This window comes from Alteromonas sp. W12 (genome assembly GCF_001924945.1).
Classification (GTDB): Bacteria; Pseudomonadota; Gammaproteobacteria; order Enterobacterales; family Alteromonadaceae; genus Alteromonas; species Alteromonas macleodii.
The window spans coordinates 1498847-1556517 of sequence record NZ_LQXH01000001.1 but is presented as its reverse complement, the minus strand read 5'-3'; the positions used below and the strand labels follow the sequence as shown (position 1 = coordinate 1556517).

54 protein-coding genes and 1 tRNA gene are annotated in these 57671 nt (G+C 44.2%); 28 read left to right on the top strand and 27 right to left on the bottom strand.

Annotated features, from left to right (window positions below; genetic code table 11):
• Positions 1–55: 55 nt before the first annotated feature.
• From AWH61_RS06565 to pnp, 6 genes are all read right to left on the bottom strand, one after another.
• A complete protein-coding gene (locus AWH61_RS06565) occupies positions 56–433 on the bottom strand; it encodes a hypothetical protein (protein ID WP_075176525.1) in 378 nt (125 codons plus the stop codon).
• 149 nt (positions 434–582) lie between these two features.
• The gene (locus tag AWH61_RS20355; RefSeq protein ID WP_075176524.1) at positions 583–795 is read right to left on the bottom strand and encodes a hypothetical protein; all 213 of its coding nucleotides are present in this window, start codon (positions 793–795) and stop codon (positions 583–585) included.
• 103 nt (positions 796–898) lie between these two features.
• Positions 899–2140: a hypothetical protein gene (locus AWH61_RS20195; RefSeq protein WP_075176523.1), complete on the bottom strand. Its 1242-nt coding sequence runs from the start codon at positions 2138–2140 to the stop codon at positions 899–901.
• Positions 2141–2226: 86 nt separating this feature from the next.
• Positions 2227–2937 (bottom strand): hypothetical protein, encoded by a 711-nt coding sequence (locus tag AWH61_RS06550; protein WP_075176522.1) that lies wholly within the window; start codon positions 2935–2937, stop codon positions 2227–2229.
• A 271-nt stretch (positions 2938–3208) separates the two neighbouring features.
• Positions 3209–3502: a DUF1244 domain-containing protein gene (locus AWH61_RS06545; protein WP_012518312.1), complete on the bottom strand. Its 294-nt coding sequence runs from the start codon at positions 3500–3502 to the stop codon at positions 3209–3211.
• 161 nt (positions 3503–3663) lie between these two features.
• Entirely contained in the window at positions 3664–5775 is a 2112-nt protein-coding gene (gene pnp, locus AWH61_RS06540; RefSeq protein WP_039229711.1) for a polyribonucleotide nucleotidyltransferase, read from the bottom strand.
• Positions 5776–6114: 339 nt separating this feature from the next.
• Here pnp and AWH61_RS06535 point away from each other — a divergent pair, with 339 nt between their 5' ends.
• A complete protein-coding gene (locus AWH61_RS06535) occupies positions 6115–6669 on the top strand; it encodes an HNH endonuclease (protein WP_014949384.1) in 555 nt (184 codons plus the stop codon).
• A gap of 3 nt (positions 6670–6672) precedes the next feature.
• Here AWH61_RS06535 and AWH61_RS06530 read toward each other — a convergent pair whose 3' ends face one another.
• The 5 genes from AWH61_RS06530 to AWH61_RS06510 form a co-directional block, all read right to left on the bottom strand.
• Positions 6673–7623, bottom strand: a complete 951-nt coding sequence (locus AWH61_RS06530; RefSeq protein WP_039229391.1) for a mechanosensitive ion channel family protein — start codon at positions 7621–7623, stop codon at positions 6673–6675.
• A gap of 130 nt (positions 7624–7753) precedes the next feature.
• On the bottom strand, positions 7754–9001 hold the full coding sequence (locus AWH61_RS06525; RefSeq protein WP_014949382.1) for a glutamate-5-semialdehyde dehydrogenase: 1248 nt from the start codon (positions 8999–9001) through the stop codon (positions 7754–7756).
• A complete protein-coding gene (proB, locus tag AWH61_RS06520) occupies positions 8998–10107 on the bottom strand; it encodes a glutamate 5-kinase (RefSeq protein WP_014949381.1) in 1110 nt (369 codons plus the stop codon). The genes AWH61_RS06525 and proB overlap by 4 nt, the downstream gene beginning before the upstream one ends.
• A gap of 16 nt (positions 10108–10123) precedes the next feature.
• The gene (gene putP, locus AWH61_RS06515) at positions 10124–11638 is read right to left on the bottom strand and encodes a sodium/proline symporter PutP (RefSeq protein WP_061486965.1); all 1515 of its coding nucleotides are present in this window, start codon (positions 11636–11638) and stop codon (positions 10124–10126) included.
• A gap of 367 nt (positions 11639–12005) precedes the next feature.
• A complete protein-coding gene (locus tag AWH61_RS06510; protein ID WP_075176521.1) occupies positions 12006–13052 on the bottom strand; it encodes a DNA topoisomerase IB in 1047 nt (348 codons plus the stop codon).
• 583 nt (positions 13053–13635) lie between these two features.
• Here AWH61_RS06510 and AWH61_RS06505 point away from each other — a divergent pair.
• The gene (locus tag AWH61_RS06505; RefSeq protein WP_039229403.1) at positions 13636–14226 is read left to right on the top strand and encodes a hypothetical protein; all 591 of its coding nucleotides are present in this window, start codon (positions 13636–13638) and stop codon (positions 14224–14226) included.
• Between the two features lie 179 nt (positions 14227–14405).
• Complete coding sequence (locus AWH61_RS06500; RefSeq protein WP_075176520.1) at positions 14406–15236, top strand: HAD family hydrolase; 831 nt, start codon at positions 14406–14408, stop codon at positions 15234–15236.
• A 71-nt stretch (positions 15237–15307) separates the two neighbouring features.
• Here AWH61_RS06500 and AWH61_RS06495 read toward each other — a convergent pair whose 3' ends face one another.
• Positions 15308–16012: an SDR family NAD(P)-dependent oxidoreductase gene (locus tag AWH61_RS06495; RefSeq protein ID WP_014976474.1), complete on the bottom strand. Its 705-nt coding sequence runs from the start codon at positions 16010–16012 to the stop codon at positions 15308–15310.
• Positions 16013–16032: 20 nt separating this feature from the next.
• A complete protein-coding gene (locus AWH61_RS06490) occupies positions 16033–16563 on the bottom strand; it encodes a DUF2878 domain-containing protein (RefSeq protein WP_039229417.1) in 531 nt (176 codons plus the stop codon).
• Positions 16564–16713: 150 nt separating this feature from the next.
• Here AWH61_RS06490 and AWH61_RS06485 point away from each other — a divergent pair, with 150 nt between their 5' ends.
• The 3 genes from AWH61_RS06485 (at position 16714) to AWH61_RS06475 (ending at position 20390) form a co-directional block, all read left to right on the top strand.
• The gene (locus AWH61_RS06485; protein WP_075176519.1) at positions 16714–18342 is read left to right on the top strand and encodes a diacylglycerol kinase family protein; all 1629 of its coding nucleotides are present in this window, start codon (positions 16714–16716) and stop codon (positions 18340–18342) included.
• A 7-nt stretch (positions 18343–18349) separates the two neighbouring features.
• Positions 18350–19705 carry an NADP-specific glutamate dehydrogenase gene (gene gdhA / locus AWH61_RS06480; RefSeq protein WP_075176518.1) on the top strand — a complete coding sequence of 452 codons (1356 nt, stop codon included), beginning with the start codon at positions 18350–18352 and terminating at the stop codon, positions 19703–19705.
• 229 nt (positions 19706–19934) lie between these two features.
• Positions 19935–20390, top strand: a complete 456-nt coding sequence (locus AWH61_RS06475; RefSeq protein WP_014949372.1) for a hemerythrin domain-containing protein — start codon at positions 19935–19937, stop codon at positions 20388–20390.
• A gap of 161 nt (positions 20391–20551) precedes the next feature.
• On the opposite strand, the gene AWH61_RS06470 is transcribed toward AWH61_RS06475, so the two are convergent.
• The 9 genes from AWH61_RS06470 to rlmE all read right to left on the bottom strand — a co-directional run bounded on the left by AWH61_RS06470 (position 20552) and on the right by rlmE (position 29988).
• Entirely contained in the window at positions 20552–20710 is a 159-nt protein-coding gene (locus tag AWH61_RS06470; protein ID WP_014949371.1) for a YqaE/Pmp3 family membrane protein, read from the bottom strand.
• Between the two features lie 193 nt (positions 20711–20903).
• Entirely contained in the window at positions 20904–23198 is a 2295-nt protein-coding gene (locus AWH61_RS06465; RefSeq protein ID WP_075176517.1) for a putative bifunctional diguanylate cyclase/phosphodiesterase, read from the bottom strand.
• Between the two features lie 235 nt (positions 23199–23433).
• Positions 23434–23519 (bottom strand) — tRNA-Leu (locus AWH61_RS06460).
• Positions 23520–23528: 9 nt separating this feature from the next.
• Positions 23529–23942 carry a preprotein translocase subunit SecG gene (gene secG / locus AWH61_RS06455; RefSeq protein ID WP_039229428.1) on the bottom strand — a complete coding sequence of 138 codons (414 nt, stop codon included), beginning with the start codon at positions 23940–23942 and terminating at the stop codon, positions 23529–23531.
• Positions 23943–23952: 10 nt separating this feature from the next.
• Positions 23953–24696, bottom strand: a complete 744-nt coding sequence (gene tpiA / locus AWH61_RS06450; protein ID WP_075176516.1) for a triose-phosphate isomerase — start codon at positions 24694–24696, stop codon at positions 23953–23955.
• Between the two features lie 96 nt (positions 24697–24792).
• A complete protein-coding gene (glmM, locus tag AWH61_RS06445; RefSeq protein ID WP_014949367.1) occupies positions 24793–26136 on the bottom strand; it encodes a phosphoglucosamine mutase in 1344 nt (447 codons plus the stop codon).
• Positions 26137–26145: 9 nt separating this feature from the next.
• Positions 26146–26970: a dihydropteroate synthase gene (gene folP / locus AWH61_RS06440; protein ID WP_014976422.1), complete on the bottom strand. Its 825-nt coding sequence runs from the start codon at positions 26968–26970 to the stop codon at positions 26146–26148.
• 340 nt (positions 26971–27310) lie between these two features.
• A complete protein-coding gene (gene ftsH, locus AWH61_RS06435) occupies positions 27311–29257 on the bottom strand; it encodes an ATP-dependent zinc metalloprotease FtsH (protein WP_014949365.1) in 1947 nt (648 codons plus the stop codon).
• A 101-nt stretch (positions 29258–29358) separates the two neighbouring features.
• A complete protein-coding gene (rlmE, locus tag AWH61_RS06430; RefSeq protein WP_014949364.1) occupies positions 29359–29988 on the bottom strand; it encodes a 23S rRNA (uridine(2552)-2'-O)-methyltransferase RlmE in 630 nt (209 codons plus the stop codon).
• A 95-nt stretch (positions 29989–30083) separates the two neighbouring features.
• Between rlmE and yhbY the strand changes: the two genes are divergently transcribed.
• Positions 30084–30377, top strand: a complete 294-nt coding sequence (gene yhbY, locus AWH61_RS06425; RefSeq protein WP_014949363.1) for a ribosome assembly RNA-binding protein YhbY — start codon at positions 30084–30086, stop codon at positions 30375–30377.
• 103 nt (positions 30378–30480) lie between these two features.
• Positions 30481–31257: a 3-hydroxyacyl-CoA dehydrogenase gene (locus AWH61_RS06420; RefSeq protein ID WP_039229436.1), complete on the top strand. Its 777-nt coding sequence runs from the start codon at positions 30481–30483 to the stop codon at positions 31255–31257.
• A gap of 79 nt (positions 31258–31336) precedes the next feature.
• Here the strand turns inward: AWH61_RS06420 and AWH61_RS06415 are convergent, their stop codons facing one another.
• Positions 31337–32041, bottom strand: coding sequence for a hypothetical protein (locus AWH61_RS06415; RefSeq protein ID WP_075176515.1), 705 nt, complete (start codon positions 32039–32041; stop codon positions 31337–31339).
• Positions 32042–32307: 266 nt separating this feature from the next.
• Here AWH61_RS06415 and AWH61_RS06410 point away from each other — a divergent pair, with 266 nt between their 5' ends.
• Complete coding sequence (locus AWH61_RS06410; protein ID WP_039232709.1) at positions 32308–33210, top strand: RDD family protein; 903 nt, start codon at positions 32308–32310, stop codon at positions 33208–33210.
• Positions 33211–33335: 125 nt separating this feature from the next.
• Here the strand turns inward: AWH61_RS06410 and AWH61_RS06405 are convergent, their stop codons facing one another.
• A complete protein-coding gene (locus AWH61_RS06405) occupies positions 33336–35732 on the bottom strand; it encodes a Lon protease family protein (RefSeq protein WP_014976416.1) in 2397 nt (798 codons plus the stop codon).
• Positions 35733–36243: 511 nt separating this feature from the next.
• Between AWH61_RS06405 and AWH61_RS06400 the strand changes: the two genes are divergently transcribed.
• From AWH61_RS06400 to AWH61_RS06325, 16 genes are all read left to right on the top strand, one after another.
• The gene (locus AWH61_RS06400; protein WP_014976415.1) at positions 36244–36861 is read left to right on the top strand and encodes an SRPBCC family protein; all 618 of its coding nucleotides are present in this window, start codon (positions 36244–36246) and stop codon (positions 36859–36861) included.
• Between the two features lie 311 nt (positions 36862–37172).
• On the top strand, positions 37173–39776 hold the full coding sequence (leuS, locus tag AWH61_RS06395) for a leucine--tRNA ligase (RefSeq protein WP_075176514.1): 2604 nt from the start codon (positions 37173–37175) through the stop codon (positions 39774–39776).
• A gap of 11 nt (positions 39777–39787) precedes the next feature.
• Positions 39788–40324 (top strand): LPS-assembly lipoprotein LptE, encoded by a 537-nt coding sequence (locus tag AWH61_RS06390; protein ID WP_014949356.1) that lies wholly within the window; start codon positions 39788–39790, stop codon positions 40322–40324.
• A gap of 15 nt (positions 40325–40339) precedes the next feature.
• On the top strand, positions 40340–41368 hold the full coding sequence (gene holA / locus AWH61_RS06385) for a DNA polymerase III subunit delta (protein ID WP_075176513.1): 1029 nt from the start codon (positions 40340–40342) through the stop codon (positions 41366–41368).
• Positions 41369–41381: 13 nt separating this feature from the next.
• The gene (gene nadD / locus AWH61_RS06380; protein WP_249922607.1) at positions 41382–42083 is read left to right on the top strand and encodes a nicotinate (nicotinamide) nucleotide adenylyltransferase; all 702 of its coding nucleotides are present in this window, start codon (positions 41382–41384) and stop codon (positions 42081–42083) included.
• Positions 42084–42100: 17 nt separating this feature from the next.
• Positions 42101–42418, top strand: a complete 318-nt coding sequence (gene rsfS / locus AWH61_RS06375; RefSeq protein ID WP_014949353.1) for a ribosome silencing factor — start codon at positions 42101–42103, stop codon at positions 42416–42418.
• Between the two features lie 116 nt (positions 42419–42534).
• Positions 42535–43005, top strand: coding sequence for a 23S rRNA (pseudouridine(1915)-N(3))-methyltransferase RlmH (rlmH, locus tag AWH61_RS06370; RefSeq protein WP_014949352.1), 471 nt, complete (start codon positions 42535–42537; stop codon positions 43003–43005).
• A 30-nt stretch (positions 43006–43035) separates the two neighbouring features.
• Positions 43036–44949, top strand: a complete 1914-nt coding sequence (mrdA, locus tag AWH61_RS06365) for a penicillin-binding protein 2 (protein ID WP_075176511.1) — start codon at positions 43036–43038, stop codon at positions 44947–44949.
• A complete protein-coding gene (gene rodA, locus AWH61_RS06360; RefSeq protein WP_014949350.1) occupies positions 44949–46064 on the top strand; it encodes a rod shape-determining protein RodA in 1116 nt (371 codons plus the stop codon). The genes mrdA and rodA overlap by 1 nt, the downstream gene beginning before the upstream one ends.
• A 5-nt stretch (positions 46065–46069) precedes the next feature.
• Positions 46070–47092, top strand: coding sequence for a septal ring lytic transglycosylase RlpA family protein (locus AWH61_RS06355; RefSeq protein ID WP_075176510.1), 1023 nt, complete (start codon positions 46070–46072; stop codon positions 47090–47092).
• Positions 47093–47410: 318 nt separating this feature from the next.
• Complete coding sequence (locus AWH61_RS06350; protein ID WP_014949348.1) at positions 47411–48595, top strand: D-alanyl-D-alanine carboxypeptidase family protein; 1185 nt, start codon at positions 47411–47413, stop codon at positions 48593–48595.
• A 101-nt stretch (positions 48596–48696) separates the two neighbouring features.
• Entirely contained in the window at positions 48697–48960 is a 264-nt protein-coding gene (gene ybeD, locus AWH61_RS06345; RefSeq protein ID WP_014949347.1) for a DUF493 family protein YbeD, read from the top strand.
• Positions 48961–49632: a lipoyl(octanoyl) transferase LipB gene (gene lipB / locus AWH61_RS06340; protein ID WP_014976409.1), complete on the top strand. Its 672-nt coding sequence runs from the start codon at positions 48961–48963 to the stop codon at positions 49630–49632.
• Positions 49625–50587: a lipoyl synthase gene (lipA, locus tag AWH61_RS06335; protein WP_014998236.1), complete on the top strand. Its 963-nt coding sequence runs from the start codon at positions 49625–49627 to the stop codon at positions 50585–50587. Before lipB ends, lipA begins: the two co-directional genes overlap by 8 nt.
• Before the next feature lie 190 nt (positions 50588–50777).
• Positions 50778–51785, top strand: a complete 1008-nt coding sequence (ansA, locus tag AWH61_RS06330; protein ID WP_014976407.1) for an asparaginase — start codon at positions 50778–50780, stop codon at positions 51783–51785.
• A gap of 42 nt (positions 51786–51827) precedes the next feature.
• Positions 51828–52667, top strand: a complete 840-nt coding sequence (locus tag AWH61_RS06325) for a DUF2797 domain-containing protein (protein WP_083605866.1) — start codon at positions 51828–51830, stop codon at positions 52665–52667.
• Positions 52668–52767: 100 nt separating this feature from the next.
• Here AWH61_RS06325 and AWH61_RS06320 read toward each other — a convergent pair whose 3' ends face one another.
• Together AWH61_RS06320 and AWH61_RS06315 are read right to left on the bottom strand one after the other, a co-directional pair.
• Positions 52768–53319 (bottom strand): NAD(P)H nitroreductase, encoded by a 552-nt coding sequence (locus AWH61_RS06320; RefSeq protein WP_049588695.1) that lies wholly within the window; start codon positions 53317–53319, stop codon positions 52768–52770.
• A 169-nt stretch (positions 53320–53488) separates the two neighbouring features.
• Positions 53489–54100, bottom strand: coding sequence for an HvfX family Cu-binding RiPP maturation protein (locus tag AWH61_RS06315; protein WP_014949341.1), 612 nt, complete (start codon positions 54098–54100; stop codon positions 53489–53491).
• Positions 54101–54144: 44 nt separating this feature from the next.
• Here AWH61_RS06315 and AWH61_RS06310 point away from each other — a divergent pair, with 44 nt between their 5' ends.
• The 3 genes from AWH61_RS06310 to AWH61_RS06300 all read left to right on the top strand — a co-directional run bounded on the left by AWH61_RS06310 (position 54145) and on the right by AWH61_RS06300 (position 56927).
• The gene (locus AWH61_RS06310; RefSeq protein ID WP_075176508.1) at positions 54145–54336 is read left to right on the top strand and encodes a hypothetical protein; all 192 of its coding nucleotides are present in this window, start codon (positions 54145–54147) and stop codon (positions 54334–54336) included.
• Positions 54337–54498: 162 nt separating this feature from the next.
• Positions 54499–56364, top strand: coding sequence for a signal peptide peptidase SppA (sppA, locus tag AWH61_RS06305; RefSeq protein WP_014949339.1), 1866 nt, complete (start codon positions 54499–54501; stop codon positions 56362–56364).
• 47 nt (positions 56365–56411) lie between these two features.
• The gene (locus tag AWH61_RS06300; protein ID WP_075176507.1) at positions 56412–56927 is read left to right on the top strand and encodes a SprT family zinc-dependent metalloprotease; all 516 of its coding nucleotides are present in this window, start codon (positions 56412–56414) and stop codon (positions 56925–56927) included.
• Between the two features lie 44 nt (positions 56928–56971).
• On the opposite strand, the gene yfbV is transcribed toward AWH61_RS06300, so the two are convergent.
• Positions 56972–57421, bottom strand: coding sequence for a terminus macrodomain insulation protein YfbV (gene yfbV / locus AWH61_RS06295; RefSeq protein ID WP_014979203.1), 450 nt, complete (start codon positions 57419–57421; stop codon positions 56972–56974).
• Positions 57422–57671 lie beyond the last annotated feature (250 nt).

Genomic DNA, 57671 nt, shown 5'->3' with positions numbered 1-57671 from the left:
CTAACTCCATTAAGCAAACAGCAAGATGCAGATAGGTAGAAAATTCGCTTCTAGCTCAGTCAGGAAAGCCAACCGGAACAGACGAGTATATCTTTCGTAATTCGGCAACAGTATTATCAACCTCTTCTTTTCTCGCTCCTTCGAACCAGTGAATTTGTTCGTGTAGAAGTTGAGACAAGCCAGCGTGGTCATTATTTGGCATAGAAGCTTTAAGGGTTAAAACGGGATGGCTGAAGGGACTCCTCGCTGATTCATCTATAATAATTTTATCAGTGAACCACCATTTTTTAAGATCATACTGTTCAATGAGTCTATAAATTTGTTCGCGTTTCAACTCTTCTTTCTCAGTGCCATTGGCAAGAGAAACGTCAATTTCGGCAGCAGCAACCTGCGATATAAAAAGAGTAAATAAGGCTGCTTTTATACCTTTCATTTCGACCTCCTTGTCTTTGCAATTACCTAATTAAAATAAAGGGTAGACTGGCAAACAATGTATGACTTTGCACACAAACATGCCTGTCTTGTTAAGTATTGTAATTCAGAAGATTTCAGTTCCAGCTTTACACCTTCTGCGGGACGCAACTATGATAAATTGATTACCCTTATATCTTCCCATTCATCCATCTTCTTCTTTTTTTGGTACACAAAATGGCCTTTTACGCAGGAATCTTTGTCTTTTTCGTTATCAACTATTGTGGGAACAAAAACTAAACGAACAGATTCCTTTAACCTAATTTCAATAGGATCTGAGGTAGCCGTTTTCCATGATGTCGACTTTACATTGAGAGTATCCATATTACCTCGAGTGTTGAAGGGCAACTAACGCCCCAGTAAACGGCTAAAATTAGCGATGAATGAGCGCAAGTCAACTGTTTTGCGTCCGCTCTTGACTGGCTTGTTAGCAATCTTTTAGGTCTTTAGGCACTTGAAACCAGCTTCCTTTTTTCTTTGTTATTGAGCGCTGTAAAGACACAGAATCTAAACTATCGATATCAAAATCAGCAAAGTTAGGGTTGGATACAGGTACTTCTTCAAAGCTCTTCATGTGATCTAAAAGTTTATCGTTACTTTCTTTAGGCAAAGGCAATTTCACCTCTTTAGGTTTTCGCCATCCAATTCCCATAATATCCCATAAACTAGATGTTAAAAAATCACCATCGGTTGGCGGCTTGCTTGCAAAAGAAATTACCCCTTTATCTTTTGTTTCTTGTGGTAAGTCCATATAACGTCTGTTCAATGCCGACAAATCGGATTTCAAGTCCTGCCCCCACACAAACTTCTGACCAGGCTTCATAAATAACGGAGCGACTCTTTTATGCAGCTTATCGCCGGAAACAAATAGTTTACAAAATGGTAGGTAATGTAAGTACGCTATATCGATTTTATTAGACGGTCGTTCCGACGAAATAAACCCTCTCGAAACGCAAATATGAAAAAACACCTCAATCTTCACTACATGAGCTACGTACGGAGCATAACTAGTAAGAGGAGGAAAACCGCTTATTTGATATCGCTGGACGATTTGTTGGTGAAGCTCTTTAGGGACTGTAAGGGAAGTTAAGATAAATCCAATTAAATCATATGGCTTGCTATTGGAAGCGACCAAAGAATTGGCTGCACCATAGGCGTCATTCATGTTTTTGCACTTAGAAATATCTATGCCCAACTTTTTTGCATAGTCCTCGGAATTTTCAAATGTCATCGCCTTAACTTGAGCTCGCCATTGTTTGGCAAAGTCACGTTCAATTTCTTGGTATTCTCTATTTTGCCATCTGCTATATGCTTTGGCTTCTGGAGAAACATCAAAAGCTACGCCTTTCTTTTTACCAAACATTACAGGTTTTCCACCAGCTAAAATAGGACGACCATCCATAACAACTTTTTGACCAAGCAGGTTATTTATAAGTAAATCCATATGGTGAATATTTGGTGAACCTCCCATTTCTGGTGTTTTAGAGGCTATTTCACCAACAATTTGTTCGGGAGTTCGACCTCTAGTCATTTCTTTAGCTAAATCAGCTAGTGTTTCGATATAAAACAACGGGGAAATATTTACTCGAAAGAAATTATCAAACCAAACTGATTCATCAACGCTTAAGGATTGAAGAAATGATTTATCAAAAATGGTAATTGGTCCCACAGACTATCCTTAGATGGCTAACGCCTCAATAACCGCTGCAGCTTTGCTGCATCCGGCACCTGAAAGGCGCGAAGTTGATTGATTTGTTATACCTCTGATGGGCGTTTCTTTCTTTTAATAGACTCCAGCATCTTGGAATATTGTTCTTCATGTGTTACTTTATTTTCTTCCAATGCTCCTACCACCTCATCAAAGATTTTTGAAAAGTGCTCTTTTGATGAAATCAAAACATGCATTATCTCGGTAAACCTAGTTACGATATTTTTAGTCGCGATTACATCTTTCTTTGAAAGAGTCCAAAGCTTGGTAGTAACTTCATGATTTTTTTCATCTCCATCTGAATTGAAAGCTATAGCCCATTGTCCATGAGCTAATTTATTTCGTATTTCGATGATCGCTCTTATTTCATTATCTATCAGGGAGTGTAAGTACTGATATCGATTAAAATTTGTATGCTTCAAGTTGATTAAATTTAATGCTCTTATCTTTCCATCTAGAAAGTTTCGCCTGAAGGAATAATCCGTAAAATGCTTCCAGCGTTCATAAACGGACGGTTTATCAAGAATGTAATCTACACTAACCATCTTTATTTGGGCGCCGTGAAAATAGAGAAGATAAGAAAGCGATGATTCAAGATAAGCGGCATAAAGAATCATCATCATTCTTATATTTGTGTACTCAAGCTCTTTTTTATTTTCTTTAATTGCTTGGTTAAGACTCCGATTAAGCTGAGTAATCGCTTTCTTTATTTTTGTTCTGTTTTTTGCATGAGCCTTGGCGATATCATATCTATTCAAATCTACAATTTCCTTTGGTATAACAACTTACTCGCCCCAAACCGTCATGCTATCCCACACGAATTTGGAAACTTGTCCCTGTATGTACCTCTACTCTAAACCACAACCAACAGAGAAATAAAGAAAAAACCGCAATGCCTTTTTTCACTCACATATTAAAGAACAGCAAACCACTGCACAGAGACTAATACTGTGTTCCCCACCCAAAAACAAAAAAGCCAGCTTCCGCTGGCTTCTAAAACAAATAATTCAACGTCACTTGAACTAAAAATTACTTCCCCTGCCTAGCAGCCAGTTTCTCCAACTGCTCGTCAGTAGCAGGAAGCTGGTGCTTCTCTTTCCACTCTGAATACGGCATTTTGTATACCACTTCACGTGCGGCTTCGTAGTCGATATCAGCGCCCTGCTCGCTTGCAGCGGCCGAATACCATTTTGCTAAGCAGTTGCGGCAGAAATCGGCCAAAATCATCAGGTCGATGTTCTGAACGTCTTTATTTGCGTCTAAGTGTTCTACTAAGCGGCGGAATACCGCTGCTTCTACTTCGGTTTGCGTTTGCTTATCCATTATCTAATACCTCTAAAAAAGCGCTTTTCGTTATAGGTTGAATGTGTGGGTTAACGAGTAAAACCCAACCCGTTACGGTTTTTAAAACCTAAAACGAAAAAAGGGAGCCAAGCTCCCTTTTTACTTATATACAGCTAACTAGGTTTAAAACCTAATCGGCATTACTCTGCGTCGTCAGACTTAGGCGCAGGCTTTTCTAGAAGCTCTTTAATGCTTAAACGTACACGGTTTTGGCGATCAATTTCCATAACCTTAACGTCAACCATTTGGCCTTCTTCTAGGTAGTCAGTTACTTTGTTCACACGCTCGTGAGCGATTTGTGAAATGTGTACAAGACCTTCTTTACCTGGAAGTACTTCTACAAACGCACCGAAGTCTACAATACGTGTAATCTTACCGTTGTAAGTCTTACCAACTTCAATTTCAGCCGTTACTTGCTCAATCTTGCTAATAGCGATGTCTGCTTTCGCACGCTCTGTCGCGAAGATTTTGATAGTACCGTCGTCTTCAATCTCGATGTTAGTGTCAGACTCTTCAGTAATTTGACGGATCATTGCGCCGCCTTTACCGATAACGTCACGAATCTTGTCTTGGTCAATCTTCATTGTGTAAATGCGTGGAGCAAATTCACTTAGCTCTTCACGGTGACCGCCAATCGCTTCGTCCATTACGTTAAGAATGTGCAAACGTGCTTCTTTTGCTTGTTTAAGCGCAATTTGCATGATTTCTTTAGTAATACCTTCAATCTTAATGTCCATTTGAAGTGCAGTGATACCTTCGGTAGTACCTGCTACTTTAAAGTCCATGTCGCCAAGGTGATCTTCGTCACCAAGGATGTCTGAAAGTACAACAAAGTTGTCGTCACTCTTAACTAGGCCCATTGCGATACCCGCAACAGACGCTTTAATTGGAACACCTGCATCCATAAGCGCTAGTGAAGTACCACATACCGACGCCATTGAAGATGAACCGTTTGATTCTGTGATTTCAGAAACCACACGTACTACGTACGGGAATTCTTCTTCACTTGGCATTACTGCTTGAATACCACGCTTCGCTAGACGACCGTGACCAATTTCACGACGCTTAGGCGAACCAATCATACCGGTTTCACCAACACAGTATGGAGGGAAGTTGTAGTGAAGCATGAAACGGCTGTCGCGCTTACCTTGAAGCTCGTCAATCATCTGTGCGTCACGCTCTGTACCGAGCGTAGCAGCTACAAGTGCCTGAGTTTCACCACGAGTAAATAGAGCTGAACCGTGAGTACGAGGAAGAATACCTGTCGCTACGTCAAGTGCACGGATCATTGCTGGGTCACGACCGTCAATACGTGGCGCGCCAGATAGAATGCGTGAACGTACAACGTCAGACTCAAGATCGTGAAGAAGGTCTAGTACTTCTTTCTTATCTTGTTCTTCGTCTTCAGCAAGGATAGCTTCTAGTGCTTTTTCAGTTGCTGCAGTTACTGCGTCTTTACGCTCTAACTTGTCAGAAATCTGGTAAGCCGCAGTCATTTCTGCTTCAGCTAGTGCTTTAACTTTGTCTTTAAGCGCAGTGTTTTCTGCTTCTGGTGCCCAGTCCCACTTCTCAGTGCCAACTTCAGCAGCAAATTCGTTAACCGCGTTAACTACAGTTTGCATTTGTTCGTGACCGAACATAACCGCACCTAGCATGGTGTCTTCAGAAAGCACGCTTGCTTCTGATTCAACCATAAGTACTGCGCCTTCAGTACCCGCAACAACAAGGTCAAGCTCGCTTTCAGCTTGCTCTTCTGCGCGTGTATTTAGAATGTATTCACCGTTGCTAAAACCAACACGAGCCGCACCGATTGGGCCGTTGAAAGGAATACCAGAGATAGCAAGGGCTGCTGAAGTACCAATCATAGAGATGATGTCTGTAGGGATATCTGGGTTAGCAGACATTACAGTAACAACAACTTGTACTTCGTTTTTGAAACCTTCTGGGAATAATGGACGGATTGGACGGTCGATAAGACGTGCAATCAGTGTTTCACCTTCAGATGGACGACCTTCACGCTTGAAGAAACCACCTGGGATTTTACCCGCAGCGTACGCTTTTTCTTGGTAGTTAACAGTAAGTGGGAAGAAGTCTTGATCTGCTTTGGCTTCTTTTTTACCAACTACTGTTACCAGTACAGACGTATCGTCCATGCTCGCAAGAACCGCAGCTGTTGCCTGACGAGCAATTACACCCGTCTCTAGAGTTACAGTATGCTGTCCATACTGAAATGATTTAGTAATAGGAGTCACTATTTGTCCTTTAATTTCAATCTTTATTTTATCGCTTTTAAACGCGGCGCATAGTATAGCCATGAAGTAGCGTTAATACCATGGTCAAATGCAGCCCCGCGCGGAATTTGTCGTGTTATTTGGTCATTAACCGCTACCACCTATAGCACCATGACTATATGAAATATCTGTGAAATTTCAATTATTGACTATATTTTCATCATACTGACACAAAACAGCGTATGCTAGAACAAAAAGCGAACAAAGTGAGAACTTAAATAAACATCACGTGCGACCAATGCGTAGAAGTGATTAACCACAACAAGAACGTCTAATATTAGTGTGCTAAAGGAGATAACCATGTTGGTACTTCGACTTAATAAAGCAGGCATGCCACAAGAGTGGATAGATGTTGAACAAGCCGCAAAGCTTTACAGTCAAGATAAGGTGCTATTTGAGCTAGGTAGCGACGCTATTACGCTTAAGGGAGGCTGGAATCACGAAGGGCTGCAAAGTCAGCTTACCCTGTCTAGTATTATCGCGTGCGACGGCAAGGTAACAGATTTATCTGGCAAAGTTGCCCTAACTAATCGCTATTTATTTAGGCGCGATAGCTACCTATGTATGTACTGCGGCAATAAATTTACGCCAAAGCAGCTTACCCGAGACCACATTATCCCCCGCTCTCGCGGCGGAAAAGACAGTTGGACGAACGTTGCCACGGCTTGCCAGCGATGCAATCACGCGAAAGGTGCTAAAACGCCAGAAGAAGCCAACATGCCCCTACTCGCGGTTCCGTTTAGGCCAAATGTGTACGAGCGTTTTTATTTAATGAACAGGCGAATTTTGGCTGACCAAATGGCCTTTTTACAAGGCCACTTCACCAGCCACAGAGAATGGACGTGCTTAGAATAAACGCTATAGCGCACCACTAGTAGTTGTCTGTGCTTCGGGCATTGCTTTAGCTTGGTTTTGCACTGAAGAGGAATCGCTATGCTGTGCATGAAGCTGGCGTTGCTCTTCTTTTTGCGCTTTGAACCACAGACTTAACCAGTCTGAGCACATTTTGTGCTCTAACTCATGAGCTTCGGCTGTAGGGCAAAACAAGCTTACCTTTACCACCACTTTGGCAAGTTCATTGGTTTTAATCTCAACCTCAGGGTCGATGCGAATAAACTCTTGCTCTAAGTGACGTTCAATTAAGCCTTTGTAGCGCTCTGCTACATCGCGAAAATATTCACAATGTGCCTGTGCCCTGGCATGAAACGCTGGAAGCAAACTATAGGCGTTCACAGAAGGCTCGTTCACTATTTCAAATGAATGCAAACGGTAGCGACGCATAAAGTTAAGATTTCGTACGGTTTGAGTTACAAGCTGACTGTTAGGCACGTACACGTGTTTACCCGTGTAGTTAAAGCTTTCAGGGTCGACTTCTAAAAGTGCAGTCTTTGCCCAGTCCATTTCTACCACTTCACCAATGATGTTGTTCATTTGGATCCAGTCGCCTACCCTGAATGGCCGAGCGCCCAAGTAGTAAATGAACCCCATAAAGCACTGAATAAACTCGCGGGTTGCCAACACAATGGCCACCATAAAGGCAGCAATGGAGATTGCCAGTGTTTGGATTTCAGAGCTCCACACCATCATTAACACAATAATGATAAAGGCATTACCCAGCTGCTCTAGGATATTGATTTGGTTTCGGCGGTCTTCGCCACGATGAGAACTAATGCGCCTGATAAGGCGCAACACACCCTTTTTGATAAAGTGCAGTACAATTAAAAGTACTAGAGATGTCAGCAGTTTATAATCATTGGCAAAACTTATAAATTGATGCCATAACTGCGCGGGGTCTATCACAATCTCCATGTAAGCTCCGTCTGTACTCCGAGGGTAAATATTTGAATAGGCGAAAAAAAGCGCCGACGAATGTCAGCGCTTTTAATTATGAAGCATGTAAACTCGTGGCACAATGCCGACCAGTTAAAACATCTTTCTATTAATCGCGAATTTGGCCTTCGCCATTCACTAAATATTTCTCTGAAGTCAACGACTCCAAGCCCATTGGGCCATAAGCATGTAGCTTAGTGGTTGCGATACCAATTTCTGCACCTAAGCCAAGCTGGCTACCATCAGAAAAACGTGAAGAGGCATTAACCATTACTACACTTGCATCAACTGCGCGTTGGAATAACTTGCCTTTTTCAGCATCTTCCGTACAAATTACTTCAGTGTGGTTACTACCAAATTGCGCAATGTGGTCAACCGCTGCTTCGAAATCGTCAACTACACGGATAGCGATTTCAAGGCCAAGATACTCTTCACCGTACGCGTCTTCAGAAATAACGTCAGCACCATCAAAGTACTGGCTACCTTTGTCGTTTACGTGAACCTTAACACCCTTTTCTTTGAATGCATCGGCCACTTTAGGCAGAAAATCGCCCGCAACGGCTTGGTGTACAACTAAGCCTTCTAAGGCATTACATACGCCAGTACGCTGTGTTTTACCATTTAGAAGTAGCGCCATGGCTTTATCTAGATCAGCATCTTTGTCTACGTAAAGGTGACACACACCTTTAAAGTGCTGAATTACCGGCACTTTAGCGTTGTCAGTCACGTAGTTGATTAGACCTTCACCACCACGTGGAATAATTACGTCAATGTAATCACGCTGCTCCATTAGCTCTTGCATTAATGCACGATCTGGGTTCGGAACTACCGTTACCAGCGCTTTTGGTAAGTTGTGCTTCTCCAGCACGTCTTGCATAAGCTCAGCAATGGCTAAACTCGTATCTAGTGCTTCTTTACCACCACGTAATATCACTGCGTTACCCGATTTAAAGCACAGCGCGCCTGCGTCGGCAGTAACATTAGGTCGTGCTTCATATATCATGCACACAACACCAAGCGGTATACGCATTTTCTTAATCTCAATACCGTTTGGACGTGTACCGATAACGCGCTCTTTACCCACAGGATCATCAAGTTCAACAATAACTTCGATGCCTTCAGCCATGGCTTCAATACGCTCATCGTTTAGGATTAAGCGGTCAACCATCGCTGCGTCTAAGTTATTCTCTTTGGCGCGCGCGACTTCCTTTTCGTTTACTTCAATAATTTTACTTTTGTTTGCACGAATTGCCGCGGCCATATCAGTTAACACCGCGTTTTTCTGGCTTTCACTTAAAATAGCCAGTGTACGTGCAGCTTTTTTTGCCTGTTGTGCTAACTCTGTAATAATGCTCATTCTTTCTCCAGATTTGCTATGTGCTGATCAGAAATAATTGGCCCAGTCTTTTCCTCAAACTCATGGGCGAATTCTTCGTTTTCCTGATTCGCAATGAAATTCAATAAACAGCTACTGTAATTCGACTTGGCTTTTACCAGTTTAGTACCGTCTTCTTTACGTACTAGAATGGTGTCGCCTACCGAGAACTCACCTTTCACGTCAATAATTTCGCTACTTGTCAGTTGCTCTGCGTCGCCAGCTAAAGAGGCGTCAAAGTCCCCTTCTACTATCACCTCGCCCTGCGCGTTTGACGTATGGCGCATCCAATGCACATTCTCTTGCATTGGCTTGGCGTGAGGTTTGAAATGCGTGCCTGGGTTTTCACCTGCTAGCAGCATATTAAACGACAGTTCAGTAAAGCCGTTAATAATATATGTATCTATACCATGCGAAACGGCTTTTTCGGCCGCTTCAATTTTAGTGCGCATACCACCGGTGCCTACACCGCCTTTTACCGCACCGCCAGCCATGTCATAAATGCTTTGATCAATGGTATTAACTGATTTAAGCAATTGTGCGTCGTCGTGTTCATGCGGGTTCTTATCGTACAACCCATCAATGTCTGAACAGATGATAAGTGCATCTGCTTCAGCTGCCGACGCAACCATGGCCGATAAATTATCGTTATCACCCACTTTCAATTTGTCGGTGGTAACGGTGTCGTTTTCGTTAACGATAGGCAGGATATTGTTGTCCAATAAGCTGAATATCGTTTCACGGATACTTACGTAACGCTCTCTGTCTCGTAAATCAGCATGCGTTAAAAGCATCTGAGCAGACGGAAAATCAAACAGTCTGTCCCACGTGGCAATCATTTCGGTTTGACCCGCTGCTGCCATTGCTTTTTTAACTGCAATATCTGACTTTTCTTGCTCTGGAAACAGGTGCGCACCCGCTGCGACAGAACCAGAAGACACGAGTACAACTTGTGTACCGTTGGCTCTGCATCGCACGATAAATTGCGCAATGCTCAAAAGGTAATGACTGCTACAACCTTGTTGGTTGGGCGATATCAATGCACTACCCACTTTGATGACTACGCGTTTCCAATTTGGATGACTCATAATAAACTTTTTAACCTTAAGATTGTTGATTTGCTAATTCTTCACTGGCTTGCGCGAATGTTGCTTGTACGTTTGACGATGGGTTTTCGCTAAAGCGACTTACCACATAAAGCGTTAACGTACTTACCGCAAACCCTGGAATAATTTCATAAATAACGCTGCTTAACGTTTTACCGTCAGCTAAAACGGGCGCATAAATCCAGAACAGTACGGTTACCGCACCGCTGATCATGCCCGCCATTGCCGCTTTCGCTGTTAGGTCCTTTTTATACAGACAAAACAGTACTAACGGACCAAATGCTGCACCAAAACCTGCCCAAGCATTACTTACTAAAGATAAAATTGTGTTCGACGCATCCATGGCTAATAACAATGCAACCACAGCTACACCTGCTACACCATAACGGCCAATTGTTACCGTTTGCTTTTCACTCAGCGCCTTGGTTGAAGACTTTTTATTCACCATTACGCGGTAAATGTCTTCGGTTAACGAACTTGCGCTAACCAGCAGTTGCGACGAAATTGTACTCATAATAGCGGCTAAAATAGCGGCCATTAAAAATCCACTAATAAGTGGGTGGAACAGCAATTGCGAGAAAATAATAAATATCGTCTCAGGGTCGTCGACAGCCAGGCCAAACTGATTGGCATAAGCAATGCCTACAAATCCTGTTGCCAGTGCACCAATGATGGTCACTAACATCCACGACATACCAATATTTCGCGCTGTGCCAATGGCGTTAACAGAACGAATTGCCATAAAGCGAACAATAATGTGCGGCTGTCCAAAGTAACCTAAGCCCCAACCTAAACTCGATAGCAACCCTACAATCGTTAGCGTTTCTAACGATTCAGAAAAATTGGGTACAGATTGATAAGCGGCGCTTGTCATTTGCGACACACTATCGAACTCGGTAAACGCGACAATTGGAACCAGTACCAGCGCCACGAACATAATGCACCCTTGTACAAAGTCCGTAAGGCTTACTGCCAAGAAACCACCAAGTAGCGTATAAGACACCACTACACCCAGCGTAATAAATAGGCCTAGCTGATAGTCGACTGAAAACGCGCTTTCAAACAACTTACCACCTGCAACTAACCCGGCAGAGGTGTATAGCGTGAAAAACAGTACGATAATCACCGCTGAAACAATACGTAAGCTTGAGTTAGGCGTATTAAAACGCTTCGCAAAAAACTCAGGCACAGTCAGCGAGTCGTTCGCTACTTCGGTATAAACGCGAAGTTTTGGTGCTACTAGTAAATAATTGGCCAACGCACCTGCAACCAACCCTATTGCAATATAAACCGCATCGAAACCGGTTAAGTACATTGCACCTGGTAAGCCCATTAGCATCCAGCCAGACATGTCAGACGCACCCGCAGACAGTGCGGTTACTTGAGGGCTAACTTGTCGCCCTCCCAAAATATAACCAGAAATATCACTGGTAGATTGTCGGTAAGCAAACAACCCTATCCCTAACATCGCTATAAAATACACCGCTAGTGATAGGTAACTTTCCATTGGCATAACGTTCGTTATTTCCTCTATTGCTCTTCGAAAACTCGTAAATGAAAACGCCATTTAACCTTTGCTAATTCAAATTCAAAAGCAAATAATTAAATCGAACAATAATCATTAGAGCTCTAACAATATAAGGATCTGACAGAAAATTTCAAGTGCAATTTTTAAACAACATCGTTTAACAGGCACTTATGTTTAAATTAGCACCAACCATGTTTCACAGCATATTACGCTAATAAAATCCAAAATTACCCCTAGTATTCATTAACTTAAAAACACTAAGTCATTTATGAAACAATTTAACTTTAGCTGAAAAGTCGCAAAAAACAGCAACTTTACTATCAGCTAAAACATTTTCATTAAAAATACTTTGTTACGCGCACTCAGACGAAATAACATCCAAAAGAAGCTTTTCTACAGGCAGTAAATGGGTAAGTTGCGTACAATCTTCACTATGTAGCGAGCGAACCCGATTAATTAGCTTCTCACACGCCTTTTCGTCATTTTTCACAGTAAATAGTTTCGGATGAATATAATATTTCCTGCAAACGGTGGGAGTATTGCCAAGTTCTGCTGCAACACACTTACTTAACGTACTCTCCCATTTCTTGGTTCTGGAGTTTGCTATCTGTTCATACACACTGGGCAGGTTTGTTAGTGCAAATCGACTTGAAGCCCACGTTCGAAAGTCTTTACAACTGAACTGTTCACTTAGTTCGTTGTGGATGAACGCATTAACGTCTTCGCTCGTTACGTCGTGCCATTGTTTATTCTCATCTTGATAACGAAATAAACAGTAACCTTGTTGTTGCGCACAGTCACAAACTAATGAAGCAAGCTCAGGGTCGTTTACTTTTAGTGTTCTTGGTTTGCCGTGCTTACCAATGTAAGCAAGTTCAACACTATCGTCATACTGCGCTTGTACATGCTTGCGCCGCAATGTAGTTAACCCATATGTGTTATTTTCCTTACTATATTGAGCGTTGCCAACTCTAGCACCTGTGTAATCGAGCAACAGGCACACCAGCGCGCAAGCTCTTTCTTGCGTCCATGTTGGCTGTGAAATTAATGAAAGACAGTGCTCACGGAACTCAGGAAGTGCATTACCAAAGGCGACCAAACGCTCAAATTTTTCTACTTGCTGCTGCTCGTGCCATTTGTTGTGATAGATATATTGTTTACGTCCTTTTTCGTCATAGCCGACGGCTTGAACGCTGGCTTTACTGTCACGGCTTATAAAGGTGTCGCGCCAATTTGGAGGAATGACAAGCTTTTTGATACGCTTTAGCACGCGCTCTCCTGTGACTTTCTTTCCACTTGCATAGCGATAGTAAAACCGTTTATTACCGCAAGCGATGCGCCTTATTGATAGATGGCTATCATCAGAGTAGACGTTGCAATAGCCTTTAATCCGTTTCATTTATAGATACTCCTGTCCTTACCAGCTAAGAAGACCGACTGTTAAGGTGCTGCTACGGCCGCAGATGCTCGCTGTGCTTTCTTAGTCAGATTGCAAACAACGGTACCAAATCTCAATTTATAAATAGAATCTACAGAAGAACGTACAGAAATGATCACTACACGCAATTAACCTTGCCGCAAGCCGACGCTTCCACGGCAAGACAGTGATTTTAAAGGCCATAACGAATTTTCACGCTATGTGTAAAATTATCACAGTACCGGCTGTTTGGTCCGGTAGCGGCGATTGCTATAACTCAGCATATCGCTTCGAAATCCTTCTTTATTTCGCCTTCCAGCTTACTAAATCATATTTAACATTCCGAAAATAACCATTAAAAACAACAGCATAAAAACGAACTTCCTCTTTTTTATACTAAAGTATAAACCGCTACTTTTCTTCGTCGGAATGCAACTTGAATAAGTATGGGCAATAGTTGTCGAGTTACTTATGCACTTAGATGAAGCCGAACAGCAATACCCTTTGAAGTGCAAGTGAAGTGGATTGATTTAGAGAGTCCAAGTAAGAAGTCGAGGATTTAAAGATGAATGTTCAAAGTTCGAAAAACGTAGAGTCAAAAAGCGAAAACAGTAATGAACATGAGAATTTGAGAGCCCATGTTGTATCAACCGGTGATTTGCAAGTCGCGGCTGTATTTCCGTCAAAACTTAAAGTGCAGGAAGTACTTGAGATAGTTCAAGACCAAACATCTGTTGAGGTATCTCAAGTAGAAATTATCGAAGCTGGCGACCCTAAAATGAGTGAAAAACTTGAACGTAACAGCGCATCCATTGGCAAAAGCATGTGGTCGTCCCACCTGTTGCTTGGTTCAATCGGTCTGATTGTAGGTTTAGTGGCGGCATTTTTGTTAACGCAGTTTGGCCCAGCGCTTACTCAACAAAATCCTTTGTTTACCTACATAGCACTAATTAGCCCAGGCATATTCATTGGGTTATTCATAGCGGGTTTAATCGGTTTACGTCCAGACAGAAATGAGGTTATACAGACCGTAAGACACGCGGTTAGATATGGTAAAGTTGCGCTGGTAATTAACCTTAAAAAGTCACAGTCTGCTTCTAAAGTCTCGCAATTACTGAAGCAGCACACCGACAAAGTGGTCGAATCTATTCGGTAGCAAGACTAGCGACATAATATGGAACGCTGCTTCAAAGCAGAATGTGATACAGTAATCATAGCGGAGTTATCAATCTAGCTGTTCCAATATTTTCGAAGGGCAATATAACGAACTCCACGTTTATTGCCCTTCGTCGTTTGGTCGGCGTTATTCTGAAAGAGAGATTAGGCACCAATTGTATGGATTTAATATTTTTTGATTTAGATGGCACTTTATTAAATAAGTCTTCTGAAATCTCCTCGTTTACTAAAGAGACGTTGGGCTTGCTTGGTGAGAGAGACATTGCATTCACCGTAGCGACGGGTCGTACCATGCATTCAGCGCAATTTGTGCTACAAGGTCAGTCTTTTGTACTCCCTCACATTTATAATAATGGGGTGGCAATTTGGGATCCTGCCGGAAACGCGCTAACACTAGAAAATTTGCTCGCGCCCAGTGAAGTAAATCTTATTATCGAGCACGCCGTAAATAATAATATTACGCCTTTCATTAACACAGTGAATATGGATAGCCCAGATCACGAGCACGTGATTTACCATTCGTCGCCTAAGCATCAGGTGGAACACGATTTAATTGAAAAGTATTTTTCGCGCACTAAAGCGCGACTAGCGTCTATTGAGTCGCTACCTGCTAATGCACATATTACAAACATCAGTATGATCGGAGATGCACCGCTAGTCTATGACATGTATAAGCAGCTCAACACGCACGAAGGACTGATAGCGTACTCTGGGCCAGCTATCGAAGGAGACGAGTACCGTTGGATGGATGTACACCACAATCTTGCGAATAAAGGCAGTGCGGTAGAGCTTTTGCGCCAACAGTTGAATGCAAGCAACGTTATTGTGTTTGGCGACAGTGATAATGATTTAAGTATGTTTAAGCTAGCAGACGAGGCTTATGCACCTTCTAACGCTAAACCTTATATCAAAGACGCCGCCACTTCCGTCATTGGGCATCACGATGAAGATGGAATCGCCCGCTTTCTACGAGAGCGATTCTCACTTTAGAAGATGCTGATTAAAAAGCATTGTGAAAATGGTAGCCTTCAAACTATACGAATTAGGCTAGTTAATTAAGGCTACCACTCTATAGGCTCTCTATCTTTTAAGAATTGGCCATGGGGGCCGCCCTCTTCCATGGTTGCTAACCAAATAGCCGTATCTGCTCCCTCCTCGGGCGTTTTGGGCGCATCACTTCCACCCATTCTGGTATGCACCCAACCCGGGGTCATGCTATTAACGGTTACATCAAGAGACTTACCGTCAGCAGCTTCATCAACTACCGCTGCCATCTTAACCGTAAGCGCATTAATAGCAGCCTTTGTTATCGCATAGCACATTGGCCCTTTCAGTCCCTCGGCGAAGCTACCGTAACTAGAGCTTACATTGATAATACGTCCAAAACCTCGCTCAATCATTTGCGGTAACGTTTGCTGGATAAGTGTAAGCGGGGCGTTCACATTAATTTGCATTGATTTAGCCAAAGTCTCAGAATTTACATCTTTCCATGGCGTGTCGTCTAAGATACCTGCATTGTTTATGAGGATATCAACAGGGCCATACACGGCCTCAGCTCGAACAAACGCATCGACGATGGCTGTTTCGTTATCAAGAGGCATCTCAATAATATGCAAATCCCCTCCCACAATATCTTTCTTGGCTTCAAGGCCGGCCTCTTCGTCTCGACACCCCATTAGCACTTTATAGCCTTTAGACAGCATTCCTTTTACTATTTCCAGACCTATACCTCTGTTTCCACCTGTAACTAATACGTTTTTCGTCATTGCCAATACACTCCTTGCATTTACGCTTGGGCTTGTTTTGCCTCAAAACGATTGGATAAATAAAAACACAGCGGGAAGATTACACTCCACACTAGAGCGATAAAAATATAAGAAAGTACAACGCTTGCGCCCAATTCAACCGCGCCGAATTTGGCGCCGGCGATATAACTAAGCGGCGCGAAGATAGCTCCAGCAACCGCCGCAACGGCCATTCGACCATTAAAGGCGGTTAAACTGTGATAGACCGTACCTGCAAAGGCTGCCCATAGAAGACTTAGCCAAATTGGAATTGGCCAGAAGCTGACTAGCGTTTCTGTCTCGTTAAAAATGAACAGCCCGCTTAGGGTTAAAAGTGCATCAACCACCGTTCCCAGTAAAAATACCGTGCCCATTAGCTTTATATCTTCCACTCGCTTGGGCGAAATGGCTATCCACAAAAGGATTAACCCTAACACTGGAATTACTGCTTTATTCTGGAACAAGATGACCAGCCACCAAATTCCTTGGAACCATACAAAGTTCGCAACCTTTAGTACCGCACTATTCTTCATTTGAAACGCTCATATTTTCAATACCAAAGCATACGTTTACCGGTACGTGATAGTTCAACCCTATTGCGACAAAAGTAAACGAAAACGCTCCAGTGTAAGTATAGATGCATAGACTGTTTGCTCTTTCCAATTACAAAGGATGTGTTAATCGTGAAAATGGTGAAGTATTACGTACTTGGTGCATTAGTGGCGTTAGCACTAACGCTGACCGTGCCAGTGATATTATTAAAAGTGGTATTTGGTTGGATTGCATTTTCCCTTATTGCCGTAAGCAGCGCCTATTTGCTCAACTATCCAAGCCTGTTTCGCAAACGTGAGGATGGCTCAATACCATTCTACATACGCTGGATTTTTGTACCTTTTTTACTGGGCTCTTGGCTTTACAATGAATACGCACGCAGAACGGATAAAGTCCCTCCCCTACAAAAAATCGAGCCGCACTTATTCCTTGCGTGCCGCATGTCGGGAAAACACGTTAGCCTTTTAAACGAAAACAACATTGACGCCATTCTTGACGTAACCGCTGAATTTGACGGACTGGATTGGACGGCATATCAAGAAGATTACCGCTATTTAAACGTACCGGTACTCGACCATACCAGCCCCACTCCTGAACAACTTGTTTTAGCAATAAATTGGTTGAATCAGCAAATTTCTGAAAAGAAAAATGTTGTTGTGCATTGTGCGCTTGGACGAGGTCGATCTGTTCTGGTAGTTGCAGCCTATTTACTGGCCAAAAACCCTACGTTGAGTGTAGATGATGCATTACGTGAAATTAACCAGATACGCCAAACAGCAAGGCTCAACAAACGTCAATTAGCATCGCTGCAGCAGATCAGAGATGGTGGCCTACTTTCACTACAAAAGAATCTAACCCTTATCGTTAATCCAGTTGCTGGGGGCGGTAAATGGGAGCAATACCGAGATGACGTTCTTTCTCGATTAAATGAAAAATTCAAAGTGACCGTGAAAGAAACCACACCTGAAGTAGATGGTAAGGCACTAGCAGAAAAGGCAAAACAAGACGGCGCTCACATAATTGTCGCATGCGGCGGCGATGGAACGTTAACTGAAGTCGCCTCGGCTTTGGTCAACACCGACGTTACCATGGGGATTATTCCCTTTGGTACAGCAAACGCACTGAGCCAAGTGTTGCATGGCTACATTAGTAAAGTCATGCCTGTTAGTACAGCATGCGACATCATTATAGAGGGCAACACCTTAGCCATAGATACCGCGACCTGCAACGACCACGTTATGCTTTTGGTGGCAGCAGTTGGCTTCGAGGAAAAAATGATTTCGGCCGCTGATCGCGAAGAAAAGAATGTAGGCGGCCAGTTTGCCTACCTAAAAGGGCTATGGAACGCGATTTCAAATAATGAAAACATGACGTTTAAAGTAGCAAAAGACAACCAGCCAGCTGAAACCTTAGAAACGCCGAGCTTTGTTATTGCAAACGCAGCCCCTATGACCACAGCACTTGCTCAGGGCGCAGAGCCGCCCGACATCACCGATGGAAAGCTTGATTTGACCTGGCTATTACCTCAGCCCAGCTCTGATAAACAATTCGCATCGTTAGCAGAGCTAGTGCTAAGTCCAGCTGAAGCAAAGAAGCAATCTGAATCAATACGGCACGAACGCGCATCAAGCATAACGTTAACATTTGATAAGCCCACGGCGTATGCTGTCGACGGCGAGATCTACGAAGGCGAAAAGCTTGAGATAAAAACATGCCCTCGAAGTCTTACCGTTCTCACCAATTTTGAAGAAAAGGATTAAGCAGTACATGACTCAGAAAAGTAACTTTGAAGAAATCTATACCTTTCTTAATGAGAAGTTTGCTAACGAAACGGAATATCTACAAGCGGTACACGAAGTATTAGAAGATATTGTTCCTATTTACAATGCAAACAAAGACTACAAAGCGTTCGATATTATAAGACGCATTTGCATGCCTGAACGCATTATTTATTTTACCGTGTCGTGGATGAACAGTGATGGCGATATTGAAGTCAATCAAGGTTGGCGTGTACAGCACAATTCAGCCATGGGTCCTTACAAAGGTGGCTTGCGCTTTCATCCTACCGTCAACTTATCGGTGCTTAAGTTTCTTGCTTTCGAACAGTGTTTCAAGAATGCCCTGACCGGCTTACCCATGGGCGGAGGTAAAGGCGGGTCAGACTTTAACCCCAAAGGGCGTACTGATCGCGACATTATGTTGTTTTGCCAAGCCTTCATGCGTGAATTACAGCGACATATTGGCGCAAATACCGATGTACCTGCAGGTGACATAAACGTTGGCGCAAGAGAAATAGGATACCTTTATGGCGAGTATCGCAGACTAAACAATAAGTTCGAAGGCGTATTAACCGGTAAAGGCTTAGAATTTGGTGGTAGCTATGTACGTACTGAAGCTACAGGCTTTGGCTTAATTTACTTTTTAGAAGCGGTATGTCGACATCAAGGTACTCCAATTGAAGGCAAAACCATTGCAGTGTCTGGAGCCGGAAACGTAGCGTTGCATGCTGCACTTAAAGCGGTAGAGAAAGGCGGAAAAGTTATTTCGCTGTCTAATAGCCGAGGGCTTTTACATAATGAGAATGGTTTAACTGATACCGCGCTTAAATGGGCAATCGACAACCACGCAAACCGCAACAATATCCTTGCTGACATGGCAGATGAAAACATGGGCAAGTGGATAGTTGATAAAAAGCCTTGGCATTTAAAATGCGACATAGCACTGCCTTGCGCTACGCAAAACGAACTACTTGAAGAAGATGCAAAATCACTGCTAGATAACGGCTGTCAAATGGTACTAGAAGGTGCGAATATGCCGTGCACAAACGAAGCTCAGGCTTTGTTTTTAGACGCCCAAATTGCATACGTACCAGGCAAAGCATCTAACGCTGGCGGCGTTGCGCTATCAGGCTTAGAAATGAGCCAGAACGCCATGTTCAATCAACGTAACGCAAGCGCACTCGATGAACAGCTCTATTCAATTATGGAAAGCATTCATCAGCGCTGTGTTGATGAGGGTAAATCTGAAGGCGATGCTGGAAGCAGCTACGTTGATTATATGAAAGGCGCCAATGTAGCAGCATTTCGTAGACTCGCTGACGCCATGGTCGCACAAGGCGTGTAGCGCATATCCCATCTCCCTCTTTCGGTAAATTCACGGACTTACTGCCGTGAATTTATCGGAAACTGACTTGTAAAATTTGCGTTGTCCCCTTCCCCAACTCAATGACTCTGTGTCACTTCATTTGAAATTTCTTTTAAAAATCAGCGCGTAACAAATATCTCATTCATGGAATAAAAATAGCATTACCACAGGTGTGATTCATTTTTTTGGTATTTATAAGGAACTACCCATGAAAATTTTTGAAGCTTTGCGTCAAGACCATGAAAAGCAACGTTTACTGCTTAAAATTCTAGCTGAAACAAGCGGAAACACTGCTGCGCGCCGTGAATATTATCAAGAGCTTAAGACACAGCTTGAAAGTCATGCTATCGCTGAAGAGCGCCATTTCTATTCTCATCTTCTGGAGAAAGATGCCACTGTAGATTTAACACGTCACGGCATTGCAGAGCATCACGAAATTGATGAGCTACTCGCAAAGCTCGATGATACGGATATGAGTTCACCAGCTTGGTTGCGTCATTTGAAAACACTTCAGGAAAAGGTGGAACATCACCTTGCCGACGAAGAACAGGAATTCTTCCAAGTTGCAGGCAATGTGCTTAATGACCGCCAAAAAACAAAACTTGCAGACGAATATCAAAAAGAGATGAAGCAAGAGTTAGACGACGAAAAGCTCACCGCCTAACATGGGATATATCACGTTGCCGAAATCGTCCTATTCGACATACGTCATAACGTAAAAAGCCAGCTATTAAAGCTGGCTTTTGTTTATTTCATATTTGGTTGCTGTACTCGCTACGACTATGCGATTTATTGCATAGCCGCCAATACAGCGTTTTTCACCACCTACTTTTTGGCGATGATGTAAACAGCGTGAATAACACCTGGGAAATAGCCAAGAATAGTTAAAAGGATATTAATCCAAAAGTGAGCACCGATACCCACTTGTAAAAATACGCCCAGCGGTGGAAGTAAAATCGATAAAAGTATACGAATGATGTCCATAATAAATTCCTTGTTTTTGAAGTAATTTCACAACTCAGTGGGCAAAATACTCACACTTTGGCGAAGAAATCAGGCCCGCAGAGCGTTTTACACGCTTCATTATTAGTTTTGCATTTACGATGCCATGTCGCCAAATACTGCGGCAAAGGCATAGTGATTACTGTAAAACAATAAATTTAATTTGAAGAAATAGCTATTCACCGAAAGGCGTATTTTGAAGCCAGTCTTCAAGGTCTGAACGGCTAAGTGGGCGACTAATGTAATAACCTTGAACGATATCACAGCCCCAATCCTTTAAGATTTCAAGCGACGCTACGTCTTCAACACCTTCAGCCACAACCTTTAAATTAAACACATTCGCCAAACTCAGCACGGTATGAACAATTTGCTGGTCGTTTTCATCACTCGCCAGCGACAGAATAAAACTCTTATCAATTTTAATCGTTTTTACGGGCAAGTTCTTTAAATAGGCTAACGACGAATAGCCTGTACCAAAGTCGTCGATGGCGAAATGAAAGCCCCGCGCCGTTAGTTCATTAAGGTTCTCTATAGCAAGCGACGCATCAGCAACTAAATCGCTTTCTGTTATTTCAAGTTCCAGAGCTTCAGGTGACAGGCCTTCCTGAGTTAAAAGCGACACCAGCTTCCCTAGAAGTACCTTATTTTGAATATCCTGAGTAGATAAGTTCATCGCAACGGTGAACCCATACCCCATACCTCTAAAATAAGCTAAGTCTGAAATGGTTTGCTTCATTACCCAAGTCGTAACTTGCTCAATTAACCCTGCTTGCTCAGCAATGGTAATAAACTCATCAGGTGGAACAAAGCCCAGAACACTATTATTCCAACGAATAAGCGCTTCCATGCTGCATACTTTCATAGTCTGCAGATCTATTTTTGGCTGGTAAACCATAGACAGTTCGTTTTGCTGGCTAGCCAGTGCACGTTTTAGTTCGGTGGTAATTGATAGTCTTCGATTGTATTTATCTTCTAATTCCGTTCTGTAGCGAACGCACCAGCTGTCGCTGTGTATCGCTTCATCAGTAACAATATTCATTTTTCTGAATAATTCTTCCGATGTTGTTGCATCTTGCGGGCACTGGATAACCGCCATGGCGACTTTTACTGGAATTGCAATCAGGTTACTTTCCACTGGTTGCTCTAATATGTGCTTGAGCGTTTCGAGCTGATCATCATTAAGTGAATCTTGCGTAATATATAAAATCTCACCGCCAGCTAATCTTGCGGATGTACCAGGCCAACGCTGAAGCCTCTCAGCCAATGCTTTCAGTGTATTATCGCCGTTAGAGTAACCGTAGAGGTCGTTAATGGTTCGAAATCCGATTACGGTAATGGCAACAACCTGCAACTCTCTTTCTTCTTGAAGTTCTGACTCAAAGAAGCCTTCAACATAGTTCCGATTGAAAAGCCCGGTAAGCACGTCGTGTTCTGCTTGATAACGAATATGATTTTCACGACTTTTAATACTTGCTTGCATGCTATCGACTGCGTTGGCAAGTTCGGTAATCTCTTTGAGGTTCGACGGTGCGTCAAGGGTTGCGCCATAGCTTCCTGACGCGACCTTATTCACTGCTTTTACCAAGGTAGACACTGGTCGACTCACGTTCCTGGCAAGCAGCAGAGAAAGACCCAGAGCAATGAATATTGCGACTAAGCAAAATGCCAGAATCGTCAATTGAATACGTGTGAAAGCACTAAATGAAGACGTTGTATCTACAGCTAGAGTTATCTTAACCGGCAAATTGCCATCAGAGGCGATATTCACCTCACGGGCAAAGTAAGTAAGCTCGTCTTTAAAGGTTACATCTATCCACGAGGGGTCGTGTTCTGACGCGAGGATCCGTTGCGCATCATTTTCTTTTAAGGTAGTCGTAAGAACGTCATTGGTATCAGTTCTTGAGATAATAATTTCAGCGTCTACGAGCGCTTTTAGCTCTTCTAATAATCTGCTTTCAAACTCAACGCCTATTAGCATGTAATATCTAAGCGTAGGTATTTCTACGCGAATTAGATTTAACTGTACTAATTTGTTATCGACTACGAAGAAACCGCTGTCTTTCCCTTTAGCAACCAATGCTAGGCTACTTTCCACATTTTGACCGACTTCGAATAGGTCTGTACGCGTTACAACTACTTGATGGTCTAGACTTACCAGAGCGATGATATCGGTGTTTAGTCGCTGCGCGTAACTGGTAAACGCCGCTTCAATAGAGGGTATATTCTCTGTGCCAACCGCACGCCTGAAATCAAATGAGCGAGACAGTACTTTTGAAACGTTGCGTATGACAGCTTGGCGATCCGCAACCACTTTATCGAATACTTTCTCTGCTAAAACAATATTGTGGTCAATGTTTTGAACAACGAGAGTATTGGCTGAGCGCCACACTGCTCCAATTATCAGAAGTGATGCTATCACAATCCCTACGAATAGGGTTTGGAACAAACTCTGACTAAGTGTTTTTTGCACTATAGTGCCTCGTAAAAATTGTTTTGTTTATGTCGCAGACAGTATGACTAAGTATTGAAAAGCATAGCTGAATAATAAAAATAGGAACAGACATAACATCCTGTAAATTTTAGATTTTAACGCTTTGTTACAATTAACAAGGCCAGTTAAAAGTGAGCGTACAGGGTCACCTTAACAAGAATTTCACGGTGTAAAAACAGAAAAGGCCAGCATTGCGCTGGCCTTTACATTTATTTGGTGCGGAAAGCGGGACTTGAACCCGCACGAGCTATGCTCACCACCCCCTCAAGATGGCGTGTCTACCAATTCCACCACTTCCGCGAAAACTTTTTAGTTTGAACCTTCAGCGTCGTCAGACTTTGGTACGTCTGTCACATCGCTTTCAACAACAGGAACATCACTTTGAGCTGCATCTTCAATAACTGGTACGTCTTGATCAGCTGGTAGCTCTACTGGCTCTTCTACTGTCGCTGGAACTTCTAGGTTGTTCCACTCATCTTCTGCGCTTTCACGGTTTGCAGTCATTGCACCCAAAGAAAGGCTAATTAAGAAGAACAAGCCTGCTAATATAGCGGTCGTACGAGTCATGAAGTTACCTGAACCTGATGAACCGAAAACAGTGTTTGAACCGCCTGAGCCAAATGAAGCGCCCATATCTGCACCTTTACCTTGTTGGATCAATACAAATCCAATAAGTAATAGCGCTACAATTAGGTATGCTACTAATAGCACTTCGTAAATCATAAATACCTCGTCAGTTTGCCGCTTGGCAAATTGAAATAAAATCTTCAGCTTTTAAACTGGCTCCGCCAATTAAACCGCCATCTACATCTTTCTGTGCAAATAGGGTTTCAGCATTATCTGGCTTAACACTACCACCGTACAAAATACGAAGGCCTTGAGCCAATTGTGCGTCTACTTTATTAAAGTAGCCGCGAATAAATTCGTGTACTTCTTGTGCTTGCTCAGGGCTGGCTGTTTTACCAGTACCAATTGCCCAAATCGGCTCGTATGCAATAACAGTTTTGCTGAGTTCGTCTATCGACATGGCGCTAACTAGTGCATCTAGTTGCTCGCCAACAAACGATTCAACATCACCTGCTTCTCTCACTTCAAGTGGCTCACCTACACAAATGATGGGTACGACACCTAAAGAAACACATTGCTTTGCCTTTAATGCAACAAGTTCGCTTGACTCGCCTTGGTCTTCTCGTCTTTCTGAATGCCCAACAATTGCGTAACCGCAACCTGCTTCTTTAAGCATTTCAACTGACAACTCACCAGTGTGAGCGCCGTTATTAAGATGACTTACGTTTTGAGCACCAATGGCAAACGAATGGGTTTCAAATGCGTGTAAAAGAAGTGAAGGAGCGCAAATTACGATTTCCGAATCAGCTTTTACATTCGCCAGTTTTTGATTAAATTCAGCAACTAATGCCAAATTTCCGTTCATTTTCCAGTTGCCAGCCACGAATGGCTTTCTAAGATTTTTACTCACAACGCAGACCTTAGCCCTGTCTTCAAAGCGGGCGTGATATTAACTATTTAATTGAGAAGATACAAGCACAAAAAGCAAAATTTCCTGCTACGCCAACTAATTGGCGAGATTACGAACAGTTTCAGCAATATGCTCTGCCCATTTGTGAGATTGGCTTTCGTCATTCGACTCAACCATCACACGAATTAACGGCTCAGTACCACTTTTACGTAGAAGTACCCTGCCCGTTTTACCTAACGCAGACTCAGCCTCTTTCTTAGCATTTTGTACATTGCTGTGTGCTAAATAATCCACTTCTTGGTTAGCGTACCTCACGTTAACTAGCGTTTGCGGGTACATTTCAAACCCACTTGCTAAGTCGTGTAAGTCCATGTGCGAACGAAGCATTGCGGCAAGCACTTGAAGCCCAGCTACAATACCGTCACCCGTAGAGCTCATATTAAGATTGAGAACATGACCAGAGTTTTCACCGCCAATAGACCAGCCTTTTTGCTGTAGCAGCTCCATCACATAACGGTCGCCAACATTACTTCTTGCGAAAGGAACACCAAGCTTTGACAACGCATTTTCAAGGCCTAAATTGCTCATCAACGTGCCAACGACACCACCCTGCATTTTGCCGTTCTTAAGCGCGTCGCGGGCAATGATGTAAACAATCTGGTCACCATCAAGCACATTACCAAGGTGGTCTACCATCATAATGCGATCGCCATCGCCGTCTAGGGCAAAGCCAAGATCAGCGCCGGTCTCCTTAACCTTTTCAACAATCGCATCCATTGAGGTTGCGCCCACACCGTCGTTAATGTTTAAGCCGTTAGGCGCTGTACCAAGTTCGATAACCGTAGCACCTAACTCTCTCAATACATTGGGGGCAATGTGATACGTTGCGCCATGTGCGCAGTCCACAACAATTTTAAGATCTGTCAGCGATAATTCTGAAGGGAATGTCCCCTTACAAAACTCAATATAACGACCCGCAGCGTCGTTTATACGCGTGGCCTTACCCAGCTTATCAGATGCCACACATGTCATTGGACGCTCAAGCATATCTTCAATCGCTAATTCGATATCATCATCAAGCTTAAAGCCTTGCGCTGAGAAAAATTTAATGCCGTTGTCATAAAACGGATTATGTGACGCACTAATCACTATCCCTGCTTCTGAGCGAAATGTTTTGGTGAGATAAGCAATGGCTGGCGTTGGCATGGGGCCTAGCAAGCCGATATTGATACCAGCAGCCGATAAACCCGCCTCTAAAGACGACTCTAGCATGTAGCCAGAAATACGCGTGTCTTTACCAATAAGTACTTTGTTCGTCCCTCGTCCGGCAAGGACCTTACCTGCTGCCCACCCGAGTTTTGTAACAAACTCTGGGTTGATATTGCTCTCGCCTACCTTTCCGCGGATACCGTCGGTGCCGAAATATTTGCGCTGCGTCATTATTATTCCTTATTTTACTGAATTCAGCATTTTCACGATATTGACAGCATCAGCTGTTTCTTTCACGTCGTGAACGCGAATTATATGTGCGCCCATTTGGGCGACAATTGTAGCGAGGCTTATGCTTCCCGCCAAGCGCTCATCCACTTTTCTATTTAGCAAATTGCCAATCATCGACTTGCGAGACATGCCTACTAACACTGGGTAACCCAGCTTCATAAGCGATGGCAAGTGTTTCACCAACGTATAATTATGTTCCAGTGACTTTCCGAAACCGTAGCCAGGGTCGAACAAAATCTTGTCTTTAGCAATGCCCGCTTCTTCACACACTTTGGTACGCGCGAGTAGAAACTGACCCACATCATTCACTACATCATCATACTCAGGGCTTTGCTGCATGGTTCTGGGTTGCCCCTGCATATGCATTAAACAAACAGGTACTTGTGCTTCAGCTGCTACTTGCAATGCACCAGGCTCTTGTAAAGCGCGTACATCGTTGATTAGCCCCGCGCCGGCTTTCACCGCTTCCCGCATAACGTCGGCCTTGCTGGTATCAATAGAAATAACACATGAGGTATTTTTAGCTACGGCTTCAATAACGGGTATTGTGCGATCAAGCTCTTCCTGCAGCGATACGTCGGGCGCGCCTGGCCTTGTCGATTCACCACCTATATCAATAAAAGTTGCCCCTTCTTCAATCATGCGAAGCGCATGGTCAAGGGCTTGAGATACATTTGTGTGCTTGCCGCCGTCAGAAAATGAATCAGGAGTAACATTTAAAATGCCCATTACCTGAGGCTGTGACAGATCTATGAAGTACTTACCAAACTGCATGAATTACCTGCATTATCTTTGTTTTGAAATTACCGTATTTCTTAGTCAGAAAATATGTTGAGAAATGAAGCTTTAAAGCAAACTGATTTTGACCCGCTGTCTTAGCAATAAAACTTACTTAAAAATGCATGCTCTTTGCCTTGTTGCTTGCTGAATTCTTTGGTTAGTTCTTCGCCGTGTTTTTTTCATTGTTCTTTGCAAAGAACAGTGTAGAGCGTTACGAAATAAATAACTCAGCTAACACAGTGACATAAACTGTAAGTCAAATTCCCAGATTAAAATCAATCAGCTCTAACAAAAAACGCCAGTTAAACTGGCGTTTTTCAATGGATGTAGAAGGTTAGCTTGGAATATCACCCGGCTTACCTACCGACGGCTTGTCTACACCGTCATTTTTGATTTCACCTTCACGAACCGGTGCACCGCCACTTGGCTTGTCGCCACCCGATGGCTTGCTGTCATCCCAGTCAGCAGGAGGACGAACGTCAGTACGGTTCATCAAATCATCAATTTGCTTAGCATCAATGGTTTCGTACTTCATCAGTGCGTCTTTCATTGAATGTAAAATATCGATGTTGTCTTCAAGGATCTTTTGAGCACGCTCGTAGTTGCGGTCAATCAGTGACTTAATTTCCGCATCAATGGCACGTGCTGTGTCATCAGACATGTTTGTTGCCTTAGACATAGACTTGCCTAGGAACACTTCACCTTCGTCTTCAGCGTAAAGCATTGGGCCCATTTTGCTCGACAAGCCCCATTGGGTGACCATCTTACGTGCAATTTCAGTTGCGCGTTCGATGTCGTTAGATGCACCCGTGGTTACTTTGTCGTCACCATAAATAATGGCTTCAGCAATACGCCCACCAAACAAGCTAGAAATCATACTTTCTAAGTGCTGTTTAGAGTGGCTCACTCGGTCTTGCTCTGGTAAGTACATGGTCACACCCAGCGCGCGACCGCGTGGAATGATTGACACTTTGTATACCGGATCGTGCTCTGGCACTAAGCGACCCACAATAGCGTGACCCGCTTCGTGATACGCTGTCATTTCTTTTTCAGGCTCAGACATCACCATAGACTTACGCTCAGAGCCCATCATGATTTTGTCTTTCGCTTTCTCAAACTCTTCCATAGAAACAAGGCGCTTGTTGCCGCGAGCAGCGAACAATGCAGCTTCGTTTACTAGGTTAGCAAGGTCAGCACCTGAGAAACCTGGTGTACCGCGAGCAATAACTGACGGTTCTACGTTATCAGCCACTGGTACTTTGCGAATGTGAACTTTAAGAATTTGCTCACGGCCGCGGATGTCAGGAAGACCAACCACTACTTGACGGTCAAAACGACCAGGACGAAGAAGCGCAGGGTCGAGTACGTCAGGACGGTTAGTTGCCGCAATAACGATAATACCTTCATGACCTTCAAAACCGTCCATTTCAACAAGCATCTGGTTAAGGGTTTGCTCACGTTCGTCGTGACCACCACCTAGACCGGCACCACGTTGACGGCCTACCGCATCGATTTCATCGATAAAGATGATACAAGGCGCCGCTTTTTTCGCTTGCTCAAACATGTCACGCACACGAGATGCACCTACACCCACGAACATTTCAACGAAATCAGAACCAGAAATAGTAAAGAATGGTACTTTCGCTTCACCGGCAATGGCTTTTGCAAGCAACGTTTTACCTGTACCAGGAGGACCTACCATAAGTACGCCCTTCGGAATTTTACCACCAAGCTTTTGGAACTTAGACGGATCGCGTAGGAAGTCTACCAATTCAGATACATCTTCTTTCGCTTCGTCACAGCCTGCTACGTCAGCAAATGTTGTCTTAATTTGGTCTTCACCAAGCAAGCGAGCTTTGCTTTTACCGAATGACATAGCGCCACGGCCGCCGCCACCCTGCATTTGACGCATGAAGAAAATCCATACACCAATAAGCAGTAACATGGGGAACCATGAGATGAAAATAGACGTCAGAAGAGACTGCTCTTCTGGTGGTTCACCGTACACTCTTACGTCGTTCTTAACCAAGTCAGATACTAACTTGTCATCGAAGTAAGGTACGAATGTTTGGAAAGTTTCGCCTGAACGCTTAGTACCTCGAATTTCGCCACTATTATTGATGCGAACTTCTCGAATATTTCCCTGTTCTGCTTCTCTCAAAAACGTTGTGTAGTCAGTTTGCGAACGAGACGATTCACTCGGTGAAAAGCTCTGGAAAACCGACATTAAAACAACGGCGATGACTAACCATAAGATTAAATTTTTTGCCATATCGCTCAATGCTACTAACCTCTATAAACCCGAATTGCTTGTATATTCAACAAGTTGTTTATTGAATAAACGACACAACTCGCAACGAAAACCGCTTATCTCAAAGCGTACTACACTTTATACCCACAAGCCACCAAATACACCTCTCGCGAACGTGATCTGGACGAGTCAGGCTTACGCGTCTTTATGGTTGTGAAAGATTGTTTAAGTGCGTTCATGAACTCAACAAACCCCTCACCTTGGAACACCTTTATGACAAACGAACCACCAGGCTTTAACACTTGGTGACACATATCAAGCGCTAGTTCGCAAAGGTACATAGAGCGAGATTGGTCAACCGACGCGTTACCTGCAAGGTTCGGTGCCATATCAGACAACACAATATCTACGGTGTTCCCACCGATTCTGTTCAATAGTGCGTCGAGAACAGCGTCCTCTCTAAAATCACCTTGTAAAAAGTCTACGCCCACGATTGGGTCCATGGGCAAAATATCGCACGCGATAACTTGACCATTGTCGCCAACGAGCTGTGCAGCTAGCTGTGACCAGCCCCCCGGTGCAGCACCTAGGTCTACAAGTGTCATTCCTGGTTTAATAAGCTTATCTTTTTTCTGAATTTCTTCCAGTTTATAGATAGCTCGCGAGCGCCAACCTTCCTTATTTGCTTTTTGCACATAATGGTCGTTAACGTGTTCTTGTAGCCAGCGTTTACTGCTGGCGGAGTGTTTCTTTTTTGTCATTCCAATACAATGTCATTAGGATTGTAGAGAAGATGGCGTTAGAATACGTTATTTCAAGCATAAACTAACAGATTAATTGTAAGAAATATTACTTCATGAAACTTTCAAATAAACAGAAACAATTCCTAAAAGGCCTTGCACACCCTTTAAAACCTGTTGTGCAGCTAGGTGGGAACGGCCTGACAGAAGGTGTGGTTGCCGAAATTGACAACGCCCTTAGCCATCACGAATTAATTAAAGTTAAGGTGCCAACAGACGATCGCGAAGAAAAAGCGCTAATCATGGATGCCATTGTTCGTGAAACAAACTCAGTTAAGCTACAGGTAATCGGCCACACGCTAATTATCTACCGTCAAAGCGAAGACTGTAAAATTCAGTTGCCAAAATAGCTGAATATAAGGTGCCGATCCCCGTCGGCACCGTAGTTTTTCTTCTTACTTCCCGTTAACATCACGTTAATAATAGTGAAAAACTAGGGTTTAAGGGAAATCTATGACGCTAAATAATCTTACTGCCATTGTTACTGGCGGTTGCTCAGGACTTGGTCACGCCACTGCTATCGCACTTCGAGATGCAGGTGCTAACGTCAGCCTTTTCGACTTAAATGAAGAGCTTGGCGCACAGCGCGTAGAGGAATTAGGCAAAAACAACACACTTTTCACCAAAGTCGATGTACGCGATGAAACTTCTGTTCAAGCGGCTATAGACGCGACAACCGAAAGGTTTGGCGCCATTTCTTTAGTGGTTAACTGTGCAGGCATCGCTCCAGCTAAGCGACTGCTCGACAAAGAAGGCAATCCGGCGCCGTTGGGTGACTTCCAGAAAACTATCGATATTAACTTAGTAGGAAGCTTTAATGTTTCTCGCTTAGTTGCAGCGACGATGGCAAAGCAATCGCCAGTTAACGAGGAAGGCGAACGCGGTCTTATCGTAAACACTGCTTCAGTTGCTGGTTACGAAGGTCAAATAGGGCAAACCGCTTATGCCGCGAGTAAAGGTGGTATTATCGGCTTAACCCTTCCAATGGCTCGAGACTTAGCCCCGTTGGGTATTCGTGTTAACACCATTGCGCCGGGTGTAATGGGCACGCCAATGCTACTTGCTATGCCAGAAAAAGTGCAAGACGCCCTTTCTGCTAACGTTCAGTTTCCTAAGCGCCTTGGGCTACCAGAAGAATTTGCTAAGTTAGTTATCCATATGGCGAACAATAGCTACCTAAATGGTGAGACAATCCGCTTAGACGGCGGGCTGCGCATGCCTCCAAAGTAGTGATTAAGTACATTAATGCTTTAATCAAAAAAACCGCCTTTCGGCGGTTTTTTTTTAAAGCGTTATCTATCAGTAATAGTTAACTTTTCATTTTGATTAGCGTATCAGCTTCTACGGTGAAACGATTAAAGAAATCGTCTTCTAGTTCGCCGGTGATGCGTACGCGCTCGCCTTTCATTAGCGTTAGGTAACCATCCGCATCAACAGGTGCGTCCTCTAACTCATCAAGATCTACCGTGAGGGTGGTATCGCCCACGTCAATTTGTAACGCTTCTTTGCCAATTGATTTAACGGTACCTACAAGCACCATTTCTTCATCGTCAAACTCAATGTTACTTGCTGTACTTAAATAAAGATCTGCCGAAGCCTGATTAACCGACTCAGCTAAGTAAACAGTATCCATACCATCAACAATCACACTCTGAGCAACTAACCTTTCGCTCGAAAACATGCCATCATCAAGACGCGCCGTTACCATGACTTCTTCGCCTTTCATTTTTGCATAGGCATTACTGTCAAGGTCGGTGTCTCTTAACTCAACAAAGATATTCCCGTCACCGTAATCTAACGTAAAGAATTTTGAATCTACAGCAGACACCTCACCAGTCAACGTAATCCACGTATCACCAGACTCAGATGTTCTGGACTCAGGTTGCACTGACGCTGAAGCTGCTTGCATTTGCGCAGTTTTCATCTCGTCAACGTTAGCTTGTGCCATTGCAGATGAGCCCATCATAGCGAATGAAACCAGAGTTGCTGTAATCGTTCGTTTTGAGTTAAACATCGTAACCTCCTTAAAGGCATCATTGTTATCCATTCGATAATCTCTGATGCAAACCCAATGCCGCGCATATAAATTAACAACTTAAGTGGAACACACTTAAATTATCTATTTGCTAAAAAGAAAAATATTCCGACTATTGAAGAGATTACACTGTATCCTGCATGCGTATTTGTGGGGTGCTTGTCCTTCAGATAAAAGAGTTAAAATAACACGCCTTACTGTGTAAAGTAGTGTTATGGAATTAGGTTAAGCACAGTGGACGGCAAATGTCTCACCCTCATCAACATATTGATACGCCACCTCTTAGTAGTGATGTCGAAAATAATACTGCAGATAAATTAGAAACCGTTGAAACAAAGGATATAGTCACGCCCTATGCGTTTGGCGTGGCTAGCTCGCTGTTGGGCAAGCGTCTGGCTACACCTTTTCAACGAGGGTTGGCTCAGTGTATTGACCTACTATTTGTCGCCATTTTGAGCTCACTGGATGCACTGTTTTTGGCGATTATTGCTACAGTGACGTTTTATAAAGCTAGCCGCAACGTAGCCAATCAAAGCCATAAAAAAACGACGCGTTCATTTCTTCGAATAGGTGGAGCGTTCATGCTCTTTTGGACAGTGTTGCTTACGTTAGATGCTGCCAATGAGGCTAATTACTTTCGTGACGATGCAACTGTCAGCAACGTGATCGACTCGCCTAATCGCCAAGGTGAGAAAAATGGTGCGAATGATGATATTGGAGTAAATGAGCAAGTTCAAAATAAAGGTGTGCATGAAAATGGCCTACAGGAAGCTGAAGGTATTGAAAGTGACCTAGCAGATTTCGATGACGCAACTTCAGAGCCCTCAGCAAATACATACAGCATTGTCGCGTGGATTAAAGGTTTAATTACTGAGCTTGGCTTAGGCTTTGGTTGGGCCACGCTTTATTACAGCGTGTTTACCGCATGGTTTAACGGAAAAACTCCAGGTAAACGACTGCTAAATATACAAGTACTCAAACTCGATGGTTCTGGACTGTCGCTATGGGAGAGCTTTGGTCGTTATGGTGGTTATGGTGCGGGTTTAGCAACTGGCTTGTTAGGATTTGTGCAAATTTACTGGGATCCTAACCGACAAGCTATCCAAGATAAAATTTCAGAAACTCTGGTCATCAGCACCCGCGATTAGCGCGCTCTGATACTTGCGTTTAGCATTGAATGGCTGTGTGCACGTTCTACTGAAAAAGCACATCTTTATTAGCGCAAAAATAAAGAAGCGCGTCTCGACACTGCAAGTACGCGCTTCGTTCTTATCTATTCGCCATCTCCACCATTAACAATAAGCGCAATATTGTATAGACGGTTTACGGCATGGTAATTGATTGAATTTTTGGGGTAACGACCTTTACTACTTATTTTACCCGCTTCCTGTTCCATCAAAATAGATAGCGCATCATCAACAGTCTCTACAGTGTAAATATGGAACAGCCCTTTTTTCACTGCGTCGATAACGGTGGCATCTAATACCAAATTAATCGCATTTGATTTAGGAATAATCACGCCTTGCGTGCCGGTGAGGCCACGGTGTTGACACAAGTCGAAAAAGCCTTCTATCTTTTCGTTCACACCGCCAACCGCTTGCACTTCACCATACTGGTTTATGGAACCCGTGATAGCCAAGGTTTGTAAGCAAGGGATTTCAGTCAACGCAGAGATAAGCGCAACAAGTTCACCAAGGGATGCACTATCGCCATCAATATGTCCGTATGACTGCTCTAGCGCTATATTTGCCGATAGGGTTAACGGGAAATGCTGGGCATACTTGTTGCCCAAGTAGCCGTTTAACAACATCACGCCTTTTGAGTGAATAGGCTGTCCAAGCTCTACCTCACGCTCAATATCAACGACACCACTTGCGCCGGCAAATACAGTAGACGTAATGCGTGCAGGCGTACCAAATGCAGTGTCACCAATATCCAATACCGTTAACCCGTTTACTTTGCCTACCGCTTTTCCTTCAGTGGCAATAAGCACGTGCCCTTCTTTAATATCGTTTAATAGTGTTTGGCTGACACGGCCGGTACGACGCTTCTTGGCACTTAATGCTGTTTTTAAATGATCAAGTTCTAGCGTGTCGGCATTAGATTTCTGACAGAAATAATAGGCTTCATTAACTAGCTCGATAACTTCAGCGAAGTGCGCAGATAGCTTTTCTTTATGTTCAGCCATTCTTAACGAGTACTCAACTAGCCTGCACATCGCGTTAGCGGTAATGCCTTTAAGTCCTAACTGAATAAGATGCGCACGTACTTTGCCCACGAAATCAAAAAGCGCCTGTCTGGTGACGGGTATTTCCAAATCAAAATCCACCAACACTCTAAACAGTTCATCAAACTCGTCATCGTAATCTTGCAGCGTGTAGTATAAATCACGCGAGCCTAACAGAACGATTTTCACATTTAAGTCGATGGGCTGTGGATTGAGCGTAATGTTGTTCACCATACCCACATCTTGCTGGGGTAAGTCCATGCGCAAGCGCTGTGACTTGATGGCAAGCTTAAGAGTATCCCACACGAAAGGTTGTTCAATAAGTTGGTCGACATCCAACAACAAATAACCGCCATTTGCACGATGGAGCGCACCGGGCTGAATCATGCGATAGTTGGTAAACACGCTGCCGTGAATGTTGGTGTACTCTATTTTGCCAAACAAATTTTGATAAGTAGGGTTCGGCTCATAAATAACAGGGGCTGCGTCATCGAGTTTATTCGACACCAAAACGTTAGGAAGAAATTGCTCTTCTAAAAATATCTTCTTGTCGAAGTCATCACTCTTCTCTTCTTTCTGCTCTTCACTGTGAATGACTAAGATAGCGTTGACCAATGCAGTTTTAAGCTGCTTGAGGTACTTCATTACCCCTAGCTCAGACGCGTATTTGTGCTCAAGCACTTTTAGCAGCGGCTTAATTCCCTGCTCTGCGGTCTTTTTGTCAAGCTCACGAAGACGCTCAGAGTTTTCGCGTTTCCACGTAGGCAGGCTTAACAGGCCTTCGCTTAACCTGTTTTCTAGTTCGTCAATAAGAGTATAAAACCCTTCCCGTTGTGCGTCAGTTAATGACGCAAACTCTGTGTCACTTATTGGCTTGCCGTTAACGATAGGTGAAAACGTAATAGAGCCACCCTCTTCGTACAGCGCAACATCATTCGCTTGTGCGTAACGCTCTACCGCATCGATAGCCGCATCGTACTTTTGCTCGAATTCTCTGGAAATTGACGCGCGACGGCGCTGATATCCCGGGTTATCAAAAGCAATGGGCAGTGAGTCTAAGACATCGTCAATAAGCGCAGCCATGTCCTTGTGGAATGCTTTTCCACCTCCGGGAGGAAATTTTAGCGCAACAGGTTCGCGCTCTTCGTCAAAATTGTTGATATAACAACAATCATCAGGCGCCGGTAGCTGGGCAACTTGGCGTTCAATGTAATCCTTCACTAGAGTGAAGCGCCCCGTAGCGGGCTCACCCATCACGTAAAGATTATAGCCTTTGGTGTTAATACCTAACCCAAACGTAAGTGCTTCACGCGCACGCTCTTGCCCAATGAAGGTCGCATTTAGCGCTTCATCATCTTTTAAGGCACTGTTTATCGCTCGGCGATTTATGGTAGGTGAAAGCGCGTCTACATCTAACGCATATAATTTACTGTCTACAGACATGTCTGTTCTATCTTTGTTTCTTTACTTAAGTGAAACCCTAATTAACATTAGTGTCAAACGCTTATCCTGAATAAGGCAGCTTTGCATCGCTAATTGCACAACAAACAACCACCTTCATGATTTTAGAGAGGAATTGGCAAGCACTACGAGCTTTTTGTGGCCTTCATTAGAACTGATACCTTGCGACACAAGGTGTAGCGTCTAATTAAAGCCGAAAAGGAGTTAAGTACGAAAGAACTTACTTCAATTTAACCGCTGCATTTATTTCTGCCACATAATTTGGAACAGGGCATTAAACTCACAGCGTTAAGCGAAGCGCGCCAAGGTCAGAGCCGTAAGGACAATGTGGTCAAGACAAAGCTCTGAAGAATCCTGTAACAGTAAGGCTTTAAAGTAGGTAGCAACGCAAGCTGCTTTCAATTACCTTAGAAAACACAAAAACCGAAATTCGTTTGGCGACGAGACCAGGTTTCGCGCGCAATAACCAATGAACAAAAACAGGGTAATAACAATGACAAAAAAATTGAAAACTCGCTCACCCCTTCTGCTCACCTCCTCTTTCCTTGCTACCTTTCTGGGTACGGCATTTTCTTCAATGAGTATCGCTAACGTAAACTATGCAGATAACTCAGGGTTTTCTATTACCAATGAGAGTGAAAGTTATGCGCCAGTTGAAGTCGTGTACTCTCATTTTATTCAACATGTGGATATGTGGTGGCCGAAAGACCACACATGGTGGAAAGGTGCTTTGCGCATAGATGAGCAGGCTGGTGGCTGTTTCTGTGAAACGACAGACACGGCGAGTGCAGCGCATATGCAGGTAAGCTATGTTGAACCGAACAAAAAAGTGGTGATGACAGGTGGCTTAGGCCCGCTTCAAGAGATGGGTATGTCAGGTGCACTGACATGGGAATTCAGCACAATAGCATCGAGCACTTCATCGGATGCAAACACACAAGACGGTCGCATACCGAAAACTAAAGTCACCCTTACCTACCACGCCTCAGGCAATATTCACTTTAATGGTCAAAAAGCATCTAACGAAGACGCCGCCAATTTAGTTCGAGTAGTAGACAAAGTGCAGGCGCAACAACTAAATGCGCTAACCGCGTTTAGTGACAATAATTAGACGCGACACCGGGGCCTGTTTATCGACAAGATAAGATGGCGCCAAGACAAAGTAAGATGAGCAAATGGGGCGAGTTCTGGTGTTCAATCGGCGTAAACTGTGTCATTAATGCTCACTTTTCAAGCAAGCAACAATAAATATTGCCAAGTTCGGTGTTAAGCTATTGAGGCATGGCTTAGCGCTGGGTTATTCTATTGGGCTATATGTATGTTAAGTGGGTGAATCCCACGCGCGGTTAGTTGGCGTTGCTACAAACTCGCCTTATGCCGCCCCATAAACGTTTTAACTTTTAATGCGGAAGCCTAAGTTTCATGGCCGATAATCAGTACAATCCGAAAGACATTGAACAACGCGTTCAGCAATACTGGGAAGAAAACCAATCGTTTAAAGCAAATGACGACGTAGAAAAAGAAAAGTTCTACTGCCTGTCTATGTTCCCATACCCTAGTGGCCGACTTCACATGGGCCACGTGCGCAACTACACCATTGGTGACGTGATCAGCCGTTTCCAGCGCATGCAGGGTAAAAATGTATTGCAGCCTATGGGTTGGGATGCTTTTGGTCTTCCGGCTGAAAACGCAGCAATTAACAACAACACTGCACCTGCGAAATGGACATACTCAAATATTGATTACATGAAAAACCAACTTCGCTCGTTGGGTTTCGGTTACGACTGGGATCGCGAAGTAACCACATGTAAATCAGATTACTATCGCTGGGAACAGTGGTTCTTCACACGCCTTTACGAAAAAGGTCTTGTTTACAAGAAAAACTCTACTGTCAACTGGGACCCTGTAGACCAAACTGTTTTGGCTAACGAGCAGGTAATCGATGGTCGCGGATGGCGCTCTGGTGCGCTGGTTGAGCAAAAAGAGATCCCTCAGTGGTTTATTAAAATTACTGACTACGCCGAAGAACTTTTACAAGACTTAGAACAGCTTGAAGAATGGCCAGACCAAGTACGCGCAATGCAGGCGAACTGGATTGGCCGCTCTGAAGGTGTTGAAATTACCTTCGATTTAGCGTCAGCGGTTAACGACATTGCCGATTTGACGGTATATACGACGCGCCCAGATACCTTCTACGGCGTTACTTACGTTGCAGTGGCTGCGCAGCACCCTCTTGCCGAATTCGCAGCAAAATCGAACCCAGATTTAGCGGCCTTTATCGACGAATGTAAAAACACCAAAGTTGCTGAAGCTGAATTAGCAACCATGGAGAAGAAAGGTTTCGCCACGGGTTTTGAGGTTGTTCACCCACTAACCGGTGAAAAGCTTCCAATTTGGGTCGCTAACTTCGTGTTGATGGACTACGGTTCAGGCGCGGTAATGGCTGTTCCTGGCCACGACCAGCGCGATTGGGAATTTGCGACTAAATACAACCTACCTATTCAACAAGTCATTGCGCCAAACGCAGGTGATGAAGATAAGTGCGACCTTACCGCCTCTGCATTTACTGAAAAAGGTAGCTTGATCAATTCAGATAAGTTCGACGGTCTTGAGTTCGATGCCGCATTTAATGGTATTGCTGATGAACTTGAAAGCAAAGGCTGTGGAAAGCGCAAAGTAAATTACCGTCTTCGTGACTGGGGCGTAAGCCGTCAGCGCTACTGGGGCGCACCTATTCCAATGCTAAATTTGGAAAACGGTGAATCTGTTCCGGTTCCTGCTGACCAACTACCGGTTGTTTTGCCTGAAGACGTAGAAATGAATGGCGTTACCTCGCCAATTAAAGCTGACCCTGAGTGGGCAAAAACCACATACAATGGCGAAGCCGCGTTACGTGAAACGGATACCTTCGACACCTTTATGGAGTCATCGTGGTACTACGCGCGCTATGCCTGTGCTACTAACAACGACGCCATGCTTGATCCAACATCAGCTAACTACTGGTTACCAGTAGATCAGTACATTGGTGGTATCGAGCACGCTATCTTGCACTTACTTTACTCGCGTTTCTTCCACAAGTTGTTACGCGATGAAGGCTTGGTAAACTCTGATGAGCCGTTCAAGCGTTTGCTGTGTCAAGGCATGGTATTAGCTGACTCGTACTATCGTGAAGACGCGTCTGGTAAGAAAACCTGGTTCTCGCCTACCGAAGTAAGCACTGAAAAGGACGATAAAGGCCGTATTGTTAAAGCATGGCTAACCGCTGACGGTGAAGAAGTTATTCACGGCGGTATGACGAAAATGTCTAAGTCGAAGAATAACGGTATCGACCCGCAAGAAGTTATTGACCAATACGGTGCCGATACGGTGCGTTTATTTACCATGTTTGCTGCGCCACCGGAGCAAACCCTTGAGTGGGTAGACTCTGGTGTTGAAGGTGCAAACCGTTTCTTACGTCGTATCTGGAAATTAGTGACCGAACACGTTGAAAAAGGCACGCCAGAAGCGATTGATGTTAAGGCACTGTCGAAAGACCAACAGGCACTTCGCCGTGAAGTACATAAGACCATTGAAAAGGTGTCTGATGACTTAGGCCGTCGTCAAACCTTTAACACTGCGGTTGCAGCGGTGATGGAATTGTTAAACCACCTTCAAAAAGCACCACAAGAAAACGCGCAGGACATCGCAATTATGCGCGAAGCCTGTGAATCTATCTTGTTGCTTCTAAACCCTATTACGCCGCACATCGCTCACGAGCTATGGAAAGTGTTGGGTCACAGTGAAGATATCGATTTAGCGCCATGGCCACAGGCTGATAAAGCCGCATTGGTTGAAGACGAGAAGCTTATCATTGTTCAGGTTAACGGTAAGGTGCGCGCTAAGATGACAATTGCTGCTGATGCAAGCAAAGAGAGCATTGAAGCATCTGCGAAAGAACAGCCTAACGTTCAGCAATTCATCGAAGGTAAGACCATTCGTAAAGTGATTGTTGTGCCTGGCAAGCTTGTAAACATTGTAGCTAACTAGGTCAGATACTGATGAAAAAGCACTTACAATTCGCAGTCGCTGTGTTGGGAACCGTATTGGTTACTGGCTGTGGCTTTCATTTGCGAAGTAGCCCTAGCTTACCTGACGACATAAACACCGTTGCTATTGAAAGTGCCCGAGCACACGCGCCCTTGGCGCGTGCGCTTGATAAACGCTTAAACGTTTACGGTTTATCCAGTGTTAGCGTAGATAAAACATCGCGCTCTAACCAAAACGTAAACATCTATTTGCTTCCAGAGAAATTAGAACGTCAGCTGCTGTCGGTTTATCCTTCGGGTCAAGTTGCTGAATATGAACTGATATATGTTGTGCGTTACCGCGTGCAGTTTCCTGGTAAGGAAGCGGTAATGGTGCAATTTGAAGTAGTACGTGACTATCAAGACGACCCTGACCAAGTGTTGGCAAAGTCTCGCGAACTTGAATTGATGCTAAGTGAAATGCGCGATGAAGCCGCTGACATCATGATCAGACGCCTTTCCAGTCAGGCAGCCGCTGCACCAAATGCATCAACTTCCGTTAGTCTGTAAACATCAGAATTTTTCATGCAGATTTATCCAAACCAATTTAGCCAAGATATCACCAAGGCACTTCGCCCGTGCTATCTGGTGTTTGGAGATGAACCCCAGCAGAAGTTTGATGTCATTGAGCAAATACGCGCTAAAGCAAAAGCCAATGGCTTTGAAGAGCGTACAGTACTAGTTGCTGAAACAGGCTTTAACTGGAATCAGTTGATTGAAGCCACACAAAGCATGTCGCTTTTCTCAAGCCAACAGTTTATTGAATTAGAGCTACCTACGGGAAAACCGGGCACTGAAGGCAGTAAAATGCTGCAAGAAGTCGCGGCATCATTAAACCCCGATATTTTGCTGCTGGTTCACGGCCCCAAAATTGGCAAAGACGTGCAGCGCGGCAAATGGTTTAAAGTGCTTGATGATTTGGGCGCGTCGGTATTGTGTTACCCGTTGGAAGGCAAGCAGCTCAATGCATGGCTAAACCAGCAGTTAAATGCCCACCAACTCTCCGTATCAGCGTCGGGTGCTAAGATGATTGCTGATTTCTGCGAAGGCAACATGCTTGCTGCTAAGCAAGAAATTGATAAGCTCGCCCTACTCTATCCACACCAGTCTATTTCAGACGAACAAATTGAAAAGGCGATGGTCGATCAGTCGCGTTTCAACGTGTTTCAACTGGTTGACGTTATGCTTAGCGGCGACAGTACCCGCTGCATAAAAATGCTATACCGATTAGAGAGTGAGGGTCTGGAGACTAACATCATTATTTGGGCGCTTATTCGAGAGTGGGAGCAGTTATGGAAACTAAAACTAGCGCAGCAAAGCGGTGCCCCCATTCAGTGGCAAAAATTCGGTATTTGGCGTAATAGACAAGGTTTTTATCAAAGTGCCTTGAATCGTCTGAGCGTCGCGCAGCTAGAAGACATCCAAAAAGCGTTGACTCAGTCAGATCACGCATTCAAACAAAATGTCATTGCCCGCCCTTACGTTGAAATGTGTCACCTGTGCATGATGTTCATGGGTATGGACCTTCGCGAAATTCCTTTGTTACAGGCATAATGGGCAATTCTAAGTGAGTCTTTCCGGCGCTTCTCGAGCAAACCCAACGGTGAAAGCCATTCTTGGTGGTACGTTTAATCCGCCGCATAAAGGCCATATTGGTGCGGCACTTAAAGCGGCAGATGAAATTGGCGTAAACCACGTTCATCTCATGCCTTGTAAATTAGCTCCGCATAAGTCAGTAGGTGTGTCAGAAAGCCATCGGGTAAAAATGATTGAACTTTGCGCCCAAAACAATGACAGACTTATTCCAGAGTTAATTGAACTGGCGCTTCCGTCACCCTCTTATACAGTTAAAACACTGCGTGCACTTAAAGGGAAAAGCGATGACACAATCTGTTTTTTCATTGGCGCAGATTCACTGTATAATCTGGACAAATGGTACGAGTGGGAACACCTGCTCGATTATTGTCACTTAGTGGTTATGCGCAGAGACGATGAGAAATTTTCGCCTCCTCCCGCAATACAAGCTTGGTTAGATTGTCATGTGGCTAACGATAAAAGTGTTATTCACGCAAAGCCTGCAGGCCATGTAGTGTTAACCAACACACCGCTTTTTAGTGTTTCATCTACTGAAATTCGTGACGTACTAGCAAGTGCTGCCACGTCCGAGAAATCGGGTACGCCAAACAGTTCAAATGCTGACCTATCTAACTTATGGTTAGAAGAAAGCGTTTTAGATTACATAAACGAACATCAGTTATATAAAAGTTAAGTAAGTGAGGAAAACTCTTGGAGAGTCAACAGCTCAAACAGTTTGTTAAAGACAAAATTGACGATATGAAAGGCCGTGATGTTATTGAACTAGACGTTCGCGGCAAATCAAGTATTACAGATACCATGATCATTTGTTCAGGTAACTCAAAGCGCCACGTTTCATCTATTGCAGAAAATGTCATGGTAGAAGCGAAGAAAGCGGGCCACGCACCTGGAAGTGTGGAAGGTAAGGAAACCGGCGAATGGGTTCTGGTTGATTTTGGTGATGTTATTTTGCACGTTATGCAAGATGAAACCCGTGATTTCTACCAGCTAGAGAAACTGTGGTCGTAGTGGCGTAAATGCTTGCTATAAACATGCAGTAACACGGTCAATAAAGGCCATACTCAAATGCGTATGGCCTTTATTGTATAAGTGAAATACTAATTCCTGCGGTAAGGGTAAAAGAAGTGCGTATACAAATCGTCGCGGTCGGAACAAAAATGCCAAGCTGGGTAAGTACAGGCGTGGATGAGTTTATTCGTCGTTTCCCTAGCGACATGCCAGTGTCCTTTACTGAAATACCCGCCGGAAAGCGAGGCAAAAACGCGGATATTAAGCGCATTTTGGAAAAAGAAGGCGAGCAAATGCTAGCCGCTATTCCCAAAGGAAATCGCATTGTTACGTTAGAAGTAACAGGTAAACCCTGGGACACTCCCACGCTTGCTAAACAACTCGACAATTGGAAAATGGACGGGCGCGATGTAAGTCTGCTTATTGGTGGTCCAGAAGGGCTAGCACCAGAATGTATTGCTGCGTCGGAACAAAAGTGGTCCTTATCAGCCTTAACTCTACCCCATCCACTTGTTAGGATCATTCTTACCGAAAGCCTGTACCGCGCGTGGTCGGTGACGCAAAACCACCCATATCACCGTGAGTAATTGGTCGCTTTATTAATGCAAAGGAAGTCAATGCAACGAAAACGTCAAGCAATACGGGACCACTCCGCTGAAGCGAACTTGTTCGCGCGCCGAGCGACCATTGCTTTTATTATTGTTGTGGCCATGTTGGGCATTGTACTTAACAACCTCTATTCTTTGCAGGTCACCCAGTTTGAAGATTATCAAACCCGGTCTAACGGTAACCGAATTAAAGTGCTGCCCGTAGCGCCTAACCGCGGTCTCATTTATGACCGTAACGGCGTGCTTTTAGCGGAGAACCGTCCGGTTTTCAGTTTGGAAGTTATTCCAGAGCAAGTGGATGATATTGAACAAACCCTTGCAGATCTGACCGAATTAATGAGCATCACCAGCGATGAAATTGAACGCTTTCAATCTACGCTAAAAGGAACGCGGAGATTTAAACCCGTTGCGCTTCGCACTCAGCTAAGCGAAGAAGAAGTAGCGCTGTTCTCTGCCAGCAAACACAAGTTTCCAGGTGTTCAAATTGAAGCGCGTTTAGCTCGTCATTACCCTTATAAAGAAACGCTTACCCATGCACTGGGTTATGTTGCACGCATTAACAAGCGAGACTTACAAAAACTCGTTGAAGCAGGCCAAGAAGATAATTATGCCGCAACCCACGATATCGGTAAGTTAGGCATAGAGAAATACCACGAAGAGCTGCTTCATGGAAAAGTGGGTTATCAGCAGGTCGAAGTAAACAACCAAGGCCGAATTATTCGTGTACTCAGCGTTGAGCCACCAACACCGGGTAAAGACATCGTACTTAACCTGGATTTAGAGCTTCAGTTAGAAGCCCAGCGAATAATAGAAGGCATGCGCGGCGCTGTAGTGGTTACCGATGTTAAAACAGGTGGCGTATTGGCACTTTACTCTAACCCTAGTTACGACCCCAATTTATTTGTGCACGGTATCAGCAGCAAGAATTACTCTGCGCTACTGAATTCGCCGGACCGCCCGCTAATTAACAGGGCGACACAAGGACAATACCCTCCCGCTTCTACCATTAAACCGCACCTTGGTTTTGTTGGACTAGAAGAAGGCATTATCACCAAAGACTACACCATTAACGATACAGGTCGCTATCAATTGCCAAATGTGTCGCACGTGTGGCGCGATTGGCGTCGATGGGGACATGGCAAAGTTAACGTATCAAAAGCAATAGAAGTGTCGTGCGATACGTATTATTACGAGCTAGCGTATAAATTGGGTATCGATAAAATCAGTGAATCTATGTACGAATTCGGATTCGGAGATTTCACGGGTATCGATCTTTACGAAGAGTCAGATGCCAACATGCCTAGCCGAGGCTGGAAACGTGCTCGCTTTAATCAACCTTGGTATATTGGTGACACCATCCCCGTTGGAATAGGACAGAGCTATTGGACCACCACGCCGGTACAGTTAAATACATCGGTTAACACGCTGATCAATGCTGGGGAACGCTATATTCCACAAATCATTCGCGGTTATATGAACACCGATAGTTCTGTCGACCTTATCCCGCTTAAGTCGCTGCGGCCTATAGAGATTAAGAACCGTAACAATTTGGATGTGGTGTTAAACGCTATGCGCGATGTTGTGAGTGGCGAGGAAGGCGGCGCGCGTCATGCATTTGCAGATACCCCTTACGACTCTGCGGGTAAGACAGGAACAGCACAGTTGTTTACCGTTGGCCAAAATGAAAAATATGACGCTACTAAAATTGATGAGCGTCTTCGAGACAATGCCATGTATGTTGGCTTTGCCCCTTTCAATGATCCAGAGATATCGGTAACCGTGGTCCTTGAAAACGTAGGCGGAGGTAGTAAGAACGCAGCACCCGTCGCCCGTCAAATCATGGATTTCTATTTCAGGGACCGAGTTTTTGAAACTGCCGAAGCTGACTCGGCAAACAGTGATAATGAATTAGGGACAAATTAGTGAAGAGAACCACCATAAATCCTAATAAAGTAAGTTTTCTTCAGCGCATTCATATCGATGGCTGGCTGTTAGTCGGGCTACTCGTGCTAAGTTGTGTTGGGCTATTTACTCTGTACTCGGCGTCAGGTCAGGATATGGAGCAAATGGAGCGCCAGTTTATCAGGCTGGGATTTAGCTTTATCGTTATGTTCGGATTAGCCCAAGCCCCTTTGGGCGTGTTTAGGTTTTTCTCAACCTATGCCTATGGTGCAGGCCTGCTCATGCTAATTGCCGTTTTATTATTTGGTGATATGGGCAAAGGCGCACAGCGCTGGCTAGACCTGGGCTTTATCCGTTTTCAGCCCTCTGAACTGATGAAGCTTGCCGTGCCTATGATGGTTGCATGGTATATCAGTAAATTCACTATGCCGCCGCGCACCACCCACATTATCGTTGGGTTTGGTTTGGTGGTCGTGCCCACCATTCTCATTGCAAAGCAGCCTGATTTAGGGACCTCGTTACTCATCGCCAGTTCAGGTATCTTTGCCATATTCCTGGCAGGTATGAGCTGGCGTCTTATTTCAGTAGTGGGCGGCCTCATTGGCGCGTTTGCGCCTGTGATGTGGTTCTTTTTAATGAAGGATTACCAAAAGCAGCGGGTTCTTACTTTTTTGAACCCAGAAAGCGACCCGCTAGGTTCTGGCTACCACATAATCCAATCTAAAATTGCCATTGGTTCCGGTGGTGTAGACGGCAAAGGCTGGCTGCAAGGCACGCAATCACAACTCGAGTTTCTACCTGAACGTCACACTGACTTTATCTTTTCAGTATTCAGTGAAGAGTTTGGTCTTACCGGTGTAATGTGTTTAATGGCAATATATATTTTTATAATTATGCGCGGCCTTATAATTTCTAGCCGGGCACAAGACGCCTATGCAAAATTGCTTGGCGGCAGTATTACCCTTACCTTTTTTGTTTATGTGTTTGTAAACATGGGCATGGTGTCCGGATTACTTCCCGTGGTGGGTGTTCCCCTTCCTCTAGTGAGCTTTGGAGGAACATCTATGGTGACTTTAATGGCAGGTTTTGGCATTCTTATGGCCATTGCCACTCAGAAACGTTTAATGTCTAGATAACTTGTATGTTGCAGCGCCTTTTTTCGGTACTTGATTTTGTAAAAGCGGGTTTAGTTAATGCGGGTCTTGTTAACCAAAATCTGGCAAACGGACAGTTCTTTCGCTATGGCTCAGCTGTTTTTATAGTTTTGGCATTAGTGGGATGCCAAAGTGCACCTACACAATCTGGTCGCTATACTCAAAAGCAAGACTCAGCGCCTAAGCACGTTGCCAAGAAACCAGAAACACTTGATGCTGTGCCAAAATACGAAGCCTACCGCATGTTTAACAGCAGGCCTTACAAGGTACTGGGCAAGCACTACACGCCAATGAATAGTGGTAAAGGCTATGAAGAGGTTGGTTATGCCAGTTGGTATGGTCAGAAGTTTCACGGTCACTTAACCTCAAATGGCGAAACTTACAATATGTTTGCCATGAGCGCGGCTCACAAAACATTGCCACTGCCCTCTTACGTGCGTGTTACTAACTTGGAAAATAACAAACAAGCGATCGTCCGCGTTAACGACCGCGGCCCTTTTCACGATGATAGAATTATCGATTTGTCGTATGCAGCCGCAGTAAAACTAGGCTACCACAGCAAAGGCACAGCGCGAGTCAAACTTGAAGTTATCCACTTTGACGAACAAAACAATGTGACGGTGGGAAACAGTCCAACCGTTACATACGATGAATACTTAGGTATTGCGGTAGTACCCGCACCGGCCTTGGCAGCAACTTCACCCACCCCGCCATTAGCCCCCTCTTCGAACACCGCGGATACCAATACAAGCAGCAGTGAGAAAAGTAGCAACGCGGTAAGTGATGCGATCTATATTCAAGTTGCTGCGCTTTCAAACGCCGAGAAGGCAAAATCTATCTCTAACGTGCTATCGGCGTTATATCAAATTCCCGCTCACCTGCCAGTAGCAGATAACATTTATAAACTACAGCTTGGCCCTATCCACGATGAAGCTGTCGTCGCGGAGGTTCTTGAACAATTAAAGCAAAATGGCTATCCCAACGCTTACGCGATTACACAGACCATGTAGTTGGTTGGGTTGTCGCACGCTCATAAAAACAACGACATTGTGGCAGCATTGTGTCATTCAGCAGGCAATATCACGGTTTCTTCGCCTAATACCTACAATCGCGTAAACTTTTTTGATAAAACCTAGTCTTATAAGCAGCCTTTCGTTAAGATCTCTCGTCACCTCAGATAATAAGTAGGTGAAACAACAGAATTCGGTTACGAACTGGACAAAAGCTAAAATTGGGTAGCCATGTTTTGCGGTCATCGTTTCGCGGTCATCGCAACAATAGGGTAAGCTTTAACTCACACGGATAAAACGGTCAAAGAAATTAGAACCATGCTCAGAATAATTCAACGCGCTAAACCGTCATTACTTTCATTTGCCTTTTTGGTGATAGGCACTTTACTACACACAGCAAATGCTGCCGTAGTCACTCCGCCTGCTCCTTCAGTTGCCGCAGAAGGTTTTCTTCTAACCGACTTTGAAACGGGTCATGTGATTGCATCTAAAAATGCGGACATGCAGCTTGCTCCTGCGAGCTTAACGAAAATAATGACTATTTATGTTATTGGCAAAGAACTACAGGCCGGTAACATCAGCTTAGACGACGAAGTGACTATCTCGGAAAACGCATGGGCGAAGAAATTCCCTGACTCGTCAAAAATGTTTATTGAAGTAGGTACACAAGTTTCAGTACGTGACTTACTACGTGGCATTGTTGTGCAGTCAGGTAACGACGCCTGTGTTGCTATGGCAGAACACGTAGCAGGTTCAGAATCTGCTTTTGCCAGCATGATGAATGCACACACGGCATCACTTGGCATGAGTGGTTCTCACTGGGTTAATGCTCACGGTCTTCACGACCCAGACCACTACACTACCCCTCGTGACATGGCGATTCTGTCTCGCGCGCTTATCGCAGAAACGCCAGAAATGTACAAGATTTATAGCGAGAAGGAATTCACCTACAACGGCATTAAGCAATACAACCGCAATAGCCTGTTGTGGGACAAAAGCTTAAACGTTGATGGCATTAAAACTGGCCACACGTCTGATGCGGGCTACAGCCTAATCACTTCTGCAGAGCAAGGCGGTATGCGTCTAATCTCTGTAGTCATGGGGACTGATAGCGAACGTGCACGTAAAGTTGAAAACAAAAAGCTACTTAAGTACGGCTTCCGTTTTTACGAGACACTTACGCCGTACCAAGCTGGTCATAGTTTCGTTGCTCACCGCATCTATATGGGTGATAGAGAGACAGTAGACCTTGGAATTAATCAATCTACCCCCATTACTATTCCACGCGGTCAGGCGGCTAATTTAGAAGCTAACTTCGAACTTGATGACAAACTTGAAGCACCACTTGCAAAAGGTCAGGTTGTTGGAAAACTTTATCTACAACTAGACGGTGAAGATGTGGCTAGTTATCCCCTAGTTACCCTTCAAGAAGTAAAAGAAGGCAGCTTCTTTAATCGCATGAAAGACTACATTATGCTTCAGCTAGGATTTGACGACGAGTAAACACCTTTACTGAATACGTTAAAAAGCTAGTTGTGAAGCGGCCAGATTTGTTACAATCTGGCCGTTTTTTTATATGATATTTTAAGTACCAAGGATATCGCATGGATACCCGTTTCGACGAATTACTAGATTTTCCAACAAACCAAACGTTTAAAGTCATGGGCGTTGCTCATGAAGACCTACCTCAACAGGTAGTGAGCTGCCTTCAGCAACATGCGCCAGGCGATTACTCGCCTAACGTAAAACCAAGTAGTAAAGGTACTTACCACTCGGTTTCTATCAGTGTGCGTGTAACCAGTAAAGAGCACATGGAAACCATTTACACTGAACTTGCCAAATTAGAGCTGGTTAGGGTTGTACTTTAAGTGAATGAGCAGTCGATAGCGTCTGACGCAAACGGCGTTATAGTGCGTCAATTAGGGCGTCAGCCGTATGAGCCTATCTTCGAGGCAATGAAGCGCTTCACCGATGAACGCGACCAAAACACCCAGGATGAAATTTGGCTTGTTGAGCACGATGCTGTCTTTACGCAAGGACAAGCGGGCAAAGCTGAACACATACTTATGCCTGGTGACATTCCTGTTGTTCAGGTTGACCGGGGCGGCCAAGTGACCTACCACGGTCCAGGGCAACAAGTTATTTATCTGATGCTAAACATTAAGCGCAGAAAACTGGGTGTTCGTCATTTAGTCACTGCTATGGAAGAAGCGGTGGTCGGACTACTCGAAAAATATGGCGTAACCGCGTACCCAAAGCCCGATGCGCCTGGCGTATACGTCGATGAGAAGAAAGTTTGTTCATTAGGTTTAAGAATACGTAATGGCTGCTCGTTTCATGGCTTAGCTTTAAATGTTAATATGGACCTATCACCGTTTCAGCGTATTAACCCTTGCGGTTATGCCGGTATGGAAATGATCGATACCGCGCGCCTCAATGGTCCAACTACGCTTGAGACCGCTGGTAATGAATTAACGCATTTGTTGCTAGAAGCGCTTTCCATTGCACAGCCAACATACAAAGAAGGTTTTGATGAGTAATGCACGACCTCAAGCGGGGGTAAAACTCCGTGATGATGAAAAAGTAAAACACATTCCCGTCACTATTATTCCTACTGAAAAGGAAGAAATGCTGCGCAAGCCGGAGTGGATTAAAATCAAGCTTCCTCGTACTACCGAGAAAATTGATCACATCAAACAGACACTTCGCAAAAACAACCTTCACTCTGTGTGTGAAGAAGCGAGTTGTCCTAACCTTGCCGAGTGTTTCAACCACGGTACAGCCACCTTTATGATTCTTGGCGATATTTGTACCCGTCGTTGTCCTTTCTGTGACGTAGCCCACGGTAAACCACTGCCGCCGAGCGCAGAAGAGCCAGAGAAGCTGGCTAAAACCATTGCAGAAATGAATTTGCGCTATGTGGTTATTACTTCTGTTGACCGCGATGACCTTCGCGACGGTGGCGCTCAGCATTTCGTAGATTGTATTAACGCCATTCGCGAACACAGTCCAACAACGACAATCGAAGTATTAGTACCCGATTTTCGTGGACGTATGGATCGTGCACTTGAGATTTTCAAAAACGGCGTGCCTGATGTATTCAACCACAACTTAGAGACGATCCCGCGTCTATACCGTGAATGTCGCCCTGGCGCGAATTACCAATGGTCGTTAGATTTGCTTAAGAAGTTTAAAGCGCAACACCCTGACGTGATGACCAAATCTGGTCTGATGATGGGTATGGGCGAAGAGAACGAAGAAATTCAAGGCGTACTTGATGATCTGCGCGCTCACAATGTGGACATGCTTACGCTGGGTCAATACCTTCAGCCAAGCCGTCACCACTACCCGGTTAAGCGCTACGTACACCCTAAGGAATTCGACGCCCTTGGTGACTACGCAAAAGAAATTGGCTTCACGCATGCAGCATGTGGCCCAATGGTCCGCTCGAGCTACCATGCAGACCAACAAGCAGCGGGTAAAGAAGTTAAGTAGTACCGAACTTCAGCATAGGGCTCAGCCTAACGTTGCTAAAAAGTTGATACAGAATAAAAGCGGTGATCTTCACCGCTTTTTTGTGCCTTCGTATTTCAGGGTGACAAACCCGTGGGTATTGTTAGAATGCCCGTCAAATTACGCTATCCCCTTTTGAAAAGTATTCCCAAATTAAGGGTAAGGTCATTTCATGCGCAAACATATATATATTGCCTATACAGGTGGAACTATTGGTATGAAGCCGTCCAAGCAAGGCTACGTACCCGCTGCAGGCTTCTTGTCAGACACACTGAAAAAGATGCCGGAGTTTCACCGTTCTGAAATGCCCCTTTTTACACTACATGAATACGATAACCTTATCGATTCATCAGACATGGATCCGTCTGACTGGCAGCGTATTGCCGATGATATCGCCGACAACTACGACAAGTACGATGGCTTCATTATTTTGCACGGTACAGACACCATGGCATACACCGCCTCGGCGTTGAGTTTCATGCTTGAGGATTTGTCAAAACCTGTCATTGTTACCGGTTCTCAAATTCCACTGGCAGAGCTTCGCTCAGATGGTCAAGTCAACCTTCTAAACGCGTTATACGTTGCCGCGAACTTCCCCATTGCCGAAGTCGGACTGTTCTTCAACAACAGACTACTTCGTGGCAACCGCAGCCGTAAAGTAGATGCAGATGGGTTCAGTGCCTTTGACTCCCCTAACTTTCCTCCACTGTTAGAAGCTGGCATTAACATTCGTCTGAAAGCCGGTGAATTAGCGAAGACACCAAATAACACCTTAACGGTATCGAACGTCAAAGCCCAACCGATCGGCATGGTTAGTTTGTATCCAGGTATTGCGCCGGAGGTGATTAAAAACACGCTGCAGCAGCCGGTGAATGCACTGATTTTACTGAGCTATGGTGTGGGCAATGCACCTCAGAACCCTGAGCTTATTGCACAGTTAAAATACGCAAAAGCCAGAGAAATTCCTGTTTTGAATTGTACCCAGTGTATGCGCGGTCGCGTAAACATGGGTGGCTATGCCACCGGCCATGGCCTACAAGAAGTAGGAGTTTTATCGGGTAGCGATATGACGCCCGAGGCTGCCCTCGCGAAACTGCACTACTTATTAAGTAAAGGGCTTCCTTTTGAGGAAATAAGCCATCTATTAACGCAAAACTTGCGCGGCGAATTAAGCGACTAACAGTCGTTACAAATAAAGTTTTTAAGAAAAAGGTTTCAACAAGTGACAACAACATATTCGGGTATGCTTAAAAAAATGCGTACCTCCGCCGATGAAAACAATACCGTGCACTACTCGCTTCCAATTGGTGATGAGCTGGTAGATATCAATTCTCTTATCGGCAAGGAAGTAACGGTAACCTACTCTGGTGAAATCAACTGTATTCACTGCAACCGCAAAACCAAAAAAAGCTTCAACCAAGGATACTGCTACCCGTGTTTGATATCGCTGGCACAATGCGATAGCTGCATTATTAAGCCAGAAAAGTGCCATTACCACGAAGGGACGTGCAGAGAACCTCAGTGGGGTGAAGAACATTGCTTTAGTGAGCATTTTGTTTATTTGGCTAACACAGGTACGGTAAAAGTGGGCATCACTCGTCAAGTCACCGAAGGCGTGTCTACGCGGTGGATGGATCAAGGAGCTACGCAAGCTACCGTAATGCTGCGAGTTCCTGACAGGCTTACCAGTGGTTTGGTTGAAACGTTATGCAAAGATCACATTGCAGATAAAACCAATTGGCGAACAATGTTAAAGGGCAAACCTGACGAGGTTGATTTAGAACAGGTCAAAACCGAATTAATGGGTAAAATTGAAAGTGAGCTAGAAGCGCTGAAGCAAGAAAAAGGGCTTCAAGCAGTATCAGAAGTGACTACGCCTATCCATGATATTCATTACCCTGTTGAAGATTATCCGGTAAAGATAAAATCTTTAAACTTAGATAAGACACCGTCATTTACTGGTGTATTGCAAGGTATCAAAGGGCAATACTGGATGCTAGATGGCGATCGCGTTATTAATATCAGGAAGTTCGCTGGTTATAATGTAGACCTATCTTTCTAGGTTAAATGTTAGGGTCTTATTTCAGCTTACTTATAAAAATAAGACCCTTCTTACCCGCCGCTAGCTATCTAATGCGGCAGTTTATTCGAATAGGTATCAACTACTGCCAGAATTCAAAGTAGTCGTTACTATTTCTTTGCGGTTTAGGTGCAGGCTCAAACGCTGGTGTTCCTAAATATAAGAAACCTACCAGCTCGTCTTCTTCACTTAAACCTAATCCGTTTCTTACCGTCTCACAGTGTGCGTAGCCACCGGTGCGCCACATGCCGTTAAACCCTTGTGCTACTGCTGCCATTTGCATCGCCATCACGCCACAGCTTGCCGACGCTATCTGCTCAACACGCGGTACCTTTTCATGTTCCACATGCTTTGCGATGGCTACGATAACCATAGGTGCGCGGTGAGGAAGCTGCACGGCACGTTCAATTTCTTTCTGCGACTTTTCATTTTCAATAGCGGATTGCTCATAGAGTGTACCTAGCTTATCCAGCCCTTTTCCTGTGCACACGATAAAACGCCACGGAGTAAGACAAGCATGGTCTGGGGCACGTAGTGCAGCCTGCATAATATTCTCTAAGGCATCTCCACTAGGTGCTGGCGCTTCCAATCGAGGCTGAGAACTTCTGTTGAGTAACAATGTTAATGCGTCCATTTACGTCCCTACTTTATTTTTTCGCGTTGCTATTATAACGCTTCGATTTTCACAATCGAGACAAGCGTGCCAACAACAATAATTTACCTAACCTGAATGCTAGATCCTACGGTTCATAAACGAAAAAGACCAGAAAATTCCGGCCTTTTGTACAGGAAATGGAGCGTCCCTAATTACTTTTAGAACGCATGGCTTTATTCACATAGTAATCGACACTAAAGAAGCGTCCACCACCATAGATAAACAAAACCAAAAGCATAATAAAATAGGTCGCAGCGAATTCGATGCCGTTGTTAAGTACCACAAAGTTACCGCTGGATGTAAGCCAGTCATAATGGCCATGCTCTTGTAACAATGATTTAGCTGCCGCAAGCTTTTCTGGCGCAGCCATAATGTTTTCATTCAGTAAGATTGTACCGTCGGCTAACCATGAAGACGCATCAGCAATAGCGAGCCATCCATTCTTAGCGTGAACACTCACCATAGCGACTATCATGGTTACCATTAATGGAATACTCACCAAGCGCGTCAATGCACCCAATAACAATAGAACACCGCCCACGAGTTCTGCGGCTGTAGCTAAGAACGCCATTACCAAAGGCATTGGTAAACCAAGCCCATAATCATCGTTACCAAACCAATCTACAATACTGTCGAAACTGGATGCTTTATTCCAGCCAGCCTGTATCATCACTGGTGCTAAATACAAGCGCAATAAAAGTAAAGGAATGCCATCTGCCACTTGCAGTCGGGCTACGATTTGTTGGTAAATGTGTGTCATTGTTTTGCCTACTTTGTGTGATTAAGAAATAAGAACGGCACTTTATGAAAAAAATTTCATCGCGCGAAAATAAGCCCTCACCGTTTTTACGACTAATGAAAAAGGGCCATGGAAAAACCGGCTATAAAGCAAAGAATGGAAGATTTCTTATGACGATGAGCGAGGATAGTCACAAACGTATTGCCTCCCTCATTCGAAAGTGGCTGGAACAAGACGAAAAAAAGAACGCAGAATAAAAGTCATCGTAAGTCGCCGAAAACAAAGACACTCACAAAAAATTACAATTAAGTTCGCGATCTTACTCGATTTAGGTAACATAATAGAATGCAGTACGTGAGTAAGGTATGCCTGATCTATCTTGCTCTGGTTAGTTAATTCAAAAAAAGGTAGTGATTAAAATGGCAGCCAAAGGAAATTGGACTAAATCCTTGTTTATTGGCTTGTGGACGGTGCTTAACTTCACCCGCAAACTTTTCTTTAATTTGATATTCATTGTTATTTTTGTTGGATTGATAATCGCAATAACTGGTCAGGACGATGAACAGTTTACCGTAAACAAAGACAGTGCTTTGTTTCTTACGCTTAACGGCAAGCTAGTTATAGAAAAAGAAAGCATTGATCCTTTCGAACAGTTCTTACAAGAATCGCTAGGCAGTGAACCTGAAAACCCAGAAGTATTGGTACGCGATGTAGTGAAAGTGCTTGAAAATGCGCAAAAGGATCGCCGTATTAAAGCTTTGGTTCTTGACCTTCAAGGTCTTACCGGCGGTGGTTTAGACAAGTTGCGCACCGTAGCTAATGCTATTGACGCATTTAAAGAGTCTGAAAAGCCCGTTTATGCCATTGGCGATTACTTTTCCCAAGACCAATATTACTTGGCAGCACACGCTGATAGCATCTATCTGAACCCAATGGGCGGGTTAATGTTTGAAGGCTACGGCCGTTATGGCATGTACTTCAAAGACATGCTAGAAAAGTTAAAAGTAACCACGCATATCTTCCGGGTTGGTACTTATAAATCTGCTGTTGAGCCTATCATGCGAAATGATATGTCTGAAGAAGCAAAAGAAGCGGAGAAACAGTGGTTAGATGGTTACTGGGCACAATACAAAGCGGATGTAGCAGCAGCTCGCGGTATCGATGAAGCAAACTTTGACGAGACCCTTGAAGGTTTATTAGCAAAGTTTGAAGCGGCAGGCGGCGATTTCGCACAGTATGCGCTTGAGAATAATTGGGTAGACGCATTGAAGACCCGCGAAGAAGTAAGATTGGAGCTTACTGAGTTAGTCGGTGAAGATGAAAACAATCACGGCGTTAACCTCACTTCGTTCAATACCTATCTTAAAGTTGTTAACCCGCCTATGCCGGTTATCGAGTCAGATATGGATAAAGTGGCGATTGTAGTTGCCAAGGGCACCATCTTAGACGGTAATCAAAAAGCCGGCACTATAGGTGGCGACAGCACTGCGCGTCTTCTGCGTAAGGCTCGTCTTGATGACAACGTAAAAGCAGTGGTTCTTCAGATTGATTCTCCTGGTGGCAGCGCATTTGCCTCTGAAATTATCCGTCAGGAAGTGTTGCAGCTACAACAAGCAGGTAAGCCCGTTATTGCTTCTATGAGCACCTATGCAGCTTCAGGCGGTTATTGGATTGCAGCAAGTACCGATAGAATAATTGCAAGCCCTAGCACAATTACAGGCTCGATTGGCGTGTTTGGTATGTTTATGACCTACGAGAATTCACTGGATTATTTAGGTATTCACAGTGACGGTGTGGGCTCTACAGAGCTTGCAGGCTTCTCTACTGTGCGTCCACTAGCACCAGAATTCGGTCAGATTCTTCAGCGCAACGTTGAAAACACTTACGGAAACTTCTTGTCGTTGGTTTCAAATGCTCGTGGTATGTCGGTAGAAGAAGTGGATAGTGTTGCCCAAGGACGCGTGTGGATTGGCGAAGATGCAATTGAACTTGGCTTGGTAGACCAGCTTGGTACGGTTGACGATGCTGTAGTTGCTGCGGCCGAGCTCGCCGAGCTCGAAAATTATGATACGTTCTACGTACAACGTACGCTGAGTGCCCAGGAAATTTTCTGGAAGGAATTCTTTGGCCAGGCAATGACGTTTGTGGGCAAATGGCAATTTGCCCATGCCGACTCTGCACTGGTAAATGAATTTAAGCGCGTACTAAAAGAGTTCAGTTTAGTAAACCAACTAAACGACCCTAAGGGTACCTACGTGCTATGTTTGCCTTGTGACGTTAAATAATACGCGCAGCAAATAAGTAGAAACAGTAAAAAGACAGAGGCAGCAACATCGCTTCAAATGACTTAACTCAAGAACAGCGTCGCGCTATTACCGACGCTGTTTTTTATTGCTATGAGCAAGCAGAGCAATACTTCAAGCAAACGTTCAAGCGCCCTACCATCACTTTTAGACGGTCGGGGAAAAATGCGGGCACTGCGTTTTTACAGCAAAACCGCGTGAATTTTCACCCACTTCTGTTTAAAGATAATATCGATGCCTTTTTAAGTGACGTGGTACCACACGAAGTCAGCCATTTGTTGGTATGGGTTCTGTTTGGCAGAGTTCAGCCCCACGGCAAAGAATGGCAGTCGATAATGCGCAGCGTATTTAACTGCACGCCTAATGCTACCCATCAATTTGACGTGAAACGGGTAGCCCGCACTTTTCATTATGTGTGTGACTGTGACACTTATGCGCTAAGTACACGCAGACACAATAATATTTTAAAAGGGGCACAATACAAATGTAGGAAGTGTCAGGCCTTGCTTCGCGCACCAGACGTTGGCAGCCTAAAAGCCAATTGACCCAAGACGCTGTCTAGCGAGCGGTATTTACAGGATACGTGCTGTTAATTAAACCAGTGTTTAGTAAATGCGTTGTCTAAATCGTTAAACGCTGTCTTAAGAAGTTGCGCTAGCTCTTTATATTTTGGTTTTGATTTAGCATTGGTCATAGCCACACCTTGCGAGCGCATTTTTGAGTGGATTTCTTGGTACCAGCTTTTCAGTTGTGGTGGAAGGTATTGGTCAGAGCGGTGTCCTAGCCAAAGCAAGCCTTGCATAGGCAGACTTAAGAAGAAAGCACCTATGGTAATGGTTTGAGGTAGATAATCGGCGCCTAAACTCTGATAGAGCAGCGCGCATGAAACCATTGCCACTGGCGGCATGGTTTTAATTGCAAACTTAGTCGCTGCTACAACTCTACACTCTGGGAAAAAGGCATAGAGTTCTTTTCTTACAGGCCATGTCTTCATGTACTGCTGACCGTTTTTCAACATTGTCATTATTGATTGAGACATGCCTCACCTCTTTGATAAACCTTACTATCAGCATTAATGCTGATATCACTCACGTCATTATTCGATAGTTATAACTAAATTGTAATCCGCTTTTTGGCTAATACAAACTGGTTCTTCTAAATCAGTACGTAATTACAGCGATAAACTATCAACATCGATCTTATCAAATACGATTGCACTGTAGTTAATTAAGTTTCGTTGATGTGGCGGCTGCCTTTTGGTCTGCTGTGAAGATCGGCGTTGTGTAGCT

What these genes read in the sequence shown, in the direction of transcription:
- secG (WP_039229428.1), bottom strand. Translation starts at nt 23,942, where the DNA reads ATGATTTACGAAGTGCTATTAGTAGCATACCTAATTGTAGCGCTATTA.
- AWH61_RS06500 (WP_075176520.1), top strand. Translation starts at nt 14,406, where the DNA reads ATGGATTTAATATTTTTTGATTTAGATGGCACTTTATTAAATAAGTCT.
- AWH61_RS06490 (WP_039229417.1), bottom strand. Translation starts at nt 16,563, where the DNA reads ATGAAGAATAGTGCGGTACTAAAGGTTGCGAACTTTGTATGGTTCCAA.
- AWH61_RS06475 (WP_014949372.1), top strand. Translation starts at nt 19,935, where the DNA reads ATGAAAATTTTTGAAGCTTTGCGTCAAGACCATGAAAAGCAACGTTTA.
- AWH61_RS06530 (WP_039229391.1), bottom strand. Translation starts at nt 7,623, where the DNA reads ATGGAGATTGTGATAGACCCCGCGCAGTTATGGCATCAATTTATAAGT.
- AWH61_RS20355 (WP_075176524.1), bottom strand. Translation starts at nt 795, where the DNA reads ATGGATACTCTCAATGTAAAGTCGACATCATGGAAAACGGCTACCTCA.
- AWH61_RS06420 (WP_039229436.1), top strand. Translation starts at nt 30,481, where the DNA reads ATGACGCTAAATAATCTTACTGCCATTGTTACTGGCGGTTGCTCAGGA.
- leuS (WP_075176514.1), top strand. Translation starts at nt 37,173, where the DNA reads ATGGCCGATAATCAGTACAATCCGAAAGACATTGAACAACGCGTTCAG.
- glmM (WP_014949367.1), bottom strand. Translation starts at nt 26,136, where the DNA reads ATGACGCAGCGCAAATATTTCGGCACCGACGGTATCCGCGGAAAGGTA.
- folP (WP_014976422.1), bottom strand. Translation starts at nt 26,970, where the DNA reads ATGCAGTTTGGTAAGTACTTCATAGATCTGTCACAGCCTCAGGTAATG.
- AWH61_RS06510 (WP_075176521.1), bottom strand. Translation starts at nt 13,052, where the DNA reads ATGAAACGGATTAAAGGCTATTGCAACGTCTACTCTGATGATAGCCAT.
- AWH61_RS06400 (WP_014976415.1), top strand. Translation starts at nt 36,244, where the DNA reads ATGACAAAAAAATTGAAAACTCGCTCACCCCTTCTGCTCACCTCCTCT.
- AWH61_RS06415 (WP_075176515.1), bottom strand. Translation starts at nt 32,041, where the DNA reads ATGTTTAACTCAAAACGAACGATTACAGCAACTCTGGTTTCATTCGCT.
- AWH61_RS06525 (WP_014949382.1), bottom strand. Translation starts at nt 9,001, where the DNA reads ATGAGCATTATTACAGAGTTAGCACAACAGGCAAAAAAAGCTGCACGT.
- AWH61_RS06405 (WP_014976416.1), bottom strand. Translation starts at nt 35,732, where the DNA reads ATGTCTGTAGACAGTAAATTATATGCGTTAGATGTAGACGCGCTTTCA.
- putP (WP_061486965.1), bottom strand. Translation starts at nt 11,638, where the DNA reads ATGCCAATGGAAAGTTACCTATCACTAGCGGTGTATTTTATAGCGATG.
- AWH61_RS06310 (WP_075176508.1), top strand. Translation starts at nt 54,145, where the DNA reads ATGAAAAAAATTTCATCGCGCGAAAATAAGCCCTCACCGTTTTTACGA.
- AWH61_RS06320 (WP_049588695.1), bottom strand. Translation starts at nt 53,319, where the DNA reads ATGGACGCATTAACATTGTTACTCAACAGAAGTTCTCAGCCTCGATTG.
- AWH61_RS06545 (WP_012518312.1), bottom strand. Translation starts at nt 3,502, where the DNA reads ATGGATAAGCAAACGCAAACCGAAGTAGAAGCAGCGGTATTCCGCCGC.
- lipA (WP_014998236.1), top strand. Translation starts at nt 49,625, where the DNA reads ATGAGTAATGCACGACCTCAAGCGGGGGTAAAACTCCGTGATGATGAA.
- AWH61_RS06535 (WP_014949384.1), top strand. Translation starts at nt 6,115, where the DNA reads ATGTTGGTACTTCGACTTAATAAAGCAGGCATGCCACAAGAGTGGATA.
- mrdA (WP_075176511.1), top strand. Translation starts at nt 43,036, where the DNA reads ATGCAACGAAAACGTCAAGCAATACGGGACCACTCCGCTGAAGCGAAC.
- yhbY (WP_014949363.1), top strand. Translation starts at nt 30,084, where the DNA reads ATGAAACTTTCAAATAAACAGAAACAATTCCTAAAAGGCCTTGCACAC.
- AWH61_RS06495 (WP_014976474.1), bottom strand. Translation starts at nt 16,012, where the DNA reads ATGACGAAAAACGTATTAGTTACAGGTGGAAACAGAGGTATAGGTCTG.
- gdhA (WP_075176518.1), top strand. Translation starts at nt 18,350, where the DNA reads ATGACTCAGAAAAGTAACTTTGAAGAAATCTATACCTTTCTTAATGAG.
- AWH61_RS06315 (WP_014949341.1), bottom strand. Translation starts at nt 54,100, where the DNA reads ATGACACACATTTACCAACAAATCGTAGCCCGACTGCAAGTGGCAGAT.
- ansA (WP_014976407.1), top strand. Translation starts at nt 50,778, where the DNA reads ATGCGCAAACATATATATATTGCCTATACAGGTGGAACTATTGGTATG.
- AWH61_RS06505 (WP_039229403.1), top strand. Translation starts at nt 13,636, where the DNA reads ATGAATGTTCAAAGTTCGAAAAACGTAGAGTCAAAAAGCGAAAACAGT.
- rlmE (WP_014949364.1), bottom strand. Translation starts at nt 29,988, where the DNA reads ATGACAAAAAAGAAACACTCCGCCAGCAGTAAACGCTGGCTACAAGAA.
- holA (WP_075176513.1), top strand. Translation starts at nt 40,340, where the DNA reads ATGCAGATTTATCCAAACCAATTTAGCCAAGATATCACCAAGGCACTT.
- AWH61_RS06565 (WP_075176525.1), bottom strand. Translation starts at nt 433, where the DNA reads ATGAAAGGTATAAAAGCAGCCTTATTTACTCTTTTTATATCGCAGGTT.
- ybeD (WP_014949347.1), top strand. Translation starts at nt 48,697, where the DNA reads ATGGATACCCGTTTCGACGAATTACTAGATTTTCCAACAAACCAAACG.
- sppA (WP_014949339.1), top strand. Translation starts at nt 54,499, where the DNA reads ATGGCAGCCAAAGGAAATTGGACTAAATCCTTGTTTATTGGCTTGTGG.
- proB (WP_014949381.1), bottom strand. Translation starts at nt 10,107, where the DNA reads ATGAGTCATCCAAATTGGAAACGCGTAGTCATCAAAGTGGGTAGTGCA.
- AWH61_RS06350 (WP_014949348.1), top strand. Translation starts at nt 47,411, where the DNA reads ATGCTCAGAATAATTCAACGCGCTAAACCGTCATTACTTTCATTTGCC.
- AWH61_RS06470 (WP_014949371.1), bottom strand. Translation starts at nt 20,710, where the DNA reads ATGGACATCATTCGTATACTTTTATCGATTTTACTTCCACCGCTGGGC.
- AWH61_RS06355 (WP_075176510.1), top strand. Translation starts at nt 46,070, where the DNA reads ATGTTGCAGCGCCTTTTTTCGGTACTTGATTTTGTAAAAGCGGGTTTA.
- AWH61_RS06390 (WP_014949356.1), top strand. Translation starts at nt 39,788, where the DNA reads ATGAAAAAGCACTTACAATTCGCAGTCGCTGTGTTGGGAACCGTATTG.
- AWH61_RS06410 (WP_039232709.1), top strand. Translation starts at nt 32,308, where the DNA reads ATGTCTCACCCTCATCAACATATTGATACGCCACCTCTTAGTAGTGAT.
- yfbV (WP_014979203.1), bottom strand. Translation starts at nt 57,421, where the DNA reads ATGTCTCAATCAATAATGACAATGTTGAAAAACGGTCAGCAGTACATG.